Genomic DNA, 50,512 nt, shown 5'->3' with positions numbered 1-50,512 from the left:
ATTTTTAATATTAAATCAATATTAAACTATATTTCCTATCTTGTCAAGAGTAATTGTTGACTTTTTTATTATCATTGAACTTTACATACAGCATCTACACCTACTTTACCAACTATTCTTATATCATATTTCTTTGACTGATGAAACTCTTCTCCATCATATATTAAATCTGACCAACTATTATGTGATGCAGAATAACTTTCTCTAAGTTATGTAAATCTCCTTTAGTGCTTGTTTCTGTTATTCCAAGCCCATCATAATAATCAGATAAAACTTTTATTATTGATAGTGCTCTATCTAAGGATTGTACAACATTTTTCATAATTCATTTTTTCCTTAAATCTAAACTTCTAGAAAATATGATGTCATATAGTTGTTAAATTAGAACTTAATTTTAAAAAAGCCTGCTCTTTTAAAATTTAAAAGAATAGGCTTTTTAACTATTTATATTTGATTTTTCTTTATTCTATATATCAAATCTTCTATCTTTATCCTAATTATTTCTCTTGTTTCTCTAAAATCTTCTATAGAGCATCCTGATGGATCTTCTATACCCCAATCCTCAGTATGACTATTAGGAATATATGGACAAACTACATTACATCCCATACTAATAAGTATATCAATATTCTCTGGAACATCACTTAATAATTTAGGATATTGACTTTTCATATCTATACCTACTTCTTCCATAACTTGAACAGCTTTAGGCTTTATTTCAGGATAATTTTCAGTTCCAGCAGAATAAGAGTCCATGACATCCCTACCTAATTCTTTCGCCCAAGCTTCAGCAATTTGACTTCTACATGAGTTATGAACACATAAAAAAGCAACTTTCTTTTTCATATTATCTTTTACTTTCTATAAACTTAATTATTTCTTTAGCCTTATTTACTTTTCCACTAGAAACTACATTTTCAGCTATTACAAGCGCAGGAGTTTTCATTACTCCATATTTCATAATATCTTCTACTTCTGTCACTTTTTTAACTTCTGCTTCCATATTTAATTCTTCTAATGCTTCTTTTACATTATCCATTAATTTATCACATTTTGAACATCCTGAACCTAAAACTTTAATTTTCATTATAAATCACTCCTATTTTTTATTTTTATATTAATAAATATCCTAAAATATTAAATACATATCCTATAAATATTATACCTAAAGTTACAATTACTATAAATATACCTAGTAATTTCTTTTTGACTACCTTAGATAACATTACCATTGAAGGAAGAGATAAAGCTGTAACTCCCATCATAAATGAAAGTGCAGTGCCAAGTCCTACCCCTTTTGCAACTAATGCTTCTGCTATTGGTAGGGTTCCAAATATATCTGCATACATAGGTACACCAATAAATGTTGCTACAAGTACTGAATACCATTTATCTTTTCCAAGTATAGTCGATATAACACTTTCAGGGATATAATTATGAATAGCTGCACCTATTCCTACTCCTATTAAAATGTATAACCATACTTTTTTTATAATATCTAAAACCTGTTCTTTTGAAAAATTAAGCCTTTCCCTCACAGATAAATCTTCTTCTTCATTATTGTGTATGGGATTATTGTATACAAATGGTTCTACATATTTTTCTAATTTTAATTTACTTATAATTCCCCCACCAATCACTGCAAGAATTAAACCTACTATCACATAAGAAATAGCAATCTTCCAGTTAAAAATACTTGCAAGAAGTATGACTGATGCTAAATCAACTAGAGGTGATGATATTAAAAATGAAAACGTAACTCCTATTGGAAGTCCTGCATTTGTAAATCCAATAAATAATGGTATTGAGGAACAGGAACAAAAAGGTGTAACTGTACCTAATAGTGCCGCTAAAATATTTGCAGTTAGCCCGCTAAATCTTCCTAATATTTTTCTAGTTCTCTCTGGTGGAAAAAATGATTGAATATATGAAATCATAAATATTAAAACAGATAATAATATAAATATTTTAATTACATCATATATAAAAAAATGAATACTTCCACCAAGTCTTGTTTCTATATTTAACTTAAATATATTTTCAACAAGAAAGCGTATTAATTCTGATAACCAGTTCATTTTAAGAAATTGATTGTTTAAAAAGGTAAATATCTCCAAAGTTTACACCTTCCTTTATACTATATCTAAATTGCCAAAAAAATCATTTAAAACCTTTAGCGATTCCTTATTTACGCTATATTTCATCCATTTACCATCTTTTATACTATTTATAAGATTTGCTTCAATTAATATTTTCATATGATAAGACAAGGTAGGTTGTGTTATATTAAACTGTTCTAATAATTCACATGCACAAAGTTCTCCAAATGAAACCATATTAAAAATTTTTATTCTTGTAGGCTCTCCTAAAGCTTTCAACATCAAAGCATTATCAATATATCTCTCATCCAAACAAACACCTCCAAATTATACATATAGATGATCATCTATATGTATAATAACATTACATATAGATATTTGTCAATATGTAATAAATAAAAAGGCGAAGAAATTTCTTCGCCTCACTCCTCTATTTCACTATCACTATTAAGTATTTCTTCAATTTTAAAAGATATCTTTTCTAAGTCAAGTTTCGCTTCCTTCTTTATACTCTTTTTAAGCATAGGTCCTATCTGATTTATATCATCTAGTATATCTTTTAAAAGTTCTATTGCAGCTGTAGCTTCCATTATTTCTGATGGAGTTTCTACTATGTTAGATAATATAGTAGTTTCTGTCCTTGAAGCTATCATTGGACTTTCAATTCCTTCTACATATACATATGTCCTCTTGCCAGGACCTCTGTCATCTTCAATAGGCTTTAAACCTACAATCTTATCTGATCTGATATATTTACCATATCCTAAAGGAACTATAATATCTTTTCTAACTTCCATAAAACTTCCCCTCTCTAATCTATTTTTTATTTATATTATAAATTTACCCAATAATTATTTTATTATCCTTATATATTGATTTAGCCAAATAAGACTCCAAAACTTAGTTTAAGCTAAGTTTTGGAGTCTTATTTATATTTACACTTCTATATTATATTTCCTGGCTTTATTGGCAACAGTAGAATGTGTTATTCCAAGCACTTTTGCTGCCTTATTAAAACTTTTATGTTTTATTAAAGCTCTTGTGATAATTTGCTTTTCATATTCTTTCCATTTTAATATCTCACCTTGAAATCTATCCTCAAGTAGATTGTCTTTATATTTTATATTCTCGTTATTTTCTAATATTTTCTGGGGCAATCTTGAAATATCAATTTCTTCATTTTGACATAGTACAATTAAAGATTCAATTATATTTTCAAGTTCTCTAATATTACCCGGCCATTGGTAACTTTTCAAGCATAATTTTGCTTCTTCTTTAAAATCCAATCTTTTTAATCCTAGCTTATCGGATATTCTTTCATTAAAATGATTAATTAAAAGTTCTATATCTTCGCTTCGCTCTCTTAAAGGGGGAATATTTATAGGTATTACATTTAATCTATAATATAAATCTTCCCTAAATAATCCTGTATTTACCATATCTAATAAATCTTTATTGGTTGCAGAGATTATCTTTATATCCACCTTGATTCTTTCATTACTTCCAACTTTTTCAATTTCTTTTTCTTGAATTACCCTCAGTAATTTCACTTGCATATTAAGTGGTAAATCTCCTATCTCATCTAAAAATAAAGTTCCCTTATCAGCATATTCAAATTTACCAATTTTGTTTTCCATAGCACCAGTAAATGACCCCTTTGTATGGCCAAATAATACCGACTCTATCAATTCATTTGGTATTGCTCCACAATTAACCGCTACAAATCCTTCATCTTTCCTATTACTATTCTGATGAATTTGTCTTGCAATTAATTCTTTCCCAGTTCCACTTTCTCCTGTTACCAATACTGTTGTGGCCACCTTTGAAACTTTTTTAGCTGTCTCTAATATTGATTTCATTTTTTCATTATTGGTAATTATAGGAGAAATTAATTCTTCTTCATTAAATTCTTTATTCAAATTATAATGCTTTCTTATATCTACTATCTTACGTTTATCAATATTTCTATTTGTCATAGCTTCCATAAAAAATCTACTCCTTATTATTTCATATCACGTGTAGATACTATATTCACTCCTGTATTACATATATTTTCTATTACAACATCGCCTACATTTATAGGCGCTTGTAGTGTTACATTATTTATCTTTTTCATAATTTCATTTATTTTTTCTTTGGGTACTGCCTCTTTGGTTTTTACAGGCATTCTTTCTAATAGTCCTCCTCTTACCTTAACAGTAGATGTAATAACCCTAGTAGGATTTGTCATTTCTTTTATGCCATATGCCTCTCCTCGTTTACATCTATTACCACTTACTTTATAGCCAGATTCCTTATCCTTATCTTTTTCTATTAGCAAACTACATCCTATAGGACAAACTATACAAGTTGTTCTTTTAGTATCCATTTTTTCACTCCTCTAATAATTCAATTTCAATATTTTTTGTATCCTCTGGTATTAATTTTTTATCTATATCAATCATTTCCATTTCTCCTGGTGATAATTGTCTTTCCTTTTTCTTATATATTATTTTGTCATCTGCTTTTATAGTAAGATATTTATTCTTATAAACATCAGATACTCTCATAAAAACCTTTAATTTTTCTTGAACATTTACAATTCTTATATCATGAGGAACTATATATCTAACTCCATAACCAGCTATAGTCTTTATTATTTTTTCACTATTTTTTATCTCACCTTTGATATATTTTGCTGCAAATTTTCCAGCCCTTTTACTTTCTTCTGAAACATAATCTACTAAATCATGAACGTGAACTACATTCCCACAAGCAAATACTCCATCTACTGAAGTTTCCATAGATTCATTTACTATAGGTCCAGAGGTAGTTTTGTCAAATTCAATACCTATACTTTTAGAAAGTTCATTTTCAGGTATTAATCCTACTGAAAGTAACAATGTATCACATTCATAATATTTTTCCGTGCCTTTTATAGGCTGCATATTTTTATCTACTTCTGCAACAACTACACCTTCTAATCTATCCTCTCCCTTTATATCAACTATTGTATGACTTAAATATAAAGGTATATCAAAATCTTCTAGACATTGCACGATGTTTCTATTCAACCCTCCAGAATAAGGCATTATTTCAGCTACTCCTAAAACTTCTGCTCCTTCTAAAGTAAGCCTTCTTGCCATGATAAGACCTATATCACCAGATCCTAAAATAAAAGCTTTCTTTCCTACCATATATCCCTCCATATTGATATATCTTTGTGCAGAACCAGCAGTTAGTACACCAGCAGGTCTTTTACCTGGTATTGCAAGTGCCCCTCTTGTTCTTTCACGACATCCCATAGCTAAAACTATAGCTTTAGCCTTGATTTGCATGAATCCATCTTCTGTATTTATGGCACTTATTATTTTATCTTCTGTTATATCTAAAACCATTGTATCGATTTTATATTCTATATTTTTTTCTTTTAAATTCCCTATAAATCTATTAGCATACTCTGGACCAGTTAACTCTTCATTGAATTCTTGAAGACCAAAGCCATTGTGAATACATTGTTGTAATATTCCACCAAGTTCTCTATCTCTTTCTAATACTAAAATATTTTCTACACCATTTTCTTTTGCTTCTATGGCTGCTGCAAGTCCTGCAGGCCCACCACCTACTACAACTAAATCTATATTACGCATCCATATTTCCTCCATTTCCTTTATCAGTTTTTCCTACTAATATATTAGAGTTGTTATTATCTTTTAAAACTTCCTCAGGACTTATATTTAATTCACGAGCTAATATTTCAACTATTCTTGGCCCACAAAATCCACCTTGGCATCTTCCTGCACCCGGTCTAACTTTTCTTTTTATAGCATCTACCGTTCTAGCTTGTGGAGCTCTGTTTATGGCTTCTACTATTTCTGCTTCTGTTATCATTTCACACCTACATATTATTCGGCCATATTTTTCATCTTTTTTAATTAAATTATTTTTTTGTTTATCATCTAATTCCATAAACACTATAGGAGCTTTCCTTATAGGATTAAAGTTTTTCTTAAATTTTAAGTCTTTTTTTATGTCTTTAAATATATCAATTACATATTCAGCTATTGCAGGTGATGCGGAAAGTCCTGGAGATTTTATTCCAGCTACATTTATGAATCCTTTGGCATCTCTAGACTCTTCTATTATAAAATCATTTGTGCTAGCTTGAGCACGAAGTCCTGCAAACGTCCTTATGTTTTCTCTAAATGGTATATTTTCTGAACTCTTATTTGATATTTGTTTTATAAATCTAAGCCCATCATATGTTGTTTGTGTGCCTTCTTTATCATCTATATTTTCTGCATTTGGTCCAACAAGTAAGTTCCCATGTACAGTAGGCACCAAAAGTACCCCTTTACCTAATTTTGTAGGAGATTGAAATATCACTTTATTTATAAATTCTACTCCGCAATCTTTATCAAGTACGTAATATTCTCCTCTTCTAGGAGTTATAGTGAAAGCATTTTTAGAAACCATGTTATTTATCTTATCTGCATATATTCCTGCACAATTTATTATATATTTTGTATCAATATCTTCATTATTAGTTTTAATTTTATAGTTATCTTCATTCTTTTCTATATCTTTAACTTCAGTATTTAATTTTAGCTCTACTCCATTTTCCATTGAATTTTCAGTAAGAGCTATTGCAAGTTCCCAAGGACCAACTATACCTGCTGTTTTAGCATGTAATCCTCCTATAACATTTTTACTGATGTTTTTTTCCATTTCCCTTATTTCATCACCTGTGAGTATTTCCATGCTAGGTATACCATTTTCCATACCTCTATCATATAATTCATCTATGGTATCCATTTCTTCTTTGTTTGTTGCAAGTACAAATGATCCTATTCTTTCAAAAGGTATTTCTAATTCCTTGCTAACTTTATCAAATAAAGCATTCCCTCTTGCATTTAATTTCGCCATCAATGTTCCAGGTTTTGCATCATATCCCCCATGAACAATAGCACTATTTGCTCTTGTAGCTCCCTTAGAGACATCGTTTTCCTTTTCTACAAGTAATATATTTAAATTATATTTTGATAATTCCCTTGCTATAAAAGTACCAACTATTCCTGCGCCTACAATAGTTACATCATACACTTAAACTCCTCCTTTAAAATATAAAAAATAGCCACACCAATTAGACCTTCGTTTCCAAAGGTATTTTTGGTGTGGCTCTCTTATTCTCCTGCCAATATTTAATTGTTAATTTTATTATATATTATTTATTTTCTAAATACAAATTTTTATTCTTCTTCCCACTTTTCACTTCTTTTTATAGCACGTTGCCATCCTTTACAATATTTAAGTCTTTTTTCTTCTTCCATATTAGGAGTAAATTTTCTATCACATCTCCATTTTTCAGCTATTTCATTTTTATCTTTCCAAAATCCTACTGCAAGTCCTGCAAGATATGCAGCACCTAAAGCTGTAGTTTCAGTTATAACTGGTCTTTCCACTTCAACATCTAATATATCTGATTGAAATTGCATCAAGAAGTTGTTAGCAACTGCGCCTCCATCTACTTTGAGTTTCTTTAAATCTAAGCCAGAATCTCTTTGCATAGCTCCTAATACGTCCAATGTTTGATAAGCTATAGATTCAAGAGCTGCTCTTATTATATGATTTTTATTTGTACCACGAGTAAGTCCTACCATAGTACCACGTGCGTACATATCCCAATGTGGAGCTCCAAGTCCTACAAATGCTGGCACTAAATAAACTCCACCACTATCTTCAACTTTAGAGGCAAAGTATTCACTATCTGCTGCATCTGATACTATCTTTAGCTCATCTCTTAGCCACTGCACAACAGCGCCACCAACAAATATACTTCCTTCAAGTGCATATTCAACCTTACCATCTATGCCCCAAGCAATTGTAGTAAGTAATCCATTTTCAGATAATACCATATCACTACCTGTATTCATAAGCATGAAACAGCCAGTTCCATAAGTGTTTTTTGCCATTCCTTTTTCATAGCATGCCTGGCCAAATAGAGCCGCTTGCTGATCTCCTGCTATACCTGCTATTGGTATATTAGCACCACCAAAGGTTTGGCTATCAGTATAACCATATACCTCACTTGAACTTTTCACTTGCGGAAGCATAGATTTTGGTATGTCTAACTCTTCTAATAATTTATCATCCCAATTTAAATTTCCTATATCATAGACCATTGTTCTAGATGCATTAGTATAGTCAGTTATATGAACTTTTCCACGAGTTAAATTCCATATTAACCATGTATCAACATTACCAAATAATAAATCACCATTTTCTGCTTTTTCGCGAGCTCCTTTAACATTGTCTAAAATCCATTTTATCTTTGTTCCAGAAAAATAGGCATCAACTACAAGTCCTGTAGTCTTTTTGATATAATCTGTTAATCCTTTTTCTTTTAAATCATCACAAATATTAGCTGTTCTTCTACACTGCCAAACGATTGCATTGTAGATAGGTTTTCCTGTATTCTTATCCCATACTATAGTGGTCTCTCTTTGATTTGTAATTCCTATTGCTGAAATTTGATCTGGTCTTATACCTGCTGTTTCTAAAGCTTGACGAGCTACTCCAGATTGACTACCCCAAATTTCCATAGGATCATGCTCTACCCATCCTGACTTTGGATATATTTGTGTAAATTCCTGCTGTGCTGTCTTAACAATATTTCCATCATGATCAAATATTATTGCCCTTGAACTAGTGGTACCCTGGTCAAATGCTAAAATATATTTTTTTTCCATTGTTAATCCTCCTTATATTTATTATATCATCATTCTTACTAAGTCCACATATTTAAAAAGAAAGTATATATAAATGCTCCCAGTACTCCACCTATAATTGGTGCAAATACAGGAATCCAACCATAGCCCCAATCAGCATCTCTTTTACTTTTTATAGGTAAAATCATATAGGCTAACCTTGGCCCTAGATCTCTTGCAGGGTTTATAGCATAGCCTGTAGGTCCACCTAAACTTAACCCAATTGCCCAAACTAAAAATCCTACTAATAATGCTCCTAAAGGACCTGCATTATTATTTGTATTACCTATACCTAAAATACCAATTAATAAAAGAGCTGTTCCAATTATTTCTGTAACTATATTCCATACTGTACTCCTGATAGCTGGTATAGTAGAAAATGTGCCTAGTTTAGCATCTTTATCTTCAGTAGCATCAAAATGTTGTTTATAAGATAGATATACTAAAACCGCGCCAGTAAATGCACCTATAATTTGAGAAATTATAAATCCTGGAACTAAGCTCCATGAAAAATCCCCGATAGCTGCAAGGCCTATTGTAACTGCAGGATTAAGATGAGCGCCACTCACCCAACCTGTAACATATACACCCATAGCTACAGCTAATCCCCAACCTGTAGCTATAACTATCCAATCACTATTTGATGCCTTAGTATTTTTTAGGGCAACGTTTGCCACAACCCCATCACCTAATAGTATCAATATTAATGTTCCTAAAAACTCTGCTAAATACATAGCCATATGCGACATTTTATTACCTCCTAAATAATTAAATATTCTGAACATTAACCCCTCTGATTTTTATTCCTCATTTAATATTAGTGCAATTATTATGCCAATATCAGATATGCTATTTTACTCACATATATATAATTTAATTCATTTAGTTGATTAATATTAGCATAAACTTTACTAGCCTTGTTAAAAATCATCAATTGTATGATTAATCAACCTTGTTTACTACAATTATTTGTCACCCTTATAATAATACTAGAATATATGGTCCTCTGTCAAGAAAAAGGACAAATTAAACGTAATAAAACTATCTTCTGCTATATAACATAATTTTCTTCATACTCATAAGGCGATTTCATCATGCAATGATTATGAATTCTTTTTGTATTGTAGAAGGCCTCGATATACTCAAATACTAACTTATGGGCATGGCTAAGACTTTGGATAACAAATCTATTTAACCATTCTCGTTTTATTAGAGCATGAAATGACTCAATTACTGCATTATCCCAAGGAGTACCCTTTTTAGAGTAGCTCCTTATAAAATTACTAGCTGGTGTTGCATCAATATAAGCTTTTGAAACATACTGTACGCCACGATCGCTGTGAATGATTATAGGTGATTCTAGTTTTCTATTTGCTTTTGCTTTATCTATAGCTTTTAGAACACCTGCTGTAGAAAGATTATCTGATAGATGCCACCCAACTATAGCTCTAGAATATAAATCCATTACAGAGGTTAAATATACAAAGCCAGTTAAGGTGTAGATATAGGTTATATCTGTTACCCATACTGTATTTGGTGATTTAGGATTGAATTTTCTATCCAATATATTCTTAAGAGTATCATCAAAGTTTGAGTCTATGGTAGTTCTCTTATATGGACTTACCCATATAGCTCTAATACCTAGTTCTCTCATATAATTCCCAACTGTTTTTTCAGCTATTATATAACCTTTTTCTGTTAATAAGTGAGTTATTTTTGGTGCTCCATATATTTGATTTGATTCATTATAAATCTCTGTAATTAGCACTTTAACTTCTTTTTTTCGTTTTGATTGTTCTGATTCTACTCTATTTATATAAGAATAGAATCCCGAAGTAGAAACGCCTAAGAATTTAGACACACTGTTAACTGAAATTTGACGTTTCTTTCTAGCTCTATCTATTTCCATGTATATTGCTTCAGTTAATCGTTGTTCAGTATGCCTATGGCCTTTTTTAATATATCGAGTGCATCTTCTTTATCACGAAGTTCTTTTTTTAATCTTGCTATTTCTTTTTCTGAATCCGAGGAATAATTGCCAGAACCCCTATGTTCTACAATTCCTTTATTAGATTTTGCGCTTTGTATCCAGTTGCTTAAACTAGACTGGCTTGTTTTTAAATCTTTGGCAGCTTCTTTCATAGATTTGCCAGAAGAATAATAATAATTTACTGCATCCTGCTTAAATTCTTCACTATATTGTCCTTTTTTGTTTTTCATAATAAATTCTTCCTTTCCTTTATATTTATTATATCAGAAATAGAATTTACTATGTTTAGGTTGTCCTATTTATATACTAGCACTAATATTATTATTAGCCTTAGCTAACTTAACTTTATATTGGAGGGATGATTATGAATGAGAATATAATAAGTTTAAATAAATTACCTATTGGTTCTATAGGTGAAGTTAAAGAAATTATAGCTAGTGGGAGTAAAAAAAGAAGAATGTTAGATTTGGGTCTTATAAATGGAACACTAGTTAAATCACTTAGAAAAAGTCCGCTTGGAGATCCTATAGCTTATGAAATTAGAGGAGCAGTAATTGCTTTAAGAAAAGAAGAATCTTCACAAGTATATGTAAAGAAAATTAAAGAAAGGGGTATAGAATATGCAATCTTATAAAGAAAAATTTAATGTTCAAGTAGAATCATACGAAGACATTGTAGTAGCTTTAGCAGGTAACCCTAATACTGGTAAGAGTACAGTCTTTAATAACCTTACAGGGCTCAAGCAACATACAGGAAATTGGCCAGGAAAAACTGTAACTAATGCACAAGGTAAATATAAATATAAAAATGATAAATATATCTTAGTAGATTTACCTGGAACATATTCATTGCTTTCGAATTCACAAGATGAATTAGTAGCTAGGGATTTTATATGTTTTGGTAGTCCTGATGCTACTGTAGTGGTAACAGATGCTACTTCTTTAGAAAGAAATTTAAATTTAGTATTGCAAATTTTAGAAATAACAAATAAGGTAGTTGTATGTGTGAATCTAATAGATGAAGCAACCAGAAAAAATATAGAAGTTAAACTTAAAAAGCTATCTGATAACTTAGGGGTGCCAGTTGTTGGAACTTCTGCAAGGGAAGGAAAAGGACTAGATGAATTACAAGAAATGATTAAAAAGGTTACTAAAGAAGAAATAAAGACCAATCCAATAAAAATAGAATATAGTGATGAATTAAGAAACAGTATAAAGAAAATTAAAAGTCATTTAGAAAATTCAGTTTCAAATAAACTAAATTTAGACTGGTTATCACTGAGATTAATGGAAGATGATAATGACTTAATTAATTCAATTAATGAATATTTAAATATAGATTTATCTAAAGACGATATCTTAAACGAAAAGATAAATACTTCTAAAGAAAATTTAGTAAATATCAATAATAATATTGTTTCCTCAATTATAAAAACAGCAGAAAATATTTCTAAAGAGATAGTGAAAAAACCTAAAGAAAATCATAATAAATTCGACTATAAAATTGATGATATATTAACATCTAAATTATTTGGTATCCCTATAATGATAGCTCTACTTGGAATAGTATTTTGGCTTACAATAGCAGGAGCTAACTATCCATCTGAAATGCTTGCAAAAGGACTATTTCTAATCGAAGCAAAATTAACTTTACTCTTTGATTATTTAAATGTCCCAGTATTTTTTCATGATATTTTAGTTCTAGGAATGTATAGAACTCTTGCTTGGGTTATATCTGTTATGCTACCTCCAATGGCCATATTCTTCCCATTATTTACCTTGCTTGAGGATTTAGGATATTTACCTAGAGTTGCTTTTAATTTAGATTACTATTTCAAAAAAGCATGTGCTCATGGAAAACAAGCGCTCACAATGTGCATGGGTTTTGGATGTAATGCTGCTGGAATTATAGCTTGTAGAATAATAGATTCTCCTCGCGAAAAATTAATAGCAATCATAACCAATAATTTCGTTCCCTGTAATGGTAGATTCCCAACGCTTATAGCACTTGCTACTATCTTTATAGCAAGTGGATCTGATCGTTTTAGTTCTTTATTTGCAACACTTGCAGTGCTTATATCGATAATACTTGGTGTCTTTATCACCTTAATTATTTCCAAAATATTGTCTAATACTATTTTAAAAGGATTACCTTCATCATTTACTTTAGAGCTTCCTCCATATAGAAAGCCCCAAGTAGGAAAAGTAATTGTTCGTTCTATATTTGATAGGACATTATTTGTATTAGGTCGAGCAGTAGCAATTGCAGCACCAGCAGGTATTGTCATTTGGATTATGGCAAATATAAATATAGGAAATGTTAGCATACTGACTCATTCTGCTCTTTTTTTAGATCCTTTTGCAAAACTACTTGGTATGGATGGTTATATTATGATGGCATTTATATTAGGATTTCCAGCTAATGAAATAGTACTTCCAATTCTAATAATGAGCTATTTATCAAAAGGTGCTATGATTGAATTAGATAGCTTAAGTCAAATGAGAGATTTATTTATAAATAATGGCTGGACTTGGCTAACTGCAGTTTGTACTATGCTATTTTCATTAAATCATTGGCCATGTGGCACTACTCTTTGGACTATAAAAAAGGAAACAGGAAGTATGAAATGGACATTTATATCCTTTATAATCCCTACATTAACAGGAATTATAGTTACATTTATAGTGGCTCAAGGTGCTAGAATATTAGGTTTAGTATGAAAAAAAGTGTCTCAAAATATAATTTTGAGACACTTTTTATCCACCTTAGGTAAGAATCCACTTAGTCTTCTTCTGCCACCCCACCTAATTATTAAATCCATTCTAGATATATCCTTTGATTTTATATCATTTTCTTTCAAATCCCATTGCCACCCATAATTCACCAACAAATTTACCTTAATATCATCTTCATTTATGGTTCTTCTTTTAGTATATTCTAGTAATTCCTTTGGAAACATATTAGATTTACTATTTCCTAGAACTAATAAATTAGCATTTTGTTCTAAGAGCATCTCTGCTGCTTGTACACATGCTTTTTGAAAGGCCCTCGTTTGAATAGATGTTCTTTTTGTATTTTCCATTGTAAATCCTTGATTTGTGGCCCACCTTCTATTTCCATCTGGTATTACTCCTACGTGACTAGGTATCCTCATATCTTCGCCTCCAATGCTTTCTTTTTAATAACTATTGCCTGGAAGTTTAAAAATATACCTATCTACATATACCAGATTTCTTCTTTACTTGTTGAAATACCTACAGCTCCAGCTTTCAAACTATCTATTACATCCTTTTTGTCTAATATAAGCCCTCCTGTAATGATTGGTATATTAGTTTTTTCATGAATTATCTTTGTTATCTTGGGCATAACACCTGGTAGTATCTCTACTGCATTTGGCCTAATTGATTTTATAGAGTTTATTCCTGTATCTAATGACAATGAGTCTATCAAGAATAATCTTTGTATAGCAAATAACCCAATGTTTTTAGCATATTTGATTAAATTGCTTTTTGTAGTAATTATGCCATCAGGTTTTATATTTTTATTTATATAATCAAGCGCTACAGTATCTCTAGAAAATCCTTCTATTAAATCAATATGAATATATACTTCCATATCATTCTTCTTTATTTCTTCTACCATATAGTTAAGATTAAAAATATTTCCTGTAAGTAAAAATATTATATTCGAAGGTGATTCTATAGCTTTTTTTAGATTTTCAGAATTATTTACAGCAGCAATTACAGGATTTTTATTTATACTATCATAAAATAAAGAGCTCATTTTTCACGCCTCCAGTTGTTTTCTATACTAATTATACCATATCCTTTTGACATATAAGCTCAAAAAAAGACGAATTAAAAATAAATTCGCCTTTTTTATATCTTTTATTCACTTGCTAAATTATCAAAATATCCTTGTATAAGTACTACTGGAGTTCCCTTATCACCACTACCACTTATAAGGTCACATAAAGACCCGAGCAAATCAGTAATTTGTCTTGGAGTTGTACCTAATGAATTATTATTTGCTATTAAGTCTGCTTCTTTTTCTGTAATCTTACCTTTCATGGCATCCATTATTTCATCTTTAGATACTTTATCTAATTCTGTATCTACTATATATTTTAACTTCAATTCATTTGGAGTTCCTTCAAGCCCCTTTGTATATCCAGGAGATACTACAGGATCAGCTAACTCCCAAATTTTGCCTACAGGATCTTTAAATGCTCCATCACCATAAACCATAACTTCTATATTCTTACCTGTTTTTTCTATTAATTTATTTTGAATTTCATCTACATATTTTTGACTATCTCTTGGAAAAAGTTTAACTTTTGTTTCTGTTGATAAATTAGATCCTAAAAGACCATATTCAGGATTATATCCACTTCCGTCAATAGATTCAGCCAATATATCATCTAAAGCATATATAGTATTTGCTCCTTCTTTTTTAAGAAGTTTTTTAAGTCTTTTTCTATCATGAATATTTGCTATCAATACATCTTTTGTAAATTCTAATATTGTTCTAGGATCATTTGAAAAATGTATTTCAATATTATTATTTGCCGCTTCTTTATATAAGTCTATATAATCTATTCCTGTAAAAGGATGAACTACTTTTTCTCCAAACTTTTCTCTATATTCTGTTTCTGAGAAAGTATCTGTAAATGGATTTATACCCAAATCATCCATCTTTTCTATATCCATTAAACTATTTCCTACTTCATCTGATGGGTAGTTTAAAAGTAAATGAATCTTCCTATTACTTTTTGCTATTCCTTTAAGTAAAATAGAAAATCTATTCCTACTTAATATAGGAAATATAAGTCCGATTTCTCCTTGAAATTTATCTGATACATCTTTGCCAATAGCCTCTATATCTGCATAATTTCCTTGTGCTCTTGCAACTAATGATTCAGTTATTCCAACCACATCTTTATCTCTAAATTTTATATTTTCACTTTCTGCTGCATGAATTACAGAATCTACTACGATATTTATAATATCGTCCCCTTCTTTTACGATAGGTGTTCTTATTCCTCTAGCAGTAGTACCTACAGTTCTCATAAAATATAACCTCCAAAATAGATTTAATAACAAATACAATTATAACATACATTTAATTAGTTTTGTATATAAACGTTAATAAAATTTCAAAATAGTTTATAGAAACTTTATTATTATATAAATGAATATAGGATATATAAACAACAATACGAACATTCTCAATAATCATATTCATGTTATATAGCAAATAAAAAAATTTTATGCATCTTCCTTATCAAGAGCAAAGAAATTTTCTTCTTTATCTTCCTCTACATCAACTATTTCATTAAAATTACTCCAATCAAATTTCTGATTATTCTTACCTTCAGTTTTTAATTTTTCAAATTTTTTACCAAATTTTATATTTTCTTGTTTATAGGTTTTAACAGCAAATATTGGATTTCCATTTATAGAATCAAAACCAGTAAGAGAAAATTTTATTGTAAGTTCCCTATCTTCATCATGATAAATTTCTTTTAGTCTTTTATAAAAATACTTATTTTCATCACTTATATTCATATTAAATGTCCACGTTTCTTCGATCACAGGATATTCTCTTTTTGTACTATACAAGAGATTTAATTCATCATCTTCTTCATAGTAAAAGTCTAAATTTGTTTGTGTATTTGTAATATGTGCTCCTTTATTTCCAATCCTAATAGATAAAAAATGGCTTTCTTCACCCGATATATCTGTTCTTCTAGATATAAGTACATTATCAGTAAAAATTACATTTGATGGTCTTTTCAAGATATAATAAACCAAAAATGAAGAGAATACAGATGATAAAACTATACCTATATATCCTTGGAAAATAACTAAATTCTTACTCAAATCATGGACAGGATAAATATCGCCATAACCTATGGTAAAAAGTGAAATCATACTAAAGTACCAGGCATCAAAAAAGTTTATTTTTATTTGTAAATTCCCCTGATAACTAATTCCATCAGTATTATAGTAAAACAATGCAAAAATTATACTAATTACTAAAAATATTAGTGAATATATTCCTATTGCTATTCCTATTTTTTTGAAGTCTTTATTTCTAAACAAAATATCACTTCCTTTAAGTTAAGAAGATTGCTGACATTTTTATACCCATTTTCTTTTCTATAAAACAAGCACTATTTTGGTAGGGAGCTGATCATTATATTATTTATTGAAATAATATAGCAAGCAATATGATTAATATATATGTGATATTAATGATTATAAAATTCTTTACTGCTAATGCAAATGTTTCTTTTTTTGATTGCTTTTTTGAAAAGATATTTATATTCTTTTTTATAGGTATAAATGTAAATAATACCAATATAGAAGTTATAGGTAATATTTTAAGTATTATGGCAAGTATTATATCTATATAAATAATATAATATAAATATTTATATAGTTTCAATGAATTACTTTTACCTATATATATAGGTAGGGTATATCTTTTATTTTCTATATCATCTTCTATATCACAGATGTTATTTGATAGCATAAGGTTTGATATAGCTATAAAAGTAGGCAGTGATATCAGAAACAAAACTATAATTTCAACAATATTTAATTCAATACTTATTTGAGGTAAATTAATATTCATATCTATTAACCCTTTATTAAACCTATGAATATATATAGATAAAAAAGGTATTACAAATCCCATAAAAGCTCCAGAGAAAATTTCACCAAGAGGCATTCTCGATATGGGTATAGGACCAAAAGAATAAAGTACTCCAACAGAAAATGATATAATTCCTATTATTAAAACTATGTAATTGGTATTAAGGTATAGGTTTAACCCTGCTATTATAGCTATAAATAACAATACAAATATAGTAAATATAACAGTTTTTTCTTTCATATTATAATTTACTATAGCATTATGTTCTTCGTATCCAAATCCTTCTTTTTTTATAGCTTTTTTATAATCAATATAATTATTAATAGCAGTGGTTGACATATCAAAAGAAATTAAAGATATAAGCATAAGTAGAAAATTAATAAATTCAAAATTATTATACCTATAAATAGTATAAATAGTCCCTAATGAAAATGGAATAACACTTGCAACTTTTGTTTGTATTTCCACTAATTTAAAAAAACTTTTTATATTCAAAATAACAACTCCTTAATTTTATTAATAATATTATAGCATATTAAGTTATGCTTAAAAATTATTATATGATTAGTGTTTAAATAAAAATGGTATTTAATATATAGATAGTTTTTTAAAAATAAGAAAAGGTGATTTAATTGAAAAATAAAAATATAAATGCACTTGTAGTTGAAGGTGGAGCTATGAGAGGTATATTTGCAGCAGGGGTATTAGATAGCTTTTTAATGGAAAATTTCAATCCATTTGATATGTGTATAGGAGTATCTGCTGGTGCTACTACCTTGTCTGGATACCTTTCGAATATGTATGAAAGAAATATGAATGTCTATACAAAATATTCTACTCGTGAAGAATTCATAAATATTAAAAGATTTTTACAAGGTGGAGATCTATTAGATTTAGATTGGCTTTGGGATATTTCTATAAAAGAACTTGAGCTTGATATTGAAACTATTATTAATTATAAGGGAAAATATCTTGTAGGTGTAACTAATATTAAGACTGGTAAAATAGAATATATTGAGCCTACTATAAATAATATATCCAAAGTAGTTAAAGCTTCTAGTGCAATCCCAGTAGTTTATAGATCTCCTATAGAGATAGATGGAGTAAAATATGCAGATGGAGGCATAGCTGATCCTATTCCTGTAAAATCAGCATATGATAGGGGAGCAAATAATATTATGGTTATAAGGTCAAGACCTAAGGATTATAAGATGAATTTAAGCAAGTCTTATTATTTATCTAAAATAGTATTAAGAGATTATCCAAATCTTATATCAGCTATAGGAAATCGAGCTAATGTATATAATAGTTCAATAGACTTCATTAGAAATCATCCAAAAGATGTAAATATATTGGAAGTTAATCCTTCTATAGACTTTAAGACTACCAGATTTACAACTGATGTAGATATATTAAAAGAAGATTATAAAAGAGGACTTGAAGCAGGCAAACAAGCTATAATCACCTGGTATGAAGCACCAGAAAAGAATGTAAGTTTTAACATAGAAAATTAATAATACTTTATATATTAAATATTTTATTTAATATATTGTTATTTCACTCGGAATATTATATAATCTTAAAATAACAAAAAATAAAATTTTGAGGTGATAAAATGAAAAATATTGATTTAATTTTTATTGATAATTTAAATGATATAATACCATTTAAAGAAAGTATTTGGAATCTATTATTATTATGTAACAATGATTTTTTTCCTCCATTAACTGAAAGAGAAAATAATCCTAATGGACCCTTTAAATATTTTAAAAGTCTATTTATTGATGAAGCAAAATTTATATTAGCATTAGATAAAGGAAAATTAGTAGGTTTTTCGATATTTTTTCATAATTATTATGATGATATAATTTCACAATATACCCCATGTAACTATGTGAAATTAGCATGTATTCATCCATATTATAGAGGTCAAAAAATTGCTTCAAGATTTAATAGGTTTATAGAAGAAGGATTACCTTTTGAGCTATCACTTCCATTTATTGTAAGAAGAACTTGGTCATCTAATTTCCCACAGATGAGTCTTCTCCAAAACTATGGCTACAATCTCTTTCATAGTTTTGAAAATGATAGAGGTATTGGTGTAAATACAGTTTATTTTTCAAAATGTATAGAATCTATAGAAAGAATAAGTTAACCCTGATAAAAATCAGGGTTATTATATATTTTAATCCATATTTTTCATTATATCTAAAATACTCCTATCTGTTTTATCCATTCCTTCCTTACTTATTATTCCTAAATTCTTTATAGTTTGTTCAGTAGAATTTTCAATTATTCCATTTTTATCAAATGTAATATCATCATTTATTGCAAGTAAGGCTGATTGAATTGCAACAGATGCTGAAGTAGATACCTTGAGGGCACAACTAGGTTTAGCACCATCACATATCATACCAGATATATTTGCTATCATATTTTTTATAGCACCATTTATCTGATTGTAACTTCCATCCATAATCCATGTTATAGCAGCACTAGCTCCTGTCCCTGCTGCTACTGCGCATCCACATAAGGCTGAGAGTCTTCCTATATATGATTTTATATAACAGTTTATTATATGACTTATTGCTAAAGCCTTTATTAAATTTTGATCAGACTGTGGATTCTTTTGAATATAAGCTAATATAGGAAGTATAGCGGTTAATCCATTGTTTCCACTCCCATTTGAACTCATTACAGGCATACTTACTCCGCTCATTCTAGCATCAGCTCCAGCTGCAGTGAGCATCATAGAATTATTTAATATATCATCTGAAAGAATTCCTTCTTCTATGAGCCTTTTAGTTCTAAAACCTACCCCTATTCCATGCTTTTTAGCTAATCCTTCATTTGCTATTTCCTCATTCATCTTTATCCCATCTAATAAAAACTCTATTTTCTTGCTATCTATCTTTTCTATTTCCTTTATCATATCTTCTATTTTTTGCTTCATTAAAAAATCTATTTCATCATTACCTTTGCAATCACACGATAATTGTTTTTCTAGTATTATTTCATCATTTTTTTCAATGTAAACTACATTACTATGTTTATCTTCTATTATCAATTTAACCTTATTTTCTTTTCCTAATATATTTATTTCTAAATATATTTTTTTGCTTGTATCCTTTATATCTATATTAAAAGGAATATTTTTTAAAATATCATGTGCAATTTCTACCTTTTTTCTTGTTACATCTTCTAATATTTGAAGTTCCTTATTGCCATTACCTATAGCTATCCCCAGAGCTCCAGCAATATCAAGACCTACTTCATCTGTATTTGGAATACCTACACCTAAACCATTCTTATATATATTTGGACTTACTAATATTTTTATTTCATCTATTTGCTTACTATTAAAATTTTCCTTTGCCTTTCCACAAGCAAAACTAAGTGCTACTGGTTCAGTACATCCCATTGCTGGAACTACTTCATCTTTTAATATATTAATTATAACATTTTTAAGATCCATCTAATCACCCTGCTTTCTATTTGTCTATTATAATTGCAACTATTGTGCCAATGGCTATTTTTAGATCTTTCTTATAAAAATATATCATTTTGATACAGTTAAAATGAAAAACAGGTATCAATATGAGATAATATCTCACATTGATACCTGTTTAAAGATTATATGCTTTTATTTTTCTATATATAGTAGCTCTTCCAATTCCAAGTGCCCTTGCAGCATTTTCTATGCCATTATTATCCCTGCCAAATTTATCTAAGGCTTTTTTTATTTCTTTTTTTTCTAATTCTTTTATTGTAACTATATCTTTAAATTCTTCTTTTGTGTTTTCATACTTTTGTTTCTTTATATTTTTGGGTAAATCTTCTATATTTATAGAGTCTGTAGCACTCATATTAACAGCATATTCTATTATGTTTTCCAATTCTCTTATATTTCCTGGAAAGTCATAGGATCTAAACAAGTTTATAACATTTTTGTTTACTTTATTTATATTTCTATTTAATTTTTCATTATATTTCTTTAAAAAACTATCAACCAATATACTTATGTCTTCTACTCTATCTCGAAGGGGCGGAATATTTAGTGGTATTACATTTAGTCTATAGTATAAATCTTCTCTAAATTCCTTATCTTCTACCTTTTCTTCTAATAACTTATTTGTAGCTGCTATGATTCTTACATCTACAGGAATCAAGCTATTTCCTCCTACTCTTTCAATTGCATTTTCTTGTAAGACTCTAAGTAATTTGCTTTGTAAGTGTATAGGCATATCTCCTATTTCATCTAAAAATATTGTACCCTTATGCGCAAGTTCAAACTTTCCTATCTTTCCACTTTTCTTAGCTCCAGTAAATGCTCCTTCTTCATACCCAAAAAGTTCAGTTTCTATTAGGTTTTCAGGTATTGCAGTACAATTTATTGCAACAAAGGGCCTTTTTGATCTTTCAGACTCAAAATGTATGCTCCTTGCAAAAAGTTCCTTACCCGTACCACTTTCACCTGTTATAAGTACAGTAGAATTACCTTTAGATATCTTTTTAGCATATCTCTTTACATCATTTAATTTCATGCTTTCACCAATAATATCACTAAAAACTGTTATTTGCATAGGACTAGATAATTGATTTACTACTTTTAATATTTCTTTCATCTTATTAAAGGTAAATATATATCCTGTTGTTTGACCATCTATTACAATAGGTTTAAGGCTATAAAATGCCCTATAATTTTTATTTCTATATTTATATATAAACTCTTTATTTGATGTAGTAATTTTGCTATTAGAAAAAACATCTTTTATAATAGAATTTATATTATTTAATTTTTCTACTTCAAACATTTCTTTAGCTATAGAATTGTATCTTTTTATAATCCCATTTTCATCAGTAGATATAACGCCCGTATCCATAGAATTTAATAATATTTCTAATTCTTCTGCCATAAGAGTTATTTGTTCTTTTTTTCTGTTTTCTTCTAATTTAGAGGCTATTAAATCAGCCATATGATTTAAAAACTTAAGTAAATTATCCTTGTTATTTACTATTATATTTTTTTGCTTTTCATTAAAGGCTATAAGCCCTATTATTCCAATAACCTTTTCATTTATCTTTATTGGACAACATACTTGAGCCCATTCGCTACATTCACCCTTATGTGTACATTCTATGCATGCTTCATGCTTTCTTGGGTTTTCTATTATAAAACTTTCAGCACGCTTTAGAGCATATGCAAAAAGACAATCATCATTTAATTTTTCACCTATACTTTTTAGATATTTTCCTGTTCCTGATAATCTATTTAATTTATCATCAACTATTGTAACATCTACATTAATTACACTAGATATAGCATTAGTAATGTTTCTTAGAGTATTATATATTTTATTTAAATCATTTTGTCTATGCATTTTAATTCACCCTAAAATAATATTTTTAAAGCTCTTTATCATCTACATTTGCTAGCCATTCCTTAATAGGTGTTGCAATTTTAGCTACAGTTCCATCTTCAAATGGATTATTTAATCCTGCTGAGTTTACTAATTCTAAGAAGGATTTACTTCCTCCCATTTGACATAATTTTAGGTAACTATCCCAAGCAGCATCTTTATTTTTTCTAAAATTAGACCAATATTCAAGAGCGCAAATTTGAGCTAAAGTATAGTCAATATAATAGAAAGGATCTGTAAAGATATGACCTTGCCTAAACCAAAATCCTCCTCTTTCTAAAAATTGATTATCATCATAATCGAGTTCAGGGAGATATTTCTTTTCTAATTCCCTCCATTTTAATTTTCTTCCTTCCTTACTTGCACCCACATTTTCATATACAAAATGTTGGAATTCATCTACCAAAACTCCATAAGGTAAAAATAAAATTGTATTACTTAAATGAGAGAATTTATATTTTTCTGTATCTTCCTTAAAAAACAATTCCATCCAAGGCCAAGTGATAAATTCCATACTCATAGAATGAATTTCACATGCATCTAGTGTTGGAAAGCCATATTCAGGTAATTCAAAATCTCTACTCATATACATTTGAAATGCATGGCCTGCTTCATGAGTTAAAACGTCTACATCATCTGATGTTCCATTGAAATTAGAAAATATAAATGGTGATTTATAATCATCTATAAATGTACAATAACCTCCACCAGCTTTATTTTTTTTAGTTTCTAAATCCATTAATTCTTTTTTTATCATAAAATCAAAAAAATCATTTGTTTCATCTGATAATTCACTATACATTTTTTCTGCATTTTTTATCATCCATTCTTTATCACCTTTTGGTAGTGCATTTCCAGTCAAAAATTCCAAAGGTTCATCATAATATTTAAGTGAATTTAATCCTAGCCTCCTAGCTTGTCTTTTCCTCAGGGAACTTGCAATAGGTACTATGTCTTCTTTTATTTGTTTTCTATATCCTTCTACCATATCTTTATCATAATCACTTCTTTTAAGCCTATCATAAGCAAGAGATGTAAAATTTTCATATCCTAATTTTTCTGCTATTTTTTGTCTTATCTTTACCATTTCATCATAAATCTCATCAAATTTTTCTTCATTTTCTAAAAAGAAATTATTATATGCAATTTGGGCTTTTTTTCTTATATGTCTATCTTCTGACTGCAAAAACGGCCCCATTTCAGAAAGATTTTTTTCTTCTCCTTCAAAGATGATTTTTGAAGAACCACGTAATTTAGTATATTTACTAACTAATTTATTTTCTTTTTTCAAATCTTCTATTATATCTTCTGAAAAAGTTTTAATTTTAAGTTCTGCAATATTAAATAATTGTTTTCCCCATTTTTCTTTTAATTCATCTTTAAATTTTGAATTTATAATTTCCTTATAGTATTTAGATATAAGTCCAGAATAAATAGGAGAATTCTCATCCATAAATTCCTTTTCCTTTTCATAATAAGAATCATTTAAATCTATAGTATGTCTTATCAAAACTAAATTTTGCATGGTTTTAAAATTTCTTCTCAAATCATTTATGCTTTTTATGATTTTATTTTGTGAATCGGCTGTAGATGCTGAATTAAATTTTTCTAAATAATTTGTAAATTCTATTTCCAAATCTTTAATATCTGGTCTAATATATTTATATTCATTAAATTTCTTCAAAAAATCACTCCTAATCCTTTTAATTATATAATATCATTAATATATGTACATTTGCTACTATTAAACTCAATAATTTGGGGTAATCTATATAGTAAGATATAAAAAAGGAGATGTTAAAGTAATGAAGGATTTAGAATTTAAAGCATTTTTTATAGAAGAAGATGGAGATGAATTTAAAAGAAGTATAATTACAAAAAGATTAAGTGATTTGCCTCAAGGTGATATTACTATAAATGTAAAATATTCTTCACTTAACTATAAAGATGCATTGTCATCTATAGGTAATCGTGGTGTAACTAGAAACTACCCTCATACACCAGGTATAGATGCTGCAGGTATTGTATGTGAAAGTAATGATAGTGATATCAAAGAAGGAGATAAGGTATTAGTTACAGGATATGATTTGGGAATGAATACTGATGGGGGATATGAAGAATACATCAGAGTTCCTAAGGAATGGGTTATAAAATTACCAGAAAATTTAACATTAAAGGAAAGTATGATTTATGGTACTGGTGGATTTACTGCTGCCCTATCTGTATATAAACTTATGAAGTTTGGAAAAGTAAAACCAGAAGATGGAGAAGTATTAGTAACTGGAGCTACAGGTGGAGTAGGAAGTACTGCTATAAAGATATTATCAAAACTAGAGTATGATGTAATAGGTGCTACTGGTAAAGAAGCAGAGAGAGATATGATTGTGAATATGGGTGCAAAAGACATCATAGATAGACATGAATTTGAAGATAAAAAAGGAAAAGCAATGCTTAAAGGTAAATGGGCTGGAATAATTGATACAACAGGTGGAAATATGGTATCATCTGCAATAAAATCTGTAAAATATGATGGAGCTGTAACTACTTGTGGTAATGTGGCAGGAGATAAGTTTGAATCCTCTGTTTACCCATTTATATTAAGAGGAGTTAGTCTTTTTGGAATTGACTCTGTAAATGTAGATAGGGAACTTAGAAATATAATATGGAGCTTGCTCTCAAATGATTGGAAATCAGATACACTCCATGATGATATAAATGAAGTTGGACTTGATGGATTAAATAATCAAATAGATAAAATGTTAGCTGGAAAACATAAGGGAAGAACAATAGTAAATTTAGATAAGTAATAGTAAAAGGACATCATTTTAAAATGATGTCCTTTTACTTTTTTATATTAACTTTTATCTCTTATGGCAATAGTCACAGTTACTGCTATTCCACCCCATAGTACAATTGCTCCAAATAAAAAAAATGCTATAGAAGATCCAGTCATTACATTGCCTCCTCATCTTGTTCAATATTTTGTTCTAATACTCCTTTATGCCATTTAGTACTCATAGCTATAAAGGCAATTATAATTATTGCTCCTATAACTCCCCAGCCTAATATTAAAAGAGCAGTAGTTAAATATCCACCACCTCCATAAGGAGTTTTAATTTCATTTATTAATTTTGATACAAGCATTACTGTCAGTATTGCTGGTGTTACAAATTTTATCATTATCTCCCACCATTTACCTATTCTATAAATAGATACTGAATTAGTATGTTCTCTGATCTTATCTGCACCAATTACCCAACCTAATATTAAAGCTTCAATTAATCCTACAGTTACAAGACTAAATGAATTTATAAATGCATCTACTATATCAAGAACAAATAATCCTGCTCCAGTAGCATAGATCACACATATTAAATATCCAACTATAGAAGTTATTGTTATAACTTTCTTTCTACTAGCGCCTGATTTATCTATTACAGCACTAGAAAATGCTTCTAATAAAGATATGCTTGAAGTAAGTCCTGCAAATACTAATGCCAAGAAAAACAATACTCCAAATACAGTTCCAAGTGGTCCCATCAAACTAAAGACTTCAGGAAACACTACAAAAGCAAGACCAATACCTTGTTCAGCAACTTCATCAATAGGTATTCCTTGATTAGTAGCCATGAATCCGAGTATTCCAAAAACTCCTATTGCTGATAGAAATTCAAATCCAGCATTTGAAAATGCTGTTATAAAAGCACTGTTATTAATGTCTGATTTTTTAGGTAGATAAGAAGAATATGTTATAAGTATACCCATAGCTAAGGAAAGTGAGAAAAATACTTGACCATATGCATCTATCCATACATTTAAGTCCTTTACCTTTGACCAATCTGGTGTAAATAATCTGTTTAATCCTAAACTTGCGCCTGGAAGTGTAACTCCTCTAACAACTATAATAAGCATAATCCCAAGTAATGTAGGTATAAGTACTTTATTTAATCTTTCTATACCTCCAGAAACGCCCCTATAAGATACAAACCAATTTATAAACCAAATTGCTGTAATTCCTAAAAATATCGGCCATCTCATACCATCTATATCAAATGGTCCAGTTGAAGCTTGTAAAAAATCATTGAAGAAAAAGCTGTTTGTATCTGCTCCCCAACTTTGTGCAAAAGAAAAGAATAAGAAATTTATTGCCCAACTTAGTATTGCTGTATAATACGAAAGTATCACAAAAGATGTAATACTTGGCCACCAACCAAGCCATTCAAATTTTCTACTAGCTCGAGCAAATGATAATGGTGCAGAGCCTCTAAATTTATGCCCAAAACCATATTCGAGTATTACCAAAGGAATACCTGCAGTAAAAAGCGCTACAAAATATGGCACTAAAAATGCTCCTCCTCCATTTGTATACAATAGATATGGATATCTCCAAATATTACCCAAACCTACTGCTGAACCAATAACCGCTAATATAAAGCCTAGTTTTGATCCCCATTGTCCTCTTTCATTGTTTTCCAAACCCACCAACTCCTTTTATTAAATATACTTTGATAAAATATTAACCAAGTTTTCAGTATATTCTGAAAACTTAAACAACTAATATATATTATATATTAGTTGTTTCTATTTAGCAACACTTTTTATTATTTATTTTACAATTTATTAATATATGTCTTAAGCCCTGATTAAACATTCCTTTGAGTTACCTATTAAATCATATCTATTTTCTTTTAAAAGAGCTTCTTTTACAAGTTTATAATTTCTTCTATCACTATATTGAATTAATGCTCTTTGCATAGCTTTTTCATGGGGAGATTTTGCTACATATACTTTTTGCATGTTTCTTGGATCAAGCCCTGTATAATACATGCATGTAGAAAGAGTTGATGGTGTTGGGTAAAAATCTTGTACCTGTTCTGGTCTATGTCCTATTTTCTTTAAATACTCTGCAAGCGCTATAGCATCTTTTAAGGTAGCTCCAGGATGAGAACTCATAAGATAAGGCACTACAAATTGATCTTTTCCTATTTTTTTATTTATATTTTCAAATTTATTTATAAATTTTTCATAGACTTCCTTTTTGGGCTTACCCATCTTTTCTAATACATTTTCTGAAATATGTTCTGGTGCAACCTTCAATTGTCCACTTATATGATGCTCACATAATTCTTTAAAAAACCTATCATCTTTATCATGAATAAGATAATCATATCTAATCCCTGAACGAATAAATACCTTTTTAACCTTAGGCATATTTCTAAGTTTTCTTAAAAGATATAAATAATCCTTGTGATCTATTTCAAGTTGAGAGCATGGATTTGGAAATAGACATTGTTTATCCTTGCATACTCCATATTCTTCTTGTTTTTTACAAGCTGTTTTTCTAAAATTAGCAGTAGGGCCTCCTACATCATGGATATATCCTTTAAAATCTTTATCTTCTACTATTTTTCCTGCTTCATTTAATATAGAAGCATGACTCCTTGATTTTACTACCCTACCTTGATGAAAAGCTAAGGCACAAAAATTACAATTTCCAAAACAACCTCTATTACTGATAATGCTAAATTTAACCTCATTTATTGCAGGTATTCCACCAGCCTCTTCATATATAGGATGGTAATTTCTCGCATATGGTAAATTATATACATCATCTAATTCTATATTTTCTATTGGATCTTGTGGGGGATTTGACACAACAAAATAATTATCTTCATATGGTTCTACAAGAGGTGATGAATTTATAGAATCCATATTTTTATATTGAATCATAAAGCTATCTGCATATATTTTTTTATTATTTATTATATCTTCATATTTTGGCAATATAATAGGCTCATATACTCGGCACTTATCCCTTGTTTTATATACAGTTCCTCTTATATAAGTTATTTCTTCTACAGGTATATTTGCATCAAGTGCTTCTGCCACTTCTATGATTTGTTTCTCTCCCATTCCATATACAATCAAATCTGCCCTTGAATCAAGTAATATACTTCTTCTAACAGAATTATCCCAATAATCGAAATGTGCAAACCTTCTAAGACTTGCCTCTATTCCACCAAGTATAATAGGTACATCTTTATATACTTCTTTTATCTTGTTACTATATACAATAGTTGCCCTATCAGGTCTAAAGCCACTTTTTCCTCCTGGTGAATACAAATCATCACGTCTTTTTTTCTTAGCTACAGTATAGTGATTTACCATAGAATCAATATTTCCACTTGTTACAAGAAAAGCTAAGCGAGGTTTTCCAAGTTTTTTAAAATCCTTTTGACTCTTCCAATCAGGTTGAGCTATGATTCCAACTTTATATCCATATCTTTCTAATATTCTTCCAATTATAGCAGTTCCAAATGATGGGTGATCTACATATGCATCTCCTGATACAATTATAAAATCTAATTCATTCCATCCTTTATCTAACATGTCTTCTTTTGATATCGGTAAAAATTCCATTTTATTCATCCTTTGTTTTATAATATAGTTATTATATCCATTATAAACATTTATAGCAACAAAAAACCGCTTCAACATGAAGCGGCAATTAATTTAATCTAATTTTTCCCAAGCAAGAAGTCCTCCTACTAAAACACTTGCATTATTAATTTCCTTTTTTATCAAGCTAGCTGCAATAGTAGATCTCATAGATGATGGACACACAAATATTAAATTTTTATCCTTTGGAATCTCATTCATTCTACTTTCAAATTCTTGAAGAGGAATGTTTTTACTTCCGTCTATACCAGAATCTTTCTTAACTTCATCTTCTTTTCTTACATCTATTATTAGGTAGTTATCATCATCTTTTTTATCTCTTAAATCGCCTGCATAAATCATACCTAATTTTTCGATTTTCTTTCCAGCTTCATAGTAAGTATCTATTCCACCAGCTAAGAATCCTAATTTATGCATATATCCAAGTCTTCTCATATCTAAATATAATTTATCTAAATAACTAGATTTCATATTGTCTGTTATAAAACAAATATCAGTATCAGTCTCTATAAATAATCCTAAAAATGAACCTAAACCTTCAGCTGATATAAAAAGTGAAGATGGAATATGAGAATTACTAAATGCATCTTTATCTCTTATATCAACTAATTTATATTTGTTTAGCTCGTCCACTTTAATTATCTTCATTTCTATATTATCATCTATCCTATCTATGCCTTTTAAATTCAACTTTTCTACCGTATCAAAATATAGTGGTTTATGCATCATATTTGCTACATTTTTTATAAAATCCTCTTTACTATCATATTGTAATTTAGCATTATTTTTCTTTTCATAGCCTATGCTAGACCAAGGCCTTTCTGCAATATTACCACCACAAGCAGATCCTGGACCATGTGCTGGAGCAAGTATAACTTCATCTCCTATAGGTAATATTTTATTAAATAAGCTATCATACATATTTGAACCTGTTCTTTTAAGTTCATCCTCACCATATAAATCAAGTCTTCCAATATCACCATAAAAAAGACTATCACCTGAAAATAATATATATGGTTTACTATTTTCATATAATAAATAGCTCATATGTCCATCGGTATGACCTGGAGTATGGATAGCCTTTAATTTTAAATTTCCAAAGTCATACTCAAATCCATCTTTTATCTTCTTACCATATTCATATTCTAAATCATCATGGTCTGAAATATAAACATCTGCACCAGTTTTTTTAGATAATGCATTTGAACCCACAGCAAAATCTTCATTTCTATGAGTTTCAAAGATTTTACTTATCTCTAATCCTTCTTCTTTTGATATATCTAAATACTGTTTTATATCAGATTGAGGATCAATTACTATCATTTTATCTCCATCACCTATCATATATGAAAAATGAGCAATGCTTTCCGTAAATATTCTTTTAAAAAACACAAAATTACCCCCTCGTAATTTTATTAATTACATCTTTTTCTTTTGTTTTTCTTTTTCGTCTTCAAATTCTCCCCTTAACTCCTCAAGCCTTTCTTTCTTTAGTATACCTTGGATCAGTATCATTTAATTCTTTTAGTAAATTTCTAAATTCATCATGTTCTTTTTTGATTTCTTCTAAAATATTCACAATATCACACTCCATAGGTATTTTTATTTTTTATCTTTAATATATATACCTATTTTTATATAGCTTTAAACAATCTTAGGAGAGTATTATATAAGGCAATCCCTATTATAAATATCTATATCTATAAATTCATTATAGATATTTACTATTAGATTAATCTAATAGATGGTGGTAGAATTTATTAGAAATACTATAAGAGGAGTGATTGATTTGAGGCCAGAAATTATGCAAGAAATTGAAGATTTAAGAGGAGTTAATTCGGTTAAAATAAAAGAGGCACATGAAGAAGGTAAAAAGGTTGTAGGAATGTATTGTGTATTTTCCCCATCAGAGATAGCCCTAGCAGCAGATGCTATTTCAGTAACACTTTGTGGAACTTCACAGGCCCCTATAGAGGCAGCTGAAAAAGAATTGCCAAGAAATTTATGCCCTTTAATAAAATCAAGTTATGGTTTTGCAATTACAGATACATGCCCATACTTTTATTTTTCAGATGTATTGTTAGCCGAGACTACTTGTGATGGTAAGAAAAAAATGTATGAATTGATGGGTGAAATAAAACCAATGCATATAATGAACTTACCTCAGACAGCTAATGATAAGGATTCTTTAGGACTTTGGAAAAGTGAAATGGTAAAATTTAAGGAATACCTTGAAAAACAATTCGACGTAGAAATCACAGATGAGAAATTAAGAGATGCTATTAAATTAATGAATAGGGAAAGAAAGGCCATGAGAAAATTACATAAATTAAATGCTCATAAGCCAGCTCCACTATCTGGTATGGATATGATGCTTGCACAGTGGTTAAAAGGTTTCAACGTAGATAAGGAAGCAGGAATTGATTTAGTAGAAAGATTAATATCTGAAGTTGAAGAAAGAATGGAAGAAGGAATTTATGCTTATTCTGAAAATGCCCCTAGAATATTACTAACAGGATGTCCAACTGGTGTTGGTGGTGCAGATAAAGTTCTAAGAAGCTTGGAAGATGCAGGAGCTGCAGTTGTAGCACTTGAAAATTGTACTGGCTACAAGGGGCTTGATGTTTTAGTAGATGAAGATATGAACAAAGATCCGCTTCTAGCACTTGCAGAAAAATATCTTTCTACACCGTGTTCATGTATGACAAATAATAACGGAAGATTAGATTTAATAAAAAGATTATCAGAAGAATATGATGTAGATGGAATAGTTGATATGACATACCAAGCTTGTCATACCTATGCAATAGAATCTTTTACTGTGAAGAAATTTGTACAAGATGAATTAAATCTCCCATTTATGCAAATTGAAACTGATTATTCAGAGTCAGATACGGGTCAAATTAAAACTAGAGTAGAAGCCTTCTTAGAAACATTACAAAGTAGTTCAATTAATATTTAGAAAAGGAAGATTATATGTATTATATTGGTATAGATATAGGTTCTACCGCAGCTAAAGTAACAGTATTTAATGAAAATAATATATTAACTAATTTCACCATGCCAACTGGTTGGAGTAGTATAGAAACAGCTAAAGCAATAGAAGATAAATTATCTTCTATGCATATTAGTGTAAAAGAATCCAAGATAATAGCAACAGGTTATGGTAGGGTTTCAGTCCCTTATGCTGATAAAACTATTACAGAAATCACATGTCATGGAATGGGTACTGAGTATCTACTAGGTGAAACTTGCACCATAATAGATATTGGAGGTCAAGATACTAAGATTATTAGTCTTGAAAATGGTAGAGTATTGGATTTTACAATGAATGATAAATGTGCTGCAGGTACAGGTAAATTTTTAGAATTAATGTCTAATACCCTAGGAGTATCTATTTTAAAGCTTAATGAAATGGCTTTATTAGGGGAAGATATTAGTATAAACAGTATGTGCACAGTTTTTGCTGAATCTGAAGTTATAAGCTTAATTGGAAAAGGTACAAGTAGAGAAGATATATCTAGAGGTATAATAAACTCTATAACTGGAAGAGTAAATTCAATGCTACACAAACATGGAAAGAGTGATTTAATATATTTAACAGGTGGGCTTTGTGAGGTTGAGCCTTTTGTACAATTATTGTCTGAAAAACTAAATACAGAAGTTAAAACAAATCCCCTAGCAAGATATGCAGGATCTATAGGAGCATCATTACTTGCTAAAGGAATTTAAATGTGTAGGTTATAGAAAAAACCGCCTTAATTAAGGCGGTTTTTTTGTTTTATAAATTTAATCCTGGTAAATTGAGTAAATTCCATGGTTTGTTATAATGTGGTTGGAAGAAGAAATCAGTATATGCTAGTTCATCTAAAGTCATTTTATTTTGAATTACTACTGACATTGTATTCATATATTGTGTAAGATCTGCATCTGATATAATTTGTGCACCTAATATTCTCCTACTTCCCTTTTCATATACTACTTTAAGTGATGCTTCTTCGTGAGTTGGCATAAATTCTGGTCTGTAATTTTCCTTTACTGTTACAGTTTCAAAATCTAAATCTGTTTCTTTTGCTGCATCTTCAGTAAGTCCTGAGGAAGATATGTTATGGTTATATATTTTAATTCCTGAAGTTCCTTGAGTACCCATATATTTAGCCTTTTCTTCTACTAAATTCTTAGCTGCAATAGTTCCCATCCTTACTGCATTTGTAGCTAATGGTATATATCTATGCTCTCCTGTTGGATTGTATATGATTGCTGAGTTATCTCCTGCTGCAAATACATCTTCTTTGCTTGTTCTCATATATTCATCTACTATTATAGCACCATTTGAGAGCATTTCTACTTGGTCCTTAAGTAGAGAGGTATTAGGTTTAAATCCAATACAAAGTATAACTAAATCTGCATCATATTCTCCCTTATCAGTTACAATCTTTTTAACCTTACCATCATCACCTTCAAATTTGGTAACTTTTTCACCTAAAGCTAATTTTACTCCTTTTTCCTTAAATGTATCTTCTGCTATATCTGTATACTCTTTATCTAGATATTTACTAAGTATCCTATCTGCCATATCTATAAGAGTTACATTTTTATCATTTAAATTAAATGCTTCTGCAAGCTCTACACCGATATATCCTGCACCTATTACCGCTATATTTTTTGCATCCTTTGCCCTATCTATAATAGTGTTTGAATGATTATAGTTTTTAGATAATAATATATTATCCAAATCTATCCCTTCAAATGGTGGTACTATTGGCCATGAACCAGTTGTAACTATTAATTTATCATAATTTTCTTCAAATTCTTCATTAGAATTCATATCTTTAACTTTTATTTTTTTATTATTAGTATCTATATCTAGAACATCATGTTCCATCTTTGTTTTGACACCTAGTTTGGCTAATTCCTTTGGAGAAGAATAAAATAATCCATCTGGATCTTCTATAAATCCACCTACATATAAAGCTATTCCACATGAAAGAAAAGATATATTATCATTTCTTTCATAAACTGTAATCTCTGCATCTGGATACATTTTAGCTGCATTTACCGTAGCAGCAGTCCCTGCATGTGTACATCCTATAACTACTATTTTCATTGAATACACTCCCTTGATTGTTAATTTTAAAATTATTTTACTTATGCTATTTTAGTAATACCCGGCTAAATTCATTTTAAACTCTAATTGATAATCATTTTCAATTATTTTAAATATTTATCAAACCAATCAGTCATTTGTCTCAGTCTATCTATTCTAGATTTTGGCTTTCCACTTCTACTTAGTTCATGATTTTCATCTTTAAAAATACATAGCTTACTTTCTACATTGTGAAATTTAAGTGCAGTAAACATTTCAATTCCCTCAACTACCCAGCATCTATAGTCCTTTTCTCCATGTATAAAAAGTGTAGGTGTATTTACCTTATCAGCATATTTAAGTGGAGAATGTTCCCATAATTTATCATTATCACTCCAAGGAGTCTCACCTATTTGATCTTTGGTAAAATAATATCCTATATCTGTAGTAGAATACATGCTAGTCCAATTAGATATACTTCTTTGACTTGCAGCAGCCCTAAATCTATTTGTATGACCTATTATCCAATTAGTCATAAATCCTCCATAGGAGCCACCAGTAACCCCAACTTTTTCACTATCTATAAATGAATATTTATCTAATATTTGATCTGTAAATTTCATGATATCTTCATAATCTATAGTGCCATATTTGCCTCTAATATCTGCAAATTCATTTCCCTTGCCATCACTACCTCGAGGATTACAAAAGAACACTACATATCCTTCATTTGCCCAGTACTGCATTTCATGATAAAATATATTTCCATATACAGTTTTAGGCCCTCCATGAATATCTAATATAGCTGGATATTTTTTATTTTCATCAAAATCAACAGGTTTTATCAAAAATCCTTCTATATTTACATCATTATTTTCTATTACTAACTTTTGGGGTTTAGATAGTTTTTTTTCTTCTTGCACGAAAGTATTAAACTTTGATATTTGTTCTTCTTTTTTATCTTTTAATTCATATATTTCTTGTAATTTTAAATCTCTAAGTCCTACAAAATATATTTGTCTATCTTTAATGCTAAATCCATCTACTGAACCAGTATTTTCAACTAATTTTTCTATATTGCCATTTTCATCTATTTTATTTATATAAGAGCTGTCATTTTCTGTAGTTATAAAGTAAAGATGATTATTCTCTACTCCTACATTTGAATTTCCGCCATAGCGTACATCACTGCCTACTGAATTCCAAACACTCTTATCAAAGTCAGGTGTTATACATTGTATATCTTCATTATTTAAATCATAAATATAAAACTTTCCATTTTCATTTATACCATAATTTTTCATATCTGTAGCATTTACTATCAACTTATCATCATTTAAAAACCTTGCATAATTATATGAAAAATTTCCACTATCTATAGTTTTAAGTTCACTATTTTTTATATAGTAAACATATAGTGAATCAGTTAATTTCATTTTATTTTCATATTTATTTGAGGTAAAAACTATTTTTTCTTTATTATCATTTAAGGAAAAGTCAGATACATTTGTAAGTTCATCACTAATACTTTGATAACTATCTTTAGTTAAATCATAAATATATAATCTATTTCTTTTTTTATTAGTATATCCACTCCCATTTGACCAAAATGGTATTTCATCTATTTCAATAAAGGTCTTTTCTTCTTTTTCATCTTTGTTTTCTTCTTTATTTTCTTTTTGCTTATCATATATAGCTGTAAATACAAATTTATCATCATTTATTCTTTTTATATCTGTTACATTTTTATCTATTTTAAAATATTTCTTGGCTTCTCCACCATTTATATTTATTTTATAAAATTGAGTGAAGATTTCTTTATCTTTTTTATTTTTCTTATCACTTTGATCTCTATCAGATGAAAATAATAATTCTTCATCATTTAACCATATGAAGTAATTTTCTTGATCTGATCTAGTAAGTTGTTTTAATTTATTTTCATCATAAACCCAAATATTAGATAGATATTTATTTTCTTTCTTATCAATCTCATGTACTAGAAGTGCAAATTTATCCTTTTCATTTCCATGCTTTATTTGTGATAAAAATTTATAGTTTGTAAAGTCATCTAATTTTAATTTTTCCATTTGAAACCTCCTAATATTTACTAATTTAATTATACTATAATATCAGAATTATTAAAAGATTATAATATTTGAATATTTAAATGACTTTTTAGAAAATTTAGTATAAAATAAAAATAGATAGATATGAAAGGATGATAAGATGAAAAGCTTTGATGAAATGTTAAAGAAATATGCGGATATTGCAGTTAATATCGGTATTAATATCCAGAAAGACCAAGTATTATTTATTAACTCTTCTATTGATAATAGAGAATTTGTACATGCATTAACCAAATCCGCTTTTGAAGCAGGAGCTAAGGATGTTATGGTAAATTGGGGCGATAGTGAATTAGCTAAAATCAGATTTATGAATGCACCAGATAAAGCTTTCAAAGAATTCCCACAGTGGAAAGCAGATGGACGTGCAGAACTTGCAAAGAATAATGCAGCATTTCTCTCTATTACAGGTGAAGATCCTGACATATTTAAAGATGTAGATTCAGAGAAAATGGCTACAAATACAAAAACAATGTTAAATGCATTTAAAGAATTCAGAAAATATACTATGGCAAGTAAGGTAGCATGGTGTGTAGTTGCTGCTCCTTCAGCTGCTTGGGCTAAAAAGGTTATTGATACTGATAATACAGAAGAAGCAATAGAGGCACTTTGGGAGAAAATATTTAAGATGGTTAGAGTAGATAAGGAAGATCCTGTAGCTGCTTGGAAAGAACATACAGATAATTTAGAAAAAAAAGCAAAATATTTAAATGATGCTCAATTTAAAAAGTTACATTATAAATCTTCTGTTACAGATTTAGAAATAGAACTTCCAAAGGGACATATTTGGACAGCTGCAGGAGAAGTAAATGATAAGGGAACATATTTTGTAGCAAATCTTCCAACAGAAGAGGTATTTACAATGCCTCATAAAGATGGTGTAAATGGTACTGTTAAAAATACTAAACCTTTTAATTACAATGGTAATTTAATAGATGATTTCACTTTAACATTTAAAGATGGTAAAGTAGTAGATTTTAAAGCAGGAGTAGGCGAGGATGTTCTTAAAAAAATGTTTGAAACAGATGAAGGTGCAATGCATTTAGGAGAAGTAGCTTTAGTTCCTCATGATTCACCTATATCAAACACAAATATGATTTTCTTTAATACATTGTTTGATGAAAATGCATCTTGTCATCTAGCATTTGGAAAAGCTTATCCCACTACAATAAAAGATGGATCAAAAATGAGTGAAGATGAATTAAAACAAAAAGGTGTAAACGAATCACTTATTCATGAAGATTTCATGGTTGGTTCAGCTGATATGAATATAATAGCTGAAAAGGAAGATGGAGAAAAAATTCAAATATTTAAAGATGGTAATTGGTCTATATAAAAATTATAAAAAAGGTGAGAATTGATCAATCAATTCTCACCTTTTTCAGATTAATACTTGTGACCAAAGCTAGGTAAAATAAGAAATAAAACTACAACCACACAAATTATAAGTAATAAATCATCATCAAATCCAAAGAATCCTTTTGTTTCTGCTGACATTTTCAAGCACCTCCTAATAATACATCTTATGTATTAAAAGAAATATTGCTACTAATAATTTTTAAGTTTACATTTAAATTTATTTATTATATATTATGAATAGATTCAAAGAAAGGAAGATTTAATGAGTATATTAACAGTCAGAAACCTAACTCATGGTTTTGGAGATAGGGCCCTATTTAAAGATGTGTCATTTAGATTATTAAAGGGTGAACATATAGGATTAATTGGAGCAAATGGTGAAGGTAAATCTACATTTATGAATATAATTACAAATAAATTAATGCCTGATGAAGGTAATATAGAATGGTCAAAAAGGGTAAGGGTAGGATATTTAGACCAGCATACAGTTTTAAAAAAGGGAATGACAATCAGAGATACATTAAAAACTGCATTTTCCTATCTTTTTGATTTAGAAAATGAAATGAATAATATATGCGATAAAATGGCTGATGCAGATCCAAAAGAGCTTGAAATACTTTTGGATGATATGGGGACAATTCAAGATATACTTACCAATAATGATTTTTATACAATAGATGCAAAGGTAGAAGAAGTAGGGCGAGGTCTTGGTCTTGATCAAATAGGATTTGAAAAGGAAGTAAATGATTTAAGTGGTGGCCAAAGAACAAAGGTACTTCTTGCAAAATTACTACTTGAAAAGCCGGATATATTATTATTAGATGAACCTACAAATTATCTAGATTATGAGCATATAGAATGGCTTAAAATGTATCTACAAAATTATGAAAATGCCTTTATATTAATCTCTCATGATATACCATTTTTAAATAGCGTAATAAATCTAATATATCATATGGAAAATCAAAAACTTGATAGGTATGTTGGAGATTATGATGAATTTATGAAAGTTTATGAGATGAAAAAGAAACAAGTTGAAGCAGCATATAAAAAACAACAACAAGAAATTGCAGGACTTAAAGATTTTGTGGCTAGAAATAAAGCAAGGGTATCAACCAGAAATATGGCTATGAGTAGGCAAAAAAAACTTGACAATATGGACATCATAGAACTAGACAAAGAAAAGCCTAAACCAGAATTTAACTTTAAAGAAGCAAGGACTCCATCAAAATTAATATTTGAAACTAAAGACTTAATTATAGGTTATGATGAGCCACTTACAAGGCCTTTAAATATTCGAATGGAGCGAAAACAAAAAATAGCCTTAACTGGTGCAAATGGCATAGGTAAAACAACACTTTTAAAAAGCATATTAGGTGAAATAAAACCTCTATCAGGAACAGTAGAAAAAGGACAAAATCAGCATATAGGATATTTTGAACAGGAAATTAAAAAGGATAATTATAATACATGTATTGATGAGATGTGGAGTGAATTTCCGGGATTTAACCAATATGAAATACGTTCTGCCCTTGCTAAATGTGGACTTACTACAAAACATATTGAAAGTAAGATAATAGTATTAAGTGGTGGAGAAAAAGCAAAAGTTAGACTTTGTAAATTAATAAATAGAGAAACTAATATATTGATATTAGATGAGCCAACCAATCACTTAGATAAAGAAGCAAAAGCTGAACTTAAAAGAGCATTAAAAGAATATGATGGAACAATACTACTTATATCACATGAACCAGAATTTTACGCTGATATTGTAACAGATGTTTGGAACTGTGAAGATTGGACAACTAAGATAATTTAATAAAAAATGTGTATAAAACTTGTAACAAGTTTTATACACATTTTTTATTTATTCTTCTATATATTCTTTATCTTGTTTTTCATTATATTTTTTCATATCAATATTATCCATCATTTTACTAGATACTAGACCTGCTACCATAGAACCACTTACATTTACTGCAGTTCTTCCCATATCAATTAATGGTTCAATTGCTATTAAAAGTCCTACAAGTCCTACTGGAAGTCCCATTGTAGATAATACTATCAAAGCTGCAAATGTAGCTCCTCCACCTACTCCTGCTATACCAAATGAACTTAGTGCTATTACTATTACAAGTTTTATAAGGAATACTGGAGCTAATGGATCAATCCCTACAGTTGGAGCTATCATAACAGCAAGCATAGCTGGATATATTCCTGCACATCCATTTTGACCTATGCTTGAACCAAGAGATGCTGAAAGATTTGCATGTCCTTCTGATACCCCAAACTTTTGTGTTTGTGTTTCAACATTAAGTGGAATAGCTCCTGCACTAGTTCTTGAAGTAAAAGCAAAAGTTAAAACTGAAGCTGATTTTTTGACATATGTCATAGGATTTAATCCCAATAGTGCTAAAATTATAAAATGAATTATAAACATCACTATCAGTGCTACATATGAAGCTAGAACAAATTTAAACAGTCTTGCTATCTCACTAAAATTACTAGTAGAAACTACCCCTGTCATAAGAGCAAGCACCCCATATGGAGTAAGTCTTAATATTAGTGTAACCATTCTCATAACAACATCTTGTAATGTAGATATGATTTGCACAAAATGCTCTGCTGATTCTGGTTTCTTCCTTTTAAGTCCAAGTGTAGCTACTGATATAAATGCTGCAAATAATACTACTGATAATGTAGCAGAACTACCCTGACCTGTCATTGCATAAAAAGGATTTGTAGGTATTATTTCAACAATTTGCTCTGGTATAGGTTTTGCTGTAAATTCACCCAATCTATTTTCCAAATTATCTGCTGCCTGTGATTCATTTTCTCCTACCTCAAGTCCTTCTGCAGATAAATCAAATATAGATGCAGTACCAACACCAACAAGTGCTGCAATTCCTGTAGTTAATACAAGTACCAAAATTATAATGCCTGCCATCTTACCTAAATCTTTTCCACTTTGTTTTATTATAGCTCCTGTAATAGCTACAAATACAAGTGGAATTACTATCATTTTAAGTAGTCGAACGTAAGCTGTACCTACTATTGAAATCCATGTATTTGACTGTATTACAACTTCGGAGTCGGGCCCGTATATCAATTGTAATATAGCTCCAAAAACAATACCACCAAATAAGGCTAAAAGAACCCTTTTAGTAAATGATACGTATTTTTTTTGCATGATAAATAGTCCAATTGTTATAGCTATAAATACTAATATATTAATTATAGTTAAAAATATATCATTCATCATTCTTACCTCCTTTTCTTTTTTATATTATATCATAGTATTCCGGTATGTAAATAGGGAATTAAAATTATTTTATATCAACTCCTGCCATTTTCATAAGATATATTGCATTTCTTGTAGTTGAAACACCTCTTCTTAATTTGTAATCAAAATAAATTTTTCCTTCTTTATAATATTCTTTAAAGTGATAATTTAGCACATTACCCATAGTTTCTTTTTCCATTTCACCAAGTTCTAAATCATGAGTAGATACAAGCCCCATAGAATTGTTAGCATAAAGTTGCTTTAGAAGCATCTCAGCACCAATATGTCTGTCATATGAATTTGTACCCTTAAATATTTCATCTAATAAAAAGAACACTTGTAAATCTTTTTTTGACTCTTCTACTATGTTACTTATCCTTTTAAGTTCACCATAAAATGAAGATATTCCAGCATCTAAATCATCACTTATTCGCATGCACGTTTGTAAATTCATTATAGATAAATTTAAATTTTTAGCACATACCTTACTTCCGCAGTAACCAAGTACAGTATTAATTCCTACAGTTCTTAAAAAAGTACTCTTACCTGCCATATTTGAGCCAGTTACAAGTATTATACGAGATGGCTCTTCTACATCAATACCATTAGCCACTCCTTTTTTCAAAAGAGGATGGGCCATATCCTTTACTTTAAAAATAGATTCTTCTTTTTCTATGCTAGGATAAGTCCAATCATTGTTATCAAAGCATAATCCTGCAAAAGAATTTAGCTCTTCTATCTCACCCACTACATTTATCCAGCTTTCTATTTTTTCACCTGATTCTTCCTTCCATTTATATAAGGATATAAGGCACTGATAATCCCAAAGAAGAAGGATATTTATAGGTATAAAGACAAAGTTCTTTCTATTTAAAGATCTTTCAACTATCTTTTCTAATCTTTTAAGTTCAGTGATAGCATTTTTACCCTTTTTATTCTTTAAGCTATTTTTTAAATCTATTATATGTTTTGACTTGAATTTTCCACTTTCAAGTCGCTCTATCATATTTACATAGGTCTTTATATCATCACCATATTTAAACATATCTTCAAATTCATTGTTTATATTTTTAGAATTTAAATATTTAAATATAACTTGTAAGCCTATAAATATTATTGCTACTATCTTTGGTATAAGAAAAAATACATATGCTAATAAAATCAAAATAATATTTATAATAGGAATTACTTTAAAAAATATATTTGTTTCTTTTTTAGTATATATATCTTTTTTAATTTTTGCCCAAGATATTATATCACCTTTAGTTTTCTTACCCCTTTTTTTCTCTTCTATAGCAGAAGCTGCAAATCTTTGTCTCCACCATCTCTTATATGATAGCTCCTTTATTGCTTCTTGTCTTTCCTTTATCTCTTCTATATCACTAATAGGATTTTTTAATATATTTGCTAATTTTTCTTTTCCAATAGGAGTATAGGTTCTATTTATATATTGAAAAAGTGAATTCCTACCAAAGATATCTAAATCATAAGTAAATCTATGATTTTCATCTACATATTTACTTCCATCTTCTTTAAATTTATTCCAATTCCAATTTAATCTTTCTATATTTTTTATATTTATATCTCTTATAGATAAAATATATTTATAATGCTTTTTGAGTCCATTATGTAATTTCACAAGATATAAAAATAATCCTACTGAAATAGTAAATAAAGCTAGTAATACAAAATCACTTATATCTCTGGCTAAAAATATTCCTAATACTAAAATAAGCACAGCAGTAATAAGTCTGATAGTGCTAATTATGTTCATAGTTTTATTTATTCTTTTTGATAAATCATCAAACTTTTTTCTTCTTCTTTCATATATATCTATCGCTTTCAAAATTTGTCCACCTTTCTTTGTCTCTATATAATAATTGTACACAATTAGGGTAAATATATCCATAAGAGTTTAATATTTTTAAAATTTATTTGGAGGTGAAAACTATTGAGTATTGAAGGTTATTATTTATTACCCCATCCTCCTATAGTTATTCCAGAGCTGGGATGTGGCGAGGAGCAAAATATAAAGAAAACCTATGAAAGTTTACAAGCTATAGCAAAAGATATAAAAAGCATTTCACCTGATAGCATTATAATAGTAACTCCCCACGGTACTATGTTTAGAGATGCTCTATCAATTTCTTATGGTGAAAATATTCATGGTGATTTATCTGATTTTGGTGTGGATGATGTATCTATGAATATAGATATAGATTTATCACTTACAGATAAGATTTATGAACTATCTGCTAGAAAAAATATTCCACTAGTAAAATCTACAGATTCAATATTAAATGAATATGATACTTCTTTTAGATTGGATCATGGAGCCATTGTACCCTTATATTTTATAAACAAATTATATTCTGCTTATAAAATAGTTCATATAACTTACGCTCCAATAGAAGATAAAAAGCTATATGAATTTGGAAAAATCATAAAAGAATCAGTAGAAAAGATGGAAAATAAGGCAGTATTTATAGCTAGCGGTGATTTATCTCATAGACTTAAAGATAGTGGACCCTATGATTATCATCCAGATGGAGAAAGATTTGATAAAGAAATATTAGATTTATTAAGTAAAGGAAAAACTGAAGAAATATTTTGTATGGATGAAGAAATGATAGAAAATGCAGGAGAATGTGGCATGAAATCAATTCGTATGCTTTTAGGAGCTCTTGATAGCATAGACTATGAAGGAAATCTGTTAAGCTACGAAAATACCTTTGGTGTAGGATATGGAGTGATGAAATTTGACTATAAAAAATAATAATCCTTATGTGAAATTAGCAAGAGAAAATCTAACTAAATATGTGGAAAATAGACATGTTATTAGTTCACTACCTGATTATGTTACAGAAGAAATGCAGCAAAACAGAAGAGGAGTTTTTGTAACCCTTCATAAAAATGGTGAACTAAGAGGTTGTATTGGTACAATTTTCCCTGTAACAGAATCGATAGTTCAGGAAATCATAAGAAATTCAATAGAAGCAGGTATTTATGATCCTAGATTTCCTTCTGTTACAATAGATGAATTAGAAAAAATAGAATTTTCAGTGGATGTATTATCAAAGCCAGAAAGAACTAGAAGAGAAAATTTAGATCCTAAAAAATATGGGATAATTATAACAGCCAATGGAAAAAGTGGAGTGCTTTTACCTGATTTAGAAGGAGTAGATACAGTAGAGTATCAAATTGATATTACACTTAGAAAGGCTGGTATAAATAAAGATGAAAATTATGAAATAGAAAGATTTATAGTTACAAGATATGAAGAAGAGTAGGTGATACTATCAAAAAGGAAGCCTTATTTTATGAAAAATTAGATGAAAGAAGAGTTCATTGTTATCTATGCCCACATAATTGCGTGATAGAAGAGGGAAATATAGGTAGATGCAAGGTAAGGATAAATGAAAATGGTAAGCTTTTAACTACTAATTATAGAGAAATTGCAGCTATGTCAGTAGATAGAATAGAAAAGAAGCCACTAAAATTTTTTAAATCAGGTTCAAATATATTATCTGTTGGGACCTTTGGTTGCAATCTAACATGTGATTTTTGTCAGAATTATTCCATTGCACAAATAACAGCAGACCAAGCTCATAGCCAAATTATATCAGAAGCAGAATTAGTAGATTCAGTATTGAACACAAGGAACAATATAGGTCTTGCATTTACCTACAATGAGCCTAGTATTTGGTATGAATATATGTATGAAACAGCTAAATTATTAAAGGAAAAAAATAGTAATAAATCAATAGTGGTAGTTACAAATGGGTTTATAAACAAAGAACCACTTGAAAAATTACTCCCATATGTGGATGCCATGAATATAGATTTAAAAGGATTTAGCAATGAATATTATAGTAATATTTGTGGAGGCAGATTGAATCCTGTACTGGAAACTATAAAATTAGCAGCAAAAAAAGTCCATATAGAAATAACTACACTTTTAGTAACAGGGGAAAATGATAATTTAGATGAAATAGAAGAATTGGCAAAGTTTTTATCTGATATTGATAAAACTATACCCCTACATCTAGCAAAATACTTTCCAATGTATAAAATGGATAACAAAGCAACAAGTATAGATTTTATGTATAGAGCAAAAGATATGGCAGAAAAATATTTGGATAGGGTTGTACTAGGTAATGTGTAAAGCTGAACTTTAATTAGTTCAGCTTTATTTTTATTTAAATCCATACTTTCTATTGACTTGAAAAATATATTATGGTACTATGTTCATATTGCATATAGCTAGTATGCATATAGTGAAAGGAGTTGGAGTATGATTAAACATAATAGAAAAGGTAGATTTCTGGAAGCATGTCTCTTATGCCTTTTAAAAGAAGAAAAATCTTATGGTTATAGTCTCATGGAAAAGTTATCTGATTTTGGATTTATGGAAGATGAGGTAAATATAAGTATAATATATAGGAATCTTAGAGCTATGGAAGAAGGAAAACTAGTATCATCCTCTTGGTCTGAAAGTGAACAAGGTCCAAATAAGAGGATTTATGAAATAACTAGAAAAGGAATAGAAGAATTAAATAGTTGGATAGATTTTCTTAGCGATAGAAAAAAGCGTATTACTTTAATAATTAATAAGTATGAAACATTAAAATAATAATAGATAGGAGGCATAAATGCAAAATAAAATATTTTATATATTATCTATTATTCTTTTAATAATTTCTTATTCTAAAGATAAGACAAAAACAAAAATAGCTTTATTAAAATCTTGGAAATCATTTATAAACATATTACCTCAAATGCTTGGAATAATTACTTCAGTTGGTCTTATAATAGCTTTTTTAAACCCTCAAGTAATTAGTAGAATTATAGGTAGTTCATCTGGCTATCTTGGAGTAACCTTAGCTGCTGTGGTTGGCTCCATTACACTAATTCCAGGTTTCATTGCATTTCCAACTGCTGCTATACTCTTAGAAAATGGTGCTGGATATATGCAAATTGGAGCTTTTATATCTTCACTTATGATGGTAGGACTTTTAACTATACCAGTAGAGATTACATTCTTTGGTAAGAAGACTACATTTTTAAGAAATTCCTTGGCTTTTTTATTTTCATTTATTGTAGCCATTATTATTGGAAAGGTGGTTGGCTAAGGTGAATTTGTTTAAAAAATATATGATTTTCATAGTGGTTTTAATTCTCTTAGGATTAACATTTTTATATGATCAAAATCTAGCTTTAAAAGCTGTTGATACTATCAAATTTAGTTTCAAAGAAATGATGATGGTCTTACCACCTATATTCATACTGTTAGGTTTGTTAGATGTTTGGGTGCCTAAAGATACAATGGTAAAATTTATGGGAGAAGATTCTGGTATTAGAGGAATTCTTTTAGCTTTCTTCTTGGGTTCAGCTGCTGCCGGACCTCTGTATGGAGCATTTCCTGTTGCTGCAGTATTTATGAAAAAAGGTGTAAAGTTTTCAAACATATTAATATTCATTGGTGCTTGGTCTACAACTAAATTACCGATGCTTCTATTTGAGTTAGCATCTATGGGCCCTAAATTTACTATGACAAGATTCATATTAAATATATTTGGAATTTTAATAATAGCCTTTACTGTAAATAAGGTTATAAAACAGGAAGATGTTGAAATAATGTATGAAAAAGCTAGTGAATTATAATAGAAGAGGAACTTTTAAAAGTTCCGCTTCTATTATAATTCCATTAAATCTATATCTTTCACATATTTAATTTCTTCATTATTTTTAGTTTGATATTTTAAATTTGATACTAATTCATCTTGATCTGTATTTCTTGGAACAGAAATTACATCAAAATGGATGTTTTGTATCTTCCAATTGTCATCTTCTTTTATTAATGTATACCTTTTAGTCATAATAATTTCTGTATCACTTTCATCAATTTCTGTTGTTTTAGAAAAAATATATTGTTTATTTTCATCCTCAGTTTCATATGCCTTTGAAACTTCTATTCTTTTATCTATAATAGTTAATTTCATTTTTCCTTCTATATCTTTTACTTCTTTTTTTAGATTTTCTATTTGAGATTTAGATAGGTCATTTAAATCAGAATTAGTATATGCTTTTTCATCTATAACAATTAATACATCTTTATCTTTAGATTTTAAAAAGTTATCAGTAGTTACGTCATCCACGTTTTCTTTATATTCCTCATATGTTATAGCTAAATTTTCAAGTTTATTTTGATTTTCTTCAAAAGTAATCACTTTTTCTGTTAGACTTTCTTTTTCATCATCACTTTCTGTGCAAGATAATAAACTTATGGATAATAATAATAAAATTGATAAAACTATTATATTTTTAAATATCTTCATATTTTTTCACTCCAATCTTATTTATATATTTATGATATCATAAATATATAAATATCTTAAAGCAGAAAGAATGCAGCATTCTTTAAACCCATCAGTAAAATATATATCTTGTTTTCACTTTATATTATATATTATTTCTTTGACTAATTTCTCCTTCTAAATATTCAATTTCTTCTTTAGTCAGTTTAAACTTAATCTTCTTTTCACTCTTTAGATATCCATTTATATATATTATAGAAAAGAGTTTATCATATTTTTCAATACTCTTTAAATCTTTTATATTAATAGCTTTATTTAAATTATATATTAATTTATCATTTGAAATATATGAATAATCTACTATGAATAAGCTTAGGATACCAAAATGTAGTACTGACCAATGAAGGGACATTGTATTATTAAAAACCACTAGAATAAACTGTATCTTTGCTAAGAATAATAGAAAAATATACATATATTCTTTCCCAGAAGGTTTAGATTTTGGGGTATATTTCATAAGTATTTTAAGTCTCATACTTATAAATATTTGCATAGTTAAAAATAATGCATATATGATTAATTCTGTTCTACTGATATTTCCTATAAAATAAATAAAAGCAGCAAAACTAATTATATTTACTATTAACATAACTAGATCTATAATCTGACTACTCTGCACACATAAATGTGGCAGGTTCTAAATTACTAAAAGCTTCTCTATTAAAAAATAATATCTGATTAATAGAACTAACTTATTTTCATTTAAACTTTATTATCTATATTTATACCCAAATATTAATGATAATTTAAGGCTGGTAGCTCAACCTATATATTAAACTTTTTATTTTATAAATCTATTCCAAAGCTTGAAAATAATTTTATATTATTTGTCTCTTTTAATCTTTTAATTTCTTTAGCATGAAGTTTTAAAAATTTTTCAAAATTCTTATTACATCTATCTCTATCTGTTTCTTTTAAATTATCTTTACTATTCATTATTAAAAATGCACTATATAAATCCCTTTGTACTCTTTTATCATTTATAATCTTCCATCTAACAGATAATGATACTTTTCTACATTCATCTGTATAATGATTATACTGACTTGCTTTAAATTTCCATGTATCAATATATTTTATTTCTTTTCCAATATAATTTAATTTTTTATCTAATATACTGAAAAATTTACTAGGTGCTTTGCTACCTATAGATTTACCAAATCTTTTCTTTCTCTTAAACCTGCCGGTTTTTTCTGAAATACTAGTTTCTTTAGCTCTTTTAGCTAAAGCTTTAAAATCTGTTTTTTCTACAAATATATCAGTTCCAAGAGTTAATAGATAATTAGCTAATATATTATGTTCTATCTTTCTTATTTCATTTAACCTTCGGTTTAACTCTCTTAAAATAAATAAATTTTTCATATAGTTCTTAGATTTATACCATCTATCTTTACTATCTCTTTTAATAGTTCCATCTTCATTATATTTATTAGGATTAGTAATTCTTCTAGATCTATCTAGTTTTCTTTGTATAATTTTAATTTCTCTATCTATATTATCTAACGATGGAGCTAACTCCTTAAGTCTAACTTCAATATCAGATGCATATGCAATACTTCTTAAAGAAGGGTCTATTCCTATTCTCGATTCTCCATATTTTTGAATAATCTCACCCTCTTTACTTCTTTTAACTGGAGGGAATCCTGCTAATACTAATTGAATATTATATTTATATTTACCTTTTATAATTTTTCTAACTATCCTACAATACTTTATTCTTTGCTTTAAAGCTTCTTTAGCATACATATCATTTTTTCTTATCTTCACTTCTAAGCTTAATCCATTCCATATTAGATGATTATCTCTAAATTTTATACCAGATTTATTATTTTTTCCTTCAAGAGAATTTAACTCACCATATTTTTTGAAATATACTCTTTTACTATCACTAAATATATATTTTTCTAAAGCTAACCATGCTCTTGTAGCTATCTTTTGAGCAGTTAAGCTATCTATATTACCTTTAAAAATATGCTGTATTGGTTTAACGAAATCATGAAGTGAATATTCAGTTACTCCATAATTTTTCCTTAAATCATTTAAATTTTTGGCTATTTCTTTTTTTCTTATATTTAATTCCTTATTTGATTTTTTATTTTTACTAGTTTTTATATTTTTATTTGTTTTAATTAATTCATTTAATAAAGCTTTATATATTCTCATTCTTTTAAGATGATTATATCTTTTTAATCCTTCTCCTAATACAGCGTTATATATTTTTCTACCTATTTCAAACCTTTTATTTAATATATGTTCATGATAAATTTCTGTATCTAATTTAAGTTCTAAAATATATGTAGGATTCTTTTTCTTTTTCAATATAATCACCTCCAATTACTTGTTAATACTTGTATTATATACCCTAAAAAATAGCTATTTATCTATACAAAAGTATATTTACAATTCATCTCCACACTTGAAAGTGGGAGCTTTCTTGTAAGTATATCTGTAAATTTTCTTCATATAATTCCCCTTATTCTATGAATTAAAAAAGTTTAAAACTATATTCATAACAGATACTCCTATAAGATTTTTAAAATTTCCCAATCCTTTTTAATTACTTCTGTTGTAATTTTTTAGTGTTATTTTTAATCTTTAAAATCATTAATATCAAAGCTATTTCCATTGGTACCATTACTATATTAAATAACATATGTAAATACCCTTTGATTAATATTTCATTCTATTTTATTCAACTTTTCCCAACCAATACTATTTAAAATACTAATTACAACAAAAAATAAAAAGGTTATACCTGATGCATCTATAATTGATTGTATGATTTTCATATTTTTTATTATCATAGAATAAATTAATACCGATATAAACATAATACTAGGAGCAATTAAATGCATCACGGTAGATGTCAATATAGTTGACGCATTAATTTTAAATTAATTAATTATTTAT

At 28.7% G+C, this 50,512-nt stretch carries 44 protein-coding genes and 3 pseudogenes; 14 read left to right on the top strand and 33 right to left on the bottom strand.

Annotation, left to right across the window (positions count from 1 at the left end; translation table 11 throughout):
- Positions 1–163 precede the first annotated feature (163 nt).
- The 14 genes from ACTHUW_RS06090 to ACTHUW_RS06025 all read right to left on the bottom strand — a co-directional run bounded on the left by ACTHUW_RS06090 (position 164) and on the right by ACTHUW_RS06025 (position 11,065).
- Positions 164–322 carry a hypothetical protein gene (locus ACTHUW_RS06090; RefSeq protein WP_442198458.1) on the bottom strand — a complete coding sequence of 53 codons (159 nt, stop codon included), beginning with the start codon at positions 320–322 and terminating at the stop codon, positions 164–166.
- Positions 323–444: 122 nt separating this feature from the next.
- Positions 445–846: an arsenate reductase ArsC gene (locus ACTHUW_RS06085; protein ID WP_442198457.1), complete on the bottom strand. Its 402-nt coding sequence runs from the start codon at positions 844–846 to the stop codon at positions 445–447.
- Position 847: 1 nt separating this feature from the next.
- Complete coding sequence (locus ACTHUW_RS06080; RefSeq protein WP_442198456.1) at positions 848–1,087, bottom strand: thioredoxin family protein; 240 nt, start codon at positions 1,085–1,087, stop codon at positions 848–850.
- 25 nt (positions 1,088–1,112) lie between these two features.
- Positions 1,113–2,117 (bottom strand): permease, encoded by a 1,005-nt coding sequence (locus ACTHUW_RS06075; protein ID WP_442199568.1) that lies wholly within the window; start codon positions 2,115–2,117, stop codon positions 1,113–1,115.
- A gap of 15 nt (positions 2,118–2,132) precedes the next feature.
- Positions 2,133–2,411, bottom strand: coding sequence for an ArsR/SmtB family transcription factor (locus ACTHUW_RS06070; protein WP_442198454.1), 279 nt, complete (start codon positions 2,409–2,411; stop codon positions 2,133–2,135).
- Positions 2,412–2,521: 110 nt separating this feature from the next.
- Complete coding sequence (locus ACTHUW_RS06065; RefSeq protein ID WP_442198453.1) at positions 2,522–2,896, bottom strand: hypothetical protein; 375 nt, start codon at positions 2,894–2,896, stop codon at positions 2,522–2,524.
- 138 nt (positions 2,897–3,034) lie between these two features.
- Positions 3,035–4,084, bottom strand: a complete 1,050-nt coding sequence (locus tag ACTHUW_RS06060) for a sigma-54 interaction domain-containing protein (protein WP_442198452.1) — start codon at positions 4,082–4,084, stop codon at positions 3,035–3,037.
- Positions 4,085–4,101: 17 nt separating this feature from the next.
- Positions 4,102–4,467: a DUF1667 domain-containing protein gene (locus ACTHUW_RS06055; protein WP_442198451.1), complete on the bottom strand. Its 366-nt coding sequence runs from the start codon at positions 4,465–4,467 to the stop codon at positions 4,102–4,104.
- A 4-nt stretch (positions 4,468–4,471) separates the two neighbouring features.
- Entirely contained in the window at positions 4,472–5,728 is a 1,257-nt protein-coding gene (locus ACTHUW_RS06050; RefSeq protein ID WP_442198450.1) for an NAD(P)/FAD-dependent oxidoreductase, read from the bottom strand.
- Positions 5,721–7,181 (bottom strand): NAD(P)/FAD-dependent oxidoreductase, encoded by a 1,461-nt coding sequence (locus tag ACTHUW_RS06045; protein ID WP_442198449.1) that lies wholly within the window; start codon positions 7,179–7,181, stop codon positions 5,721–5,723. The genes ACTHUW_RS06050 and ACTHUW_RS06045 overlap by 8 nt, the downstream gene beginning before the upstream one ends.
- Before the next feature lie 146 nt (positions 7,182–7,327).
- Positions 7,328–8,827 (bottom strand): glycerol kinase GlpK, encoded by a 1,500-nt coding sequence (gene glpK / locus ACTHUW_RS06040; RefSeq protein WP_442198448.1) that lies wholly within the window; start codon positions 8,825–8,827, stop codon positions 7,328–7,330.
- A 38-nt stretch (positions 8,828–8,865) separates the two neighbouring features.
- A complete protein-coding gene (locus ACTHUW_RS06035) occupies positions 8,866–9,585 on the bottom strand; it encodes an MIP/aquaporin family protein (RefSeq protein WP_442198459.1) in 720 nt (239 codons plus the stop codon).
- Between the two features lie 311 nt (positions 9,586–9,896).
- Positions 9,897–10,754: an IS3 family transposase gene (locus ACTHUW_RS06030; RefSeq protein ID WP_442212792.1), complete on the bottom strand. Its 858-nt coding sequence runs from the start codon at positions 10,752–10,754 to the stop codon at positions 9,897–9,899.
- 14 nt (positions 10,755–10,768) lie between these two features.
- Positions 10,769–11,065: a transposase gene (locus ACTHUW_RS06025; RefSeq protein ID WP_442212790.1), complete on the bottom strand. Its 297-nt coding sequence runs from the start codon at positions 11,063–11,065 to the stop codon at positions 10,769–10,771.
- 134 nt (positions 11,066–11,199) lie between these two features.
- On the opposite strand from ACTHUW_RS06025, the gene ACTHUW_RS06020 reads away from it, so the two are divergent.
- Both ACTHUW_RS06020 and feoB read left to right on the top strand, forming a co-directional pair.
- Complete coding sequence (locus ACTHUW_RS06020) at positions 11,200–11,469, top strand: FeoA family protein (RefSeq protein WP_442198527.1); 270 nt, start codon at positions 11,200–11,202, stop codon at positions 11,467–11,469.
- Positions 11,456–13,555: a ferrous iron transport protein B gene (feoB, locus tag ACTHUW_RS06015; RefSeq protein WP_442212788.1), complete on the top strand. Its 2,100-nt coding sequence runs from the start codon at positions 11,456–11,458 to the stop codon at positions 13,553–13,555. Before ACTHUW_RS06020 ends, feoB begins: the two co-directional genes overlap by 14 nt.
- A gap of 47 nt (positions 13,556–13,602) precedes the next feature.
- On the opposite strand, the pseudogene ACTHUW_RS06010 reads toward feoB, so the two are convergent.
- The 5 genes and pseudogenes from ACTHUW_RS06010 to ACTHUW_RS05990 all read right to left on the bottom strand — a co-directional run.
- Positions 13,603–13,989, bottom strand: a pseudogene (locus ACTHUW_RS06010) (dihydroorotate dehydrogenase); the annotation flags it as partial.
- A gap of 62 nt (positions 13,990–14,051) precedes the next feature.
- A complete protein-coding gene (locus ACTHUW_RS06005) occupies positions 14,052–14,618 on the bottom strand; it encodes a glycerol-3-phosphate responsive antiterminator (protein ID WP_442198529.1) in 567 nt (188 codons plus the stop codon).
- 104 nt (positions 14,619–14,722) lie between these two features.
- On the bottom strand, positions 14,723–15,904 hold the full coding sequence (locus ACTHUW_RS06000) for a coenzyme F420-0:L-glutamate ligase (RefSeq protein ID WP_442198530.1): 1,182 nt from the start codon (positions 15,902–15,904) through the stop codon (positions 14,723–14,725).
- A gap of 198 nt (positions 15,905–16,102) precedes the next feature.
- Entirely contained in the window at positions 16,103–16,939 is an 837-nt protein-coding gene (locus ACTHUW_RS05995) for a potassium channel family protein (RefSeq protein WP_442198531.1), read from the bottom strand.
- A 103-nt stretch (positions 16,940–17,042) separates the two neighbouring features.
- Positions 17,043–17,990, bottom strand: coding sequence for a 1,4-dihydroxy-2-naphthoate polyprenyltransferase (locus tag ACTHUW_RS05990; RefSeq protein WP_442198532.1), 948 nt, complete (start codon positions 17,988–17,990; stop codon positions 17,043–17,045).
- Positions 17,991–18,127: 137 nt separating this feature from the next.
- On the opposite strand from ACTHUW_RS05990, the gene ACTHUW_RS05985 reads away from it, so the two are divergent.
- Positions 18,128–19,009, top strand: a complete 882-nt coding sequence (locus ACTHUW_RS05985; protein WP_442210448.1) for a patatin-like phospholipase family protein — start codon at positions 18,128–18,130, stop codon at positions 19,007–19,009.
- A gap of 101 nt (positions 19,010–19,110) precedes the next feature.
- Positions 19,111–19,650 (top strand): GNAT family N-acetyltransferase, encoded by a 540-nt coding sequence (locus ACTHUW_RS05980; protein WP_442198431.1) that lies wholly within the window; start codon positions 19,111–19,113, stop codon positions 19,648–19,650.
- A gap of 30 nt (positions 19,651–19,680) precedes the next feature.
- Here the strand turns inward: ACTHUW_RS05980 and ACTHUW_RS05975 are convergent, their stop codons facing one another.
- From ACTHUW_RS05975 to ACTHUW_RS05965, 3 genes are all read right to left on the bottom strand, one after another.
- Positions 19,681–20,970, bottom strand: a complete 1,290-nt coding sequence (locus ACTHUW_RS05975; RefSeq protein WP_442212786.1) for an L-cysteine desulfidase family protein — start codon at positions 20,968–20,970, stop codon at positions 19,681–19,683.
- A 151-nt stretch (positions 20,971–21,121) separates the two neighbouring features.
- Positions 21,122–22,876 (bottom strand): sigma-54-dependent Fis family transcriptional regulator, encoded by a 1,755-nt coding sequence (locus tag ACTHUW_RS05970; RefSeq protein WP_442210457.1) that lies wholly within the window; start codon positions 22,874–22,876, stop codon positions 21,122–21,124.
- 25 nt (positions 22,877–22,901) lie between these two features.
- Positions 22,902–24,599 (bottom strand): M3 family oligoendopeptidase, encoded by a 1,698-nt coding sequence (locus ACTHUW_RS05965; RefSeq protein ID WP_442198434.1) that lies wholly within the window; start codon positions 24,597–24,599, stop codon positions 22,902–22,904.
- Positions 24,600–24,720: 121 nt separating this feature from the next.
- On the opposite strand from ACTHUW_RS05965, the gene ACTHUW_RS05960 reads away from it, so the two are divergent.
- On the top strand, positions 24,721–25,722 hold the full coding sequence (locus tag ACTHUW_RS05960; protein WP_442198435.1) for a YhdH/YhfP family quinone oxidoreductase: 1,002 nt from the start codon (positions 24,721–24,723) through the stop codon (positions 25,720–25,722).
- Between the two features lie 47 nt (positions 25,723–25,769).
- On the opposite strand, the gene ACTHUW_RS05955 is transcribed toward ACTHUW_RS05960, so the two are convergent.
- The 4 genes and pseudogenes from ACTHUW_RS05955 to ACTHUW_RS05940 all read right to left on the bottom strand — a co-directional run bounded on the left by ACTHUW_RS05955 (position 25,770) and on the right by ACTHUW_RS05940 (position 30,766).
- Positions 25,770–25,868, bottom strand: a complete 99-nt coding sequence (locus ACTHUW_RS05955; protein WP_442198436.1) for a MetS family NSS transporter small subunit — start codon at positions 25,866–25,868, stop codon at positions 25,770–25,772.
- Positions 25,868–27,391 (bottom strand): sodium-dependent transporter, encoded by a 1,524-nt coding sequence (locus ACTHUW_RS05950; RefSeq protein WP_442212784.1) that lies wholly within the window; start codon positions 27,389–27,391, stop codon positions 25,868–25,870. Before ACTHUW_RS05950 ends, ACTHUW_RS05955 begins: the two co-directional genes overlap by 1 nt.
- A gap of 165 nt (positions 27,392–27,556) precedes the next feature.
- A pseudogene (locus ACTHUW_RS05945) lies at positions 27,557–29,344 on the bottom strand (YgiQ family radical SAM protein); the annotation flags it as partial.
- 84 nt (positions 29,345–29,428) lie between these two features.
- Complete coding sequence (locus ACTHUW_RS05940; protein ID WP_442198995.1) at positions 29,429–30,766, bottom strand: MBL fold metallo-hydrolase; 1,338 nt, start codon at positions 30,764–30,766, stop codon at positions 29,429–29,431.
- 388 nt (positions 30,767–31,154) lie between these two features.
- On the opposite strand from ACTHUW_RS05940, the gene ACTHUW_RS05935 reads away from it, so the two are divergent.
- Together ACTHUW_RS05935 and ACTHUW_RS05930 are read left to right on the top strand one after the other, a co-directional pair.
- The gene (locus tag ACTHUW_RS05935) at positions 31,155–32,336 is read left to right on the top strand and encodes a double-cubane-cluster-containing anaerobic reductase (protein WP_442198475.1); all 1,182 of its coding nucleotides are present in this window, start codon (positions 31,155–31,157) and stop codon (positions 32,334–32,336) included.
- A 14-nt stretch (positions 32,337–32,350) separates the two neighbouring features.
- A complete protein-coding gene (locus ACTHUW_RS05930) occupies positions 32,351–33,106 on the top strand; it encodes an acyl-CoA dehydratase activase (RefSeq protein ID WP_442198474.1) in 756 nt (251 codons plus the stop codon).
- A gap of 49 nt (positions 33,107–33,155) precedes the next feature.
- Here the strand turns inward: ACTHUW_RS05930 and ACTHUW_RS05925 are convergent, their stop codons facing one another.
- On the bottom strand, positions 33,156–34,481 hold the full coding sequence (locus ACTHUW_RS05925; protein ID WP_442198473.1) for an FAD-dependent oxidoreductase: 1,326 nt from the start codon (positions 34,479–34,481) through the stop codon (positions 33,156–33,158).
- Between the two features lie 104 nt (positions 34,482–34,585).
- Positions 34,586–36,547, bottom strand: a complete 1,962-nt coding sequence (locus ACTHUW_RS05920; protein WP_442198996.1) for a S9 family peptidase — start codon at positions 36,545–36,547, stop codon at positions 34,586–34,588.
- A gap of 139 nt (positions 36,548–36,686) precedes the next feature.
- On the opposite strand from ACTHUW_RS05920, the gene ACTHUW_RS05915 reads away from it, so the two are divergent.
- Positions 36,687–37,919 (top strand): aminopeptidase, encoded by a 1,233-nt coding sequence (locus tag ACTHUW_RS05915; RefSeq protein WP_442198471.1) that lies wholly within the window; start codon positions 36,687–36,689, stop codon positions 37,917–37,919.
- 285 nt (positions 37,920–38,204) lie between these two features.
- A complete protein-coding gene (locus ACTHUW_RS05910; RefSeq protein WP_442198997.1) occupies positions 38,205–39,761 on the top strand; it encodes an ABC-F family ATP-binding cassette domain-containing protein in 1,557 nt (518 codons plus the stop codon).
- 48 nt (positions 39,762–39,809) lie between these two features.
- On the opposite strand, the gene ACTHUW_RS05905 is transcribed toward ACTHUW_RS05910, so the two are convergent.
- Complete coding sequence (locus tag ACTHUW_RS05905; RefSeq protein ID WP_442198998.1) at positions 39,810–41,201, bottom strand: L-cystine transporter; 1,392 nt, start codon at positions 41,199–41,201, stop codon at positions 39,810–39,812.
- 67 nt (positions 41,202–41,268) lie between these two features.
- The gene (locus tag ACTHUW_RS05900; protein ID WP_442198701.1) at positions 41,269–43,071 is read right to left on the bottom strand and encodes a MutS-related protein; all 1,803 of its coding nucleotides are present in this window, start codon (positions 43,069–43,071) and stop codon (positions 41,269–41,271) included.
- Between the two features lie 105 nt (positions 43,072–43,176).
- Here ACTHUW_RS05900 and amrA point away from each other — a divergent pair.
- The 5 genes and pseudogenes from amrA to ACTHUW_RS05875 all read left to right on the top strand — a co-directional run bounded on the left by amrA (position 43,177) and on the right by ACTHUW_RS05875 (position 46,889).
- Positions 43,177–44,515 (top strand): annotated as a pseudogene (amrA, locus tag ACTHUW_RS05895) (AmmeMemoRadiSam system protein A).
- Between the two features lie 8 nt (positions 44,516–44,523).
- On the top strand, positions 44,524–45,390 hold the full coding sequence (gene amrS / locus ACTHUW_RS05890; protein WP_442199006.1) for an AmmeMemoRadiSam system radical SAM enzyme: 867 nt from the start codon (positions 44,524–44,526) through the stop codon (positions 45,388–45,390).
- A gap of 129 nt (positions 45,391–45,519) precedes the next feature.
- Positions 45,520–45,858, top strand: a complete 339-nt coding sequence (locus ACTHUW_RS05885) for a PadR family transcriptional regulator (RefSeq protein ID WP_442199000.1) — start codon at positions 45,520–45,522, stop codon at positions 45,856–45,858.
- A gap of 19 nt (positions 45,859–45,877) precedes the next feature.
- Complete coding sequence (locus tag ACTHUW_RS05880) at positions 45,878–46,357, top strand: permease (protein ID WP_442199001.1); 480 nt, start codon at positions 45,878–45,880, stop codon at positions 46,355–46,357.
- 22 nt (positions 46,358–46,379) lie between these two features.
- On the top strand, positions 46,380–46,889 hold the full coding sequence (locus tag ACTHUW_RS05875; RefSeq protein WP_442199007.1) for a permease: 510 nt from the start codon (positions 46,380–46,382) through the stop codon (positions 46,887–46,889).
- Positions 46,890–46,921: 32 nt separating this feature from the next.
- On the opposite strand, the gene ACTHUW_RS05870 is transcribed toward ACTHUW_RS05875, so the two are convergent.
- The 3 genes from ACTHUW_RS05870 to ACTHUW_RS05860 all read right to left on the bottom strand — a co-directional run bounded on the left by ACTHUW_RS05870 (position 46,922) and on the right by ACTHUW_RS05860 (position 49,921).
- Positions 46,922–47,563 carry a hypothetical protein gene (locus tag ACTHUW_RS05870; protein ID WP_442199002.1) on the bottom strand — a complete coding sequence of 214 codons (642 nt, stop codon included), beginning with the start codon at positions 47,561–47,563 and terminating at the stop codon, positions 46,922–46,924.
- Positions 47,564–47,687: 124 nt separating this feature from the next.
- Entirely contained in the window at positions 47,688–48,191 is a 504-nt protein-coding gene (locus ACTHUW_RS05865; RefSeq protein ID WP_442212782.1) for a hypothetical protein, read from the bottom strand.
- Positions 48,192–48,388: 197 nt separating this feature from the next.
- Entirely contained in the window at positions 48,389–49,921 is a 1,533-nt protein-coding gene (locus ACTHUW_RS05860; protein WP_442212779.1) for an RNA-guided endonuclease TnpB family protein, read from the bottom strand.
- Between the last annotated feature and the right edge of the window lie 591 nt (positions 49,922–50,512).

Origin of the sequence: Senegalia sp. (in: firmicutes) (genome assembly GCF_052088025.1) — a bacterium.
GTDB lineage: Bacteria > Bacillota > Clostridia > Tissierellales > SIT17 > Anaeromonas.
This window is presented reverse-complemented; position numbering and strand designations above follow the sequence as displayed.

Bases quoted from the DNA above. Each gene is read 5' to 3' on its own strand.
- ACTHUW_RS06090 (WP_442198458.1), bottom strand. From the start codon at position 322: ATGAAAAATGTTGTACAATCCTTAGATAGAGCACTATCAATAATAAAA.
- ACTHUW_RS06085 (WP_442198457.1), bottom strand. From the start codon at position 846: ATGAAAAAGAAAGTTGCTTTTTTATGTGTTCATAACTCATGTAGAAGT.
- ACTHUW_RS06080 (WP_442198456.1), bottom strand. From the start codon at position 1,087: ATGAAAATTAAAGTTTTAGGTTCAGGATGTTCAAAATGTGATAAATTA.
- ACTHUW_RS06065 (WP_442198453.1), bottom strand. From the start codon at position 2,896: ATGGAAGTTAGAAAAGATATTATAGTTCCTTTAGGATATGGTAAATAT.
- ACTHUW_RS06060 (WP_442198452.1), bottom strand. From the start codon at position 4,084: ATGGAAGCTATGACAAATAGAAATATTGATAAACGTAAGATAGTAGAT.
- ACTHUW_RS06055 (WP_442198451.1), bottom strand. From the start codon at position 4,467: ATGGATACTAAAAGAACAACTTGTATAGTTTGTCCTATAGGATGTAGT.
- ACTHUW_RS06050 (WP_442198450.1), bottom strand. From the start codon at position 5,728: ATGCGTAATATAGATTTAGTTGTAGTAGGTGGTGGGCCTGCAGGACTT.
- glpK (WP_442198448.1), bottom strand. From the start codon at position 8,827: ATGGAAAAAAAATATATTTTAGCATTTGACCAGGGTACCACTAGTTCA.
- ACTHUW_RS06035 (WP_442198459.1), bottom strand. From the start codon at position 9,585: ATGGCTATGTATTTAGCAGAGTTTTTAGGAACATTAATATTGATACTA.
- ACTHUW_RS06030 (WP_442212792.1), bottom strand. From the start codon at position 10,754: ATGGAAATAGATAGAGCTAGAAAGAAACGTCAAATTTCAGTTAACAGT.
- ACTHUW_RS06025 (WP_442212790.1), bottom strand. From the start codon at position 11,065: ATGAAAAACAAAAAAGGACAATATAGTGAAGAATTTAAGCAGGATGCA.
- ACTHUW_RS06020 (WP_442198527.1), top strand. From the start codon at position 11,200: ATGAATGAGAATATAATAAGTTTAAATAAATTACCTATTGGTTCTATA.
- feoB (WP_442212788.1), top strand. From the start codon at position 11,456: ATGCAATCTTATAAAGAAAAATTTAATGTTCAAGTAGAATCATACGAA.
- ACTHUW_RS06005 (WP_442198529.1), bottom strand. From the start codon at position 14,618: ATGAGCTCTTTATTTTATGATAGTATAAATAAAAATCCTGTAATTGCT.
- ACTHUW_RS06000 (WP_442198530.1), bottom strand. From the start codon at position 15,904: ATGAGAACTGTAGGTACTACTGCTAGAGGAATAAGAACACCTATCGTA.
- ACTHUW_RS05980 (WP_442198431.1), top strand. From the start codon at position 19,111: ATGAAAAATATTGATTTAATTTTTATTGATAATTTAAATGATATAATA.
- ACTHUW_RS05975 (WP_442212786.1), bottom strand. From the start codon at position 20,970: ATGGATCTTAAAAATGTTATAATTAATATATTAAAAGATGAAGTAGTT.
- ACTHUW_RS05970 (WP_442210457.1), bottom strand. From the start codon at position 22,876: ATGCATAGACAAAATGATTTAAATAAAATATATAATACTCTAAGAAAC.
- ACTHUW_RS05960 (WP_442198435.1), top strand. From the start codon at position 24,721: ATGAAGGATTTAGAATTTAAAGCATTTTTTATAGAAGAAGATGGAGAT.
- ACTHUW_RS05955 (WP_442198436.1), bottom strand. From the start codon at position 25,868: ATGACTGGATCTTCTATAGCATTTTTTTTATTTGGAGCAATTGTACTA.
- ACTHUW_RS05930 (WP_442198474.1), top strand. From the start codon at position 32,351: ATGTATTATATTGGTATAGATATAGGTTCTACCGCAGCTAAAGTAACA.
- ACTHUW_RS05925 (WP_442198473.1), bottom strand. From the start codon at position 34,481: ATGAAAATAGTAGTTATAGGATGTACACATGCAGGGACTGCTGCTACG.
- ACTHUW_RS05920 (WP_442198996.1), bottom strand. From the start codon at position 36,547: ATGGAAAAATTAAAATTAGATGACTTTACAAACTATAAATTTTTATCA.
- ACTHUW_RS05915 (WP_442198471.1), top strand. From the start codon at position 36,687: ATGAAAAGCTTTGATGAAATGTTAAAGAAATATGCGGATATTGCAGTT.
- ACTHUW_RS05910 (WP_442198997.1), top strand. From the start codon at position 38,205: ATGAGTATATTAACAGTCAGAAACCTAACTCATGGTTTTGGAGATAGG.
- ACTHUW_RS05905 (WP_442198998.1), bottom strand. From the start codon at position 41,201: ATGAATGATATATTTTTAACTATAATTAATATATTAGTATTTATAGCT.
- ACTHUW_RS05885 (WP_442199000.1), top strand. From the start codon at position 45,520: ATGATTAAACATAATAGAAAAGGTAGATTTCTGGAAGCATGTCTCTTA.
- ACTHUW_RS05880 (WP_442199001.1), top strand. From the start codon at position 45,878: ATGCAAAATAAAATATTTTATATATTATCTATTATTCTTTTAATAATT.
- ACTHUW_RS05875 (WP_442199007.1), top strand. From the start codon at position 46,380: ATGATTTTCATAGTGGTTTTAATTCTCTTAGGATTAACATTTTTATAT.
- ACTHUW_RS05870 (WP_442199002.1), bottom strand. From the start codon at position 47,563: ATGAAGATATTTAAAAATATAATAGTTTTATCAATTTTATTATTATTA.
- ACTHUW_RS05865 (WP_442212782.1), bottom strand. From the start codon at position 48,191: ATGTTAATAGTAAATATAATTAGTTTTGCTGCTTTTATTTATTTTATA.